Source organism: Desulfofundulus thermosubterraneus DSM 16057 (genome assembly GCF_900142025.1).
In the GTDB taxonomy this organism is placed as follows: domain Bacteria; phylum Bacillota; class Desulfotomaculia; order Desulfotomaculales; family Desulfovirgulaceae; genus Desulfofundulus; species Desulfofundulus thermosubterraneus.
Genome location: NZ_FQZM01000021.1, coordinates 1 through 55,533, shown reverse-complemented (window position 1 = coordinate 55,533; position 55,533 = coordinate 1). Strand labels below are relative to the sequence as shown.

The 55,533-nt window shown below is 56.6% G+C and carries 67 protein-coding genes, 1 pseudogene and 1 riboswitch (1 of these 69 only partly in view); of the genes and pseudogenes, 59 read left to right on the top strand and 9 right to left on the bottom strand.

What is annotated here, in order from left to right:
- The 32 genes from BUA65_RS09360 to BUA65_RS09205 form a co-directional block, all read left to right on the top strand.
- Positions 1-318 carry the 3' portion of an EAL domain-containing protein gene (locus BUA65_RS09360; RefSeq protein WP_072869168.1) on the top strand. 282 nt of this gene lie to the left of the window's left edge, so only the last 318 of its 600 coding nucleotides appear in the window; the start codon falls outside the window, past its left edge; its stop codon occupies positions 316-318.
- A gap of 3 nt (positions 319-321) precedes the next feature.
- Positions 322-1,506: a CpaE/TadZ family protein gene (locus tag BUA65_RS09355; RefSeq protein ID WP_072869166.1), complete on the top strand. Its 1,185-nt coding sequence runs from the start codon at positions 322-324 to the stop codon at positions 1,504-1,506.
- A gap of 5 nt (positions 1,507-1,511) precedes the next feature.
- A complete protein-coding gene (cpaB, locus tag BUA65_RS09350; RefSeq protein ID WP_072869164.1) occupies positions 1,512-2,324 on the top strand; it encodes a Flp pilus assembly protein CpaB in 813 nt (270 codons plus the stop codon).
- Between the two features lies 1 nt (position 2,325).
- A complete protein-coding gene (locus tag BUA65_RS09345; RefSeq protein ID WP_072869162.1) occupies positions 2,326-3,597 on the top strand; it encodes a CpaE/TadZ family protein in 1,272 nt (423 codons plus the stop codon).
- Between the two features lie 2 nt (positions 3,598-3,599).
- A complete protein-coding gene (locus BUA65_RS09340; protein WP_072869160.1) occupies positions 3,600-4,937 on the top strand; it encodes a TadA family conjugal transfer-associated ATPase in 1,338 nt (445 codons plus the stop codon).
- Positions 4,931-5,812, top strand: a complete 882-nt coding sequence (locus BUA65_RS09335; protein WP_072869159.1) for a type II secretion system F family protein — start codon at positions 4,931-4,933, stop codon at positions 5,810-5,812. The genes BUA65_RS09340 and BUA65_RS09335 overlap by 7 nt, the downstream gene beginning before the upstream one ends.
- Before the next feature lie 3 nt (positions 5,813-5,815).
- Entirely contained in the window at positions 5,816-6,703 is an 888-nt protein-coding gene (locus BUA65_RS09330; protein WP_084062226.1) for a type II secretion system F family protein, read from the top strand.
- A 12-nt stretch (positions 6,704-6,715) separates the two neighbouring features.
- Complete coding sequence (locus tag BUA65_RS09325) at positions 6,716-7,063, top strand: hypothetical protein (RefSeq protein WP_072869155.1); 348 nt, start codon at positions 6,716-6,718, stop codon at positions 7,061-7,063.
- Positions 7,064-7,130: 67 nt separating this feature from the next.
- Positions 7,131-7,322, top strand: a complete 192-nt coding sequence (locus tag BUA65_RS09320; RefSeq protein WP_242656289.1) for a pilus assembly protein TadG-related protein — start codon at positions 7,131-7,133, stop codon at positions 7,320-7,322.
- Positions 7,323-7,334: 12 nt separating this feature from the next.
- A complete protein-coding gene (locus tag BUA65_RS09315) occupies positions 7,335-7,751 on the top strand; it encodes a hypothetical protein (RefSeq protein ID WP_072869151.1) in 417 nt (138 codons plus the stop codon).
- A 15-nt stretch (positions 7,752-7,766) separates the two neighbouring features.
- Positions 7,767-8,159 carry a hypothetical protein gene (locus BUA65_RS09310; protein WP_072869149.1) on the top strand — a complete coding sequence of 131 codons (393 nt, stop codon included), beginning with the start codon at positions 7,767-7,769 and terminating at the stop codon, positions 8,157-8,159.
- 7 nt (positions 8,160-8,166) lie between these two features.
- The gene (locus BUA65_RS09305) at positions 8,167-8,364 is read left to right on the top strand and encodes a hypothetical protein (protein ID WP_072869148.1); all 198 of its coding nucleotides are present in this window, start codon (positions 8,167-8,169) and stop codon (positions 8,362-8,364) included.
- 40 nt (positions 8,365-8,404) lie between these two features.
- The gene (locus tag BUA65_RS09300) at positions 8,405-8,659 is read left to right on the top strand and encodes a hypothetical protein (RefSeq protein WP_131821486.1); all 255 of its coding nucleotides are present in this window, start codon (positions 8,405-8,407) and stop codon (positions 8,657-8,659) included.
- Positions 8,660-8,862: 203 nt separating this feature from the next.
- A complete protein-coding gene (locus BUA65_RS18255; RefSeq protein WP_165613229.1) occupies positions 8,863-9,015 on the top strand; it encodes a hypothetical protein in 153 nt (50 codons plus the stop codon).
- A gap of 13 nt (positions 9,016-9,028) precedes the next feature.
- Positions 9,029-9,586 carry a prepilin peptidase gene (locus tag BUA65_RS09295; RefSeq protein WP_165613228.1) on the top strand — a complete coding sequence of 186 codons (558 nt, stop codon included), beginning with the start codon at positions 9,029-9,031 and terminating at the stop codon, positions 9,584-9,586.
- 7 nt (positions 9,587-9,593) lie between these two features.
- Positions 9,594-13,109, top strand: coding sequence for a TadE/TadG family type IV pilus assembly protein (locus tag BUA65_RS09290; protein WP_072869143.1), 3,516 nt, complete (start codon positions 9,594-9,596; stop codon positions 13,107-13,109).
- Positions 13,109-13,642: a TadE/TadG family type IV pilus assembly protein gene (locus BUA65_RS09285; RefSeq protein ID WP_072869141.1), complete on the top strand. Its 534-nt coding sequence runs from the start codon at positions 13,109-13,111 to the stop codon at positions 13,640-13,642. Before BUA65_RS09290 ends, BUA65_RS09285 begins: the two co-directional genes overlap by 1 nt.
- Before the next feature lie 230 nt (positions 13,643-13,872).
- The gene (locus BUA65_RS09280) at positions 13,873-14,361 is read left to right on the top strand and encodes a hypothetical protein (protein ID WP_072869139.1); all 489 of its coding nucleotides are present in this window, start codon (positions 13,873-13,875) and stop codon (positions 14,359-14,361) included.
- Positions 14,354-14,905: a stage II sporulation protein M gene (locus BUA65_RS09275; RefSeq protein ID WP_072869137.1), complete on the top strand. Its 552-nt coding sequence runs from the start codon at positions 14,354-14,356 to the stop codon at positions 14,903-14,905. The genes BUA65_RS09280 and BUA65_RS09275 overlap by 8 nt, the downstream gene beginning before the upstream one ends.
- A gap of 25 nt (positions 14,906-14,930) precedes the next feature.
- Complete coding sequence (locus BUA65_RS18250) at positions 14,931-15,443, top strand: hypothetical protein (protein ID WP_072869135.1); 513 nt, start codon at positions 14,931-14,933, stop codon at positions 15,441-15,443.
- 416 nt (positions 15,444-15,859) lie between these two features.
- Positions 15,860-17,251: an ATP-binding protein gene (locus BUA65_RS09265; RefSeq protein ID WP_072869133.1), complete on the top strand. Its 1,392-nt coding sequence runs from the start codon at positions 15,860-15,862 to the stop codon at positions 17,249-17,251.
- Positions 17,252-17,498: 247 nt separating this feature from the next.
- The gene (locus BUA65_RS09255; RefSeq protein WP_072869130.1) at positions 17,499-18,230 is read left to right on the top strand and encodes a prepilin peptidase; all 732 of its coding nucleotides are present in this window, start codon (positions 17,499-17,501) and stop codon (positions 18,228-18,230) included.
- A 23-nt stretch (positions 18,231-18,253) separates the two neighbouring features.
- Complete coding sequence (locus tag BUA65_RS09250) at positions 18,254-18,502, top strand: hypothetical protein (protein ID WP_072869129.1); 249 nt, start codon at positions 18,254-18,256, stop codon at positions 18,500-18,502.
- Positions 18,503-18,644: 142 nt separating this feature from the next.
- Entirely contained in the window at positions 18,645-20,057 is a 1,413-nt protein-coding gene (locus tag BUA65_RS09245) for a phosphodiester glycosidase family protein (RefSeq protein WP_072869127.1), read from the top strand.
- A 236-nt stretch (positions 20,058-20,293) separates the two neighbouring features.
- Positions 20,294-20,578 carry a hypothetical protein gene (locus BUA65_RS09240; protein ID WP_072869125.1) on the top strand — a complete coding sequence of 95 codons (285 nt, stop codon included), beginning with the start codon at positions 20,294-20,296 and terminating at the stop codon, positions 20,576-20,578.
- A 26-nt stretch (positions 20,579-20,604) separates the two neighbouring features.
- Positions 20,605-21,288 carry a hypothetical protein gene (locus BUA65_RS09235; protein WP_072869123.1) on the top strand — a complete coding sequence of 228 codons (684 nt, stop codon included), beginning with the start codon at positions 20,605-20,607 and terminating at the stop codon, positions 21,286-21,288.
- Positions 21,289-21,349: 61 nt separating this feature from the next.
- Positions 21,350-21,748 (top strand): hypothetical protein, encoded by a 399-nt coding sequence (locus BUA65_RS09230; RefSeq protein WP_072869121.1) that lies wholly within the window; start codon positions 21,350-21,352, stop codon positions 21,746-21,748.
- Between the two features lie 49 nt (positions 21,749-21,797).
- Positions 21,798-23,084, top strand: a complete 1,287-nt coding sequence (locus tag BUA65_RS09225; protein WP_165613226.1) for a ParB/RepB/Spo0J family partition protein — start codon at positions 21,798-21,800, stop codon at positions 23,082-23,084.
- On the top strand, positions 23,084-23,683 hold the full coding sequence (locus tag BUA65_RS18835; protein WP_072869118.1) for a hypothetical protein: 600 nt from the start codon (positions 23,084-23,086) through the stop codon (positions 23,681-23,683). Before BUA65_RS09225 ends, BUA65_RS18835 begins: the two co-directional genes overlap by 1 nt.
- 156 nt (positions 23,684-23,839) lie before the next feature.
- Positions 23,840-24,148 (top strand): nucleotidyltransferase family protein, encoded by a 309-nt coding sequence (locus BUA65_RS09215; protein ID WP_242656286.1) that lies wholly within the window; start codon positions 23,840-23,842, stop codon positions 24,146-24,148.
- Positions 24,132-24,470, top strand: a complete 339-nt coding sequence (locus tag BUA65_RS09210; RefSeq protein ID WP_072869116.1) for a HepT-like ribonuclease domain-containing protein — start codon at positions 24,132-24,134, stop codon at positions 24,468-24,470. The genes BUA65_RS09215 and BUA65_RS09210 overlap by 17 nt, the downstream gene beginning before the upstream one ends.
- Before the next feature lie 209 nt (positions 24,471-24,679).
- On the top strand, positions 24,680-24,934 hold the full coding sequence (locus BUA65_RS09205; protein ID WP_131821485.1) for a hypothetical protein: 255 nt from the start codon (positions 24,680-24,682) through the stop codon (positions 24,932-24,934).
- Between the two features lie 263 nt (positions 24,935-25,197).
- On the opposite strand, the gene BUA65_RS09200 is transcribed toward BUA65_RS09205, so the two are convergent.
- Together BUA65_RS09200 and BUA65_RS09195 are read right to left on the bottom strand one after the other, a co-directional pair.
- Positions 25,198-25,488 carry an XRE family transcriptional regulator gene (locus BUA65_RS09200; protein WP_072869113.1) on the bottom strand — a complete coding sequence of 97 codons (291 nt, stop codon included), beginning with the start codon at positions 25,486-25,488 and terminating at the stop codon, positions 25,198-25,200.
- Positions 25,489-25,881 carry a type II toxin-antitoxin system RelE/ParE family toxin gene (locus tag BUA65_RS09195; protein ID WP_072869111.1) on the bottom strand — a complete coding sequence of 131 codons (393 nt, stop codon included), beginning with the start codon at positions 25,879-25,881 and terminating at the stop codon, positions 25,489-25,491.
- A 110-nt stretch (positions 25,882-25,991) separates the two neighbouring features.
- On the opposite strand from BUA65_RS09195, the gene BUA65_RS09190 reads away from it, so the two are divergent.
- From BUA65_RS09190 to BUA65_RS09145, 10 genes are all read left to right on the top strand, one after another.
- A complete protein-coding gene (locus BUA65_RS09190; protein ID WP_072869109.1) occupies positions 25,992-27,221 on the top strand; it encodes a copper amine oxidase N-terminal domain-containing protein in 1,230 nt (409 codons plus the stop codon).
- A gap of 64 nt (positions 27,222-27,285) precedes the next feature.
- On the top strand, positions 27,286-29,238 hold the full coding sequence (locus tag BUA65_RS09185; RefSeq protein WP_072869108.1) for a hypothetical protein: 1,953 nt from the start codon (positions 27,286-27,288) through the stop codon (positions 29,236-29,238).
- A 38-nt stretch (positions 29,239-29,276) separates the two neighbouring features.
- Positions 29,277-31,985, top strand: coding sequence for a hypothetical protein (locus tag BUA65_RS09180; RefSeq protein WP_072869106.1), 2,709 nt, complete (start codon positions 29,277-29,279; stop codon positions 31,983-31,985).
- 160 nt (positions 31,986-32,145) lie between these two features.
- Positions 32,146-33,714 carry a stalk domain-containing protein gene (locus tag BUA65_RS09175; protein WP_072869105.1) on the top strand — a complete coding sequence of 523 codons (1,569 nt, stop codon included), beginning with the start codon at positions 32,146-32,148 and terminating at the stop codon, positions 33,712-33,714.
- A 222-nt stretch (positions 33,715-33,936) separates the two neighbouring features.
- Positions 33,937-34,025, top strand: a riboswitch (cyclic di-GMP riboswitch).
- A gap of 125 nt (positions 34,026-34,150) precedes the next feature.
- A complete protein-coding gene (locus tag BUA65_RS09170; protein ID WP_072869103.1) occupies positions 34,151-35,227 on the top strand; it encodes a tetratricopeptide repeat protein in 1,077 nt (358 codons plus the stop codon).
- A gap of 518 nt (positions 35,228-35,745) precedes the next feature.
- A complete protein-coding gene (locus BUA65_RS09160; RefSeq protein ID WP_072869099.1) occupies positions 35,746-36,408 on the top strand; it encodes a glycosyltransferase family protein in 663 nt (220 codons plus the stop codon).
- A gap of 154 nt (positions 36,409-36,562) precedes the next feature.
- Positions 36,563-36,901 carry an HD-GYP domain-containing protein gene (locus BUA65_RS18830; RefSeq protein WP_242656285.1) on the top strand — a complete coding sequence of 113 codons (339 nt, stop codon included), beginning with the start codon at positions 36,563-36,565 and terminating at the stop codon, positions 36,899-36,901.
- A gap of 6 nt (positions 36,902-36,907) precedes the next feature.
- The gene (locus BUA65_RS18820) at positions 36,908-37,189 is read left to right on the top strand and encodes an HD-GYP domain-containing protein (RefSeq protein ID WP_341349616.1); all 282 of its coding nucleotides are present in this window, start codon (positions 36,908-36,910) and stop codon (positions 37,187-37,189) included.
- A 75-nt stretch (positions 37,190-37,264) separates the two neighbouring features.
- Positions 37,265-37,558 (top strand): hypothetical protein, encoded by a 294-nt coding sequence (locus tag BUA65_RS09150; RefSeq protein WP_072869098.1) that lies wholly within the window; start codon positions 37,265-37,267, stop codon positions 37,556-37,558.
- An 11-nt stretch (positions 37,559-37,569) separates the two neighbouring features.
- Positions 37,570-37,803: a hypothetical protein gene (locus BUA65_RS09145; RefSeq protein ID WP_072869096.1), complete on the top strand. Its 234-nt coding sequence runs from the start codon at positions 37,570-37,572 to the stop codon at positions 37,801-37,803.
- 390 nt (positions 37,804-38,193) lie between these two features.
- Here the strand turns inward: BUA65_RS09145 and BUA65_RS09140 are convergent, their stop codons facing one another.
- Both BUA65_RS09140 and BUA65_RS09135 read right to left on the bottom strand, forming a co-directional pair.
- A complete protein-coding gene (locus BUA65_RS09140) occupies positions 38,194-38,976 on the bottom strand; it encodes a polysaccharide deacetylase family protein (protein ID WP_165613225.1) in 783 nt (260 codons plus the stop codon).
- Positions 38,977-39,298: 322 nt separating this feature from the next.
- Positions 39,299-39,565, bottom strand: a complete 267-nt coding sequence (locus BUA65_RS09135) for a hypothetical protein (RefSeq protein WP_072869093.1) — start codon at positions 39,563-39,565, stop codon at positions 39,299-39,301.
- 781 nt (positions 39,566-40,346) lie between these two features.
- Between BUA65_RS09135 and BUA65_RS18055 the strand changes: the two genes are divergently transcribed.
- A complete protein-coding gene (locus BUA65_RS18055; protein WP_131821484.1) occupies positions 40,347-41,456 on the top strand; it encodes a hypothetical protein in 1,110 nt (369 codons plus the stop codon).
- Here the strand turns inward: BUA65_RS18055 and BUA65_RS09115 are convergent.
- A complete protein-coding gene (locus tag BUA65_RS09115; protein WP_072869086.1) occupies positions 41,364-42,218 on the bottom strand; it encodes a polysaccharide deacetylase family protein in 855 nt (284 codons plus the stop codon). The genes BUA65_RS18055 and BUA65_RS09115 overlap by 93 nt on opposite strands.
- Positions 42,219-42,297: 79 nt before the next feature.
- Between BUA65_RS09115 and BUA65_RS09110 the strand changes: the two genes are divergently transcribed.
- The 3 genes from BUA65_RS09110 to BUA65_RS09100 all read left to right on the top strand — a co-directional run bounded on the left by BUA65_RS09110 (position 42,298) and on the right by BUA65_RS09100 (position 43,387).
- A complete protein-coding gene (locus tag BUA65_RS09110) occupies positions 42,298-42,519 on the top strand; it encodes a hypothetical protein (protein ID WP_072869084.1) in 222 nt (73 codons plus the stop codon).
- Between the two features lie 293 nt (positions 42,520-42,812).
- The gene (locus BUA65_RS09105; protein ID WP_072869083.1) at positions 42,813-43,028 is read left to right on the top strand and encodes a hypothetical protein; all 216 of its coding nucleotides are present in this window, start codon (positions 42,813-42,815) and stop codon (positions 43,026-43,028) included.
- 65 nt (positions 43,029-43,093) lie between these two features.
- Complete coding sequence (locus tag BUA65_RS09100; RefSeq protein ID WP_072869081.1) at positions 43,094-43,387, top strand: hypothetical protein; 294 nt, start codon at positions 43,094-43,096, stop codon at positions 43,385-43,387.
- Positions 43,388-43,822: 435 nt separating this feature from the next.
- On the opposite strand, the gene BUA65_RS09090 is transcribed toward BUA65_RS09100, so the two are convergent.
- On the bottom strand, positions 43,823-44,089 hold the full coding sequence (locus BUA65_RS09090) for a hypothetical protein (RefSeq protein WP_072869077.1): 267 nt from the start codon (positions 44,087-44,089) through the stop codon (positions 43,823-43,825).
- 191 nt (positions 44,090-44,280) lie between these two features.
- Between BUA65_RS09090 and BUA65_RS09085 the strand changes: the two genes are divergently transcribed.
- On the top strand, positions 44,281-44,466 hold the full coding sequence (locus BUA65_RS09085; RefSeq protein WP_242656284.1) for an aspartyl-phosphate phosphatase Spo0E family protein: 186 nt from the start codon (positions 44,281-44,283) through the stop codon (positions 44,464-44,466).
- A gap of 78 nt (positions 44,467-44,544) precedes the next feature.
- Here the strand turns inward: BUA65_RS09085 and BUA65_RS09080 are convergent, their stop codons facing one another.
- Positions 44,545-45,171: a DUF1614 domain-containing protein gene (locus BUA65_RS09080; RefSeq protein ID WP_242656288.1), complete on the bottom strand. Its 627-nt coding sequence runs from the start codon at positions 45,169-45,171 to the stop codon at positions 44,545-44,547.
- A 35-nt stretch (positions 45,172-45,206) separates the two neighbouring features.
- Here BUA65_RS09080 and BUA65_RS18245 point away from each other — a divergent pair, with 35 nt between their 5' ends.
- The 7 genes from BUA65_RS18245 (at position 45,207) to BUA65_RS19205 (ending at position 51,356) form a co-directional block, all read left to right on the top strand.
- Positions 45,207-45,359 carry a hypothetical protein gene (locus BUA65_RS18245; RefSeq protein WP_165613224.1) on the top strand — a complete coding sequence of 51 codons (153 nt, stop codon included), beginning with the start codon at positions 45,207-45,209 and terminating at the stop codon, positions 45,357-45,359.
- A gap of 87 nt (positions 45,360-45,446) precedes the next feature.
- Complete coding sequence (locus BUA65_RS09075; RefSeq protein ID WP_072869072.1) at positions 45,447-46,565, top strand: stalk domain-containing protein; 1,119 nt, start codon at positions 45,447-45,449, stop codon at positions 46,563-46,565.
- Between the two features lie 325 nt (positions 46,566-46,890).
- Positions 46,891-48,354, top strand: coding sequence for a hypothetical protein (locus tag BUA65_RS09070; protein WP_072869070.1), 1,464 nt, complete (start codon positions 46,891-46,893; stop codon positions 48,352-48,354).
- Between the two features lie 175 nt (positions 48,355-48,529).
- Positions 48,530-49,360, top strand: coding sequence for an SPL family radical SAM protein (locus BUA65_RS09065; protein WP_072869069.1), 831 nt, complete (start codon positions 48,530-48,532; stop codon positions 49,358-49,360).
- Between the two features lie 54 nt (positions 49,361-49,414).
- A complete protein-coding gene (locus BUA65_RS09060; RefSeq protein ID WP_072869067.1) occupies positions 49,415-49,810 on the top strand; it encodes a DUF1284 domain-containing protein in 396 nt (131 codons plus the stop codon).
- Positions 49,811-49,891: 81 nt separating this feature from the next.
- The gene (locus BUA65_RS09055; protein WP_072869065.1) at positions 49,892-50,833 is read left to right on the top strand and encodes a hypothetical protein; all 942 of its coding nucleotides are present in this window, start codon (positions 49,892-49,894) and stop codon (positions 50,831-50,833) included.
- 382 nt (positions 50,834-51,215) lie between these two features.
- Entirely contained in the window at positions 51,216-51,356 is a 141-nt protein-coding gene (locus BUA65_RS19205; protein WP_084062218.1) for a nuclease-related domain-containing protein, read from the top strand.
- 352 nt (positions 51,357-51,708) lie between these two features.
- Here the strand turns inward: BUA65_RS19205 and BUA65_RS19200 are convergent, their stop codons facing one another.
- A complete protein-coding gene (locus tag BUA65_RS19200; protein ID WP_072869063.1) occupies positions 51,709-51,891 on the bottom strand; it encodes a DUF72 domain-containing protein in 183 nt (60 codons plus the stop codon).
- A 155-nt stretch (positions 51,892-52,046) separates the two neighbouring features.
- Between BUA65_RS19200 and BUA65_RS09040 the strand changes: the two genes are divergently transcribed.
- From BUA65_RS09040 to BUA65_RS09025, 5 genes and pseudogenes are all read left to right on the top strand, one after another.
- Positions 52,047-52,802 (top strand): nuclease-related domain-containing protein, encoded by a 756-nt coding sequence (locus tag BUA65_RS09040; protein ID WP_072869062.1) that lies wholly within the window; start codon positions 52,047-52,049, stop codon positions 52,800-52,802.
- Between the two features lie 93 nt (positions 52,803-52,895).
- Positions 52,896-53,096, top strand: a complete 201-nt coding sequence (locus tag BUA65_RS09035) for a DUF3006 domain-containing protein (protein WP_072869060.1) — start codon at positions 52,896-52,898, stop codon at positions 53,094-53,096.
- A 15-nt stretch (positions 53,097-53,111) separates the two neighbouring features.
- Positions 53,112-54,056 (top strand): annotated as a pseudogene (locus tag BUA65_RS09030) (ComEC/Rec2 family competence protein); the annotation flags it as partial.
- A complete protein-coding gene (locus BUA65_RS19335; protein WP_439328938.1) occupies positions 54,054-54,296 on the top strand; it encodes an Ada metal-binding domain-containing protein in 243 nt (80 codons plus the stop codon). The pseudogene BUA65_RS09030 and the gene BUA65_RS19335, both read left to right, overlap by 3 nt.
- A gap of 52 nt (positions 54,297-54,348) precedes the next feature.
- Positions 54,349-55,194, top strand: coding sequence for a restriction endonuclease (locus BUA65_RS09025; RefSeq protein WP_072869057.1), 846 nt, complete (start codon positions 54,349-54,351; stop codon positions 55,192-55,194).
- Between the two features lie 47 nt (positions 55,195-55,241).
- Here BUA65_RS09025 and BUA65_RS09020 read toward each other — a convergent pair.
- The coding region (locus BUA65_RS09020) for a transposase domain-containing protein (protein ID WP_131821483.1) at positions 55,242-55,533 on the bottom strand (292 nt) is incomplete at its 5' end.

Sequence of the window (55,533 nt, the reverse complement as noted above, 5' to 3'; positions counted from 1 at the left end):
AGTCTGGGTTTCTACGTGGCCCTGGACGATTTCGGTACGAAGGGGGCAAATCTGGACATCGTACTCTCCGTGAAGCTGGACTTCGTGAAGTTGGACAGGGTTCTGGTCGATGACGTCTCCCGCGACCGGTACAGGCAGAAACTCCTGACGGGTCTGGTGGAAGCGCTGGCGGAGAACGGTGTGTACCCCATACTGGAGGGGCTGGAGGAACAGGAAGATCTGGAGTGGGTGACCCGAAAAGGATGGGATGTCGGCGTCCAGGGTTTCGTCCTGGCGCGCCCCGGTGCGAGATTTTTTGTTTCTGAAAGGGGATGGTAGCTGGTGCTGCAGAGGCTTGTATTTGCCGCTCCCGAAGAGGCGTTCCGGCAGGTTGCCAGAACTGCCGGTGTGGAGTGTGTCTCCCTGAACGGGAGTGTTCCTCCGCCGGGCTCCGCAATTGTACTGCTCCGCCCGCGGGGCGACAGCCGCGTGGAGGAAACCCTCGGAGTATTGAGGGACGTTGCCGCTTTCGGGGTACCGGTGATCGTAATTGCAGGCAGCCGCGACTCAATAGGAGATGCGTTCCTGCGCGAGGCCGGGCTATGCGGCGTACCTGGAGAATGCGTGCTGTTCGTGGAGGGCGGGAAGGTTGTGGACGCCACCGGCGCGGTCGTGGCGGAAGCCCTGCGCGGGAGAGGTATCGGCGTGAACGCCGTGGTCCGGGCTGCCGAGAGGGCCGTCCGGGAGAACCTGGTGCCGGAGCCGGCCCTGTGGGAGAGCGATCTCCCGGTCGAGGAGGAAGCCCTGTGGGAAGCCGGGCGGGAAACGGAAAGCAGCTCCGAACCTCCCGTACAGCCCGAAATTCCGCGCGAGACCGGACAGGTGCGGCCCTCTCCGGTCGAGGAGTTTTTGAGTGTGTGCGGCGGGGTGGAAAGAGTGGTGGCGGTATTCGGTGTTAAAAATGGCGTCGGGGCCACCACTGTAGCGGCGTGCCTGGCCGGGGTGCTGGTCGACCACGGAGCTTTCCACCTGGAGGTATCGCCTTCGCCTACGGGCTACGTCTACTACGGACCGTCGCCGCTCCAGGCGGTATCGACCGGCACGTACGCTTATTTCGACGGGGCGAAACTCGCCGGGGAAATCCGGCGGGCGGGTATACTGGTGGCCGACGTGTCTCTGCCCGACCTGGTGGACGCCGCTTACGAGCGCGCGGCGTGCGTCGTAATCGTGACCGACGGTTCGCCGGTCAGCTTCAGGAAGGTACAGGGCCTGGTCCGGGGCGGCTGGAAGTGCGACGTGCTTGTTGTGAACCGGGTCGTGCCGGGGGCGGGTTATCCCCCGGAGGTGTACGCCGGGGAATTCGGCCTCGAGCACGTCGTCGGCGTGCCCGGCGGCCTCGACGAGGAAGCCGCCGTGAACCACGCCCAGCACGCCGGGACGCTCCCCCTGGGGAAGAGCGTGGAGCTGGACACGGCAGTGAACGAACTGGCGGCGGCGGTACTGCAAGTTCTTGAAAGGGGGCGTTAGTCTGAATGGACTTCGTTAAAAATTACCGGGCGTGGATAGTAATCTCGGTGGCCCTGGCTGTCCTGGCCGGTGTGCTGACCGTTTACACCGTCAGGTCTTACGTAGGCACGGTCAGGGTTATGGCAGTAGCCAGGGATATCGATGCCGGTCAGGTGGTGGAAGCCGGTTCCCTGGTGGCGGTCGACGTGCCGAAGGAAGTCCTGTACCCGGACGCCGTCAGGAGTGCGAGCGAGGTGGCGGGCATGGTGGCGAAGGGTTACGTCCCGGCGGGGACTATTTTGCGGAAATCCCTGTTCGTGCCGCCCCAGGCGGCGGGGGCCGCGGGCAGGCTCTCGACCCTGGGCGGGGACTTCCTGGCGGTAGCAGTACCGAACTCACTCTACACTACAGTCGCCGGGGTGCTCCAGCCGGGGGATAGGGTGGACATATACGCCCGTGCCAAGGATAATGTCCCTCCCGAGAAGCTGGCCCAGGACATCCAGGTACTGCAGGCGGGTACCGTGACTACCAGGGACGGGCAGCAGCAGACGCAGGGCGTGGTGATAGCCCTGAAGCAGGATGAGCTGTCGCGCATCCTGCCCTATTTGTTCGGCGACCAGGCGAAGCTGGTATTTGTCCTGAAGCCTGTTGGGACATCGAGTAAAGAAGGGGCTTCGACAGCAACAGGGACTGGTGCGGGTGGAACGACTTCTGGTACGGACGCGGCGGTAAAACCCGGAGTGGGCGGAAATAACGCCGCACCCAGTGCTGTACCCGAAAATCCGGCGGCAAGTAAGACTGGCGGAAATACTCCTGGATCATCGGAAGGGGGAAGGTAACGTGCCGGGACTGTTTATAGGCGGTCCTCCGGAATTCGTCCGCGAGTGCCGCGAGGAAGCGGAGAAGCAGGGAATCGAGGTCACCGGGGAAGCGGCTTCCCCGCAGGACCTCTACATACTGGTCGACAGGGTGCGCCCCGACGCCGTGCTGGTGCTCTCCTCTCCTGAGTGGTCCGCGGCGGTTGTAGACCTGGCGGGCCTCCGCCCGAACATGAAGGTGTTCAGTGCCGGGCCGGTCAGCGCGGAGACCTGGGCGGAATACGCGCGGGTGCACGTCCTGACCGTACCCGGCGAGCCGCGCAGGGCCGTGCGGGACGTCTCGTCTGCCCTGAAGCGGCTGACCCCCACGCGCTTCACGTTCGAGGAGCAGGACATCTCGCCCCCGGAATTTTCCGGGAACGGCCGGGTGCGGGTGGTGCCCTCGAAGGTGATCGCGGTATACAGCAGCAAGGGCGGCGTGGGCAAGACAACGGTCTCGTCAAACATTGCGGCCTACCTGGGTATGTGGGCGAGACAGCACGAGGAAAATGGTTCCCCGTGCCGGGTTGCGCTTTTAGACTTCAACAGCGACGGCTCCACGGGGGTCTACACCTGGTGCCCGGCGGGTAAACCGAAGACCGTGGCGCTCTGGAGCGATTTGGCAATACCGGCGGGCTGGCAGGACGTTGAGGCCTGCATGAATTACCACGGCGGGGGCAACGTCTGGTACCTGGCACCTCCCGCGACCCCCGCCGAGCGGGAAGGGTTTACAGCCGAACTGGCGGAGAAGATATTCTCCGTGGCAAAAAGGTTCTTCTACTTTGTCGTGGTGGACATGGGCGTTGCCCTGGACAGGAGGGACCCTGCGGTGGTCGCCCTGTCGTCGGCCAGCGACGTGCTCCTGGTGAGCGATTTCGACCCGGACACGGTGCGCCTCCTGGCGAACTCCTATAAGAGCGAAGTCAAGTATCTTGTGGGTGACCCGGCCAAGGTGTCGCTGGTGATCAACTGCGTGCACCGCACCTGGTACGGCGTGCGCGACCTGTTCAATTTATTCGGGCGCGACGCCGGCGGGATGCTCCCCCTCAAAGGTGAACTGCCCCTGGATCCGAAGGTGGAAAAGTACAAGTTCAGAGGCGCTCCTTTAGCGTGCTTTGAAGCCGGTACCCCTTTTATCAGAGGGATCGGGAATTTGTGCCGCAACATACTCGGAGCGGACATCGCCATTCACACGCAGGAGCGCCGGAATCTGCTGGCAAAGCTTAAAGCAAAACTTGGAAGGGACGGGAAATAGCAATGTCTCTTTACCTCGAAAAACTCAAAGGGGTTTCGGATGAGAAGAGGGCGCCCGGGGCCGAAAAAGAAGAGCTTCTCGACGCACTCCGTGAAGACTTCTTCCGGGAAGCCTGGAGGACGGACCCGGACGCCCTGCGGGATAAGGATAAAGCCCGGCGGCTCATACGTGGCATCGTGGCGGCGAAAAACCTGCCGCTCGTTATTGTAGACGAACTGTACAAAGACATCTACGGCTGGGGGCCGGTATCGGAGCTGATCGAAGACCCGGCGGTGACGGACATCTGGATCAACCGCTACGACCAGATCTTCTACGAAAAGAATGGGCGGATATATGACTGGCCCAAAACCTTCCTGTCCGAGGAGCACCTGCGGCGCTTCGCCGTCCGCATGGCGGCCTCCGTCGGGCGCAAGCTCGACGAGTCGCGGTGCATAGAGGACTTCCGTTTGCCGGACGGTTCTCGGGTGGTGGCCGTGCTTCCTCCCGTGGCCGTGCGCGGCACCACGGTGACCATCCGGAAGTTTTCGCGGCTCTTCACGCTGGAAGAGCTGGCGGAAAAGGAATCCTTCCCGTTCCATCTGGTCAGGATGTTTGAACTCATGGTCAAGGCCCGGCTGAACATATTCACCGCCGGGGGGATGGGATCCGGGAAGAACACCCTCCTCAACGCGCTGATGCTCTGCGTGGAGTCGGACGAGAACCTGATCTTCGTGGAGGACCCCGCCGAGTCGAAGGTGGGCCTCCCGGACCCCGAACGGCCCGACCTCCCGACGCCGCGGGTGCGGGTATTTGAGCCCCGCCGGGCCGGGGTGGAGGGGACGGGTGAGATCCCCCTCTCCCTGATCTTCGAAAAGTGCATGCGGATGAAGCCGACCAGGATACTCTGCTCGGAGTGCCGCTGCCCGATAACCACCTACTATACGCTGCAGGCCATGAACATCGGCCACCCGGGCTCCATGTCTTCGGTGCACGTGGAGGGCATAGAAGAGGTGCCCCTGCGGCTCTCGGACCTCCTGGCTTCTTTCCCCGGCGGCGCCTACGGGCAGCTCGCCGCACGCATCGGGAAGGTGGCCTCCGCTGAAGTGGTCATCTTCCTGGGGCAGATCAACGGCTACCGGCGGGTTCTGGACATCGGGGAGATCCGCCGCCGGGGGCACGACGAACTGCCCGAAGTGGTGCCCCTGTTCACGTTCCAGATCGAAGGTTTCGGGGACGACGGCAAACCCGTGGGTGAGCTCAGGCCCACCGGGGAGGTACCGGAATTTTTGAAGAAGCGCAAGCTCTCCCTGTTTTTGACCCCGGAGGAAATAAGCGAACTGAGGGGGTTTTTTGAATGCTGACGGTCGTCGGTATCGCCGTATTTATCTCCGTCCTGGCCGCCGCCTTTGCCCTGATGGGGTACCTCCAGAGGAACCCCATCCTGGAGCGCGTGGAACCGCCCGGGAAAGGTGGGCAGAAACTCGCCTCCGACCTGGCCGGCTTCTGGGGGCTGTCTGAACTGTGCCCGCTGACGTTCGAACAGGCACTGACGTTCGGGGTTTTGAGCGCGGCGGCGGCCTTCGGCCTGTCGGCGCTCCTGGTGGACGTTCTGGTTGCGGTCGCACTTGCGGCACTTTGTTTCCTCTTTGTCCCGAGACTTGCCGCGAAGCTGGCCGCGAACAAGAGGGTGAAGGATTTCAGGTCCGCCCTGGAGTTCGGCGTGGACGTACTGCTCGCGGGGCTTTCGGCCGGGATGACGCTGGAAGCGGCCCTGGCCGAAGCGGGCCGCACGTCGCCCGAGCCGGTGAAATCGGAGTTCATCCGGGTGGCGGAGGAAATAAAAAACGGGGAATTTCCGGTGAAGGCGTTCGAGGGTATGGCCCGGCGCATCCCCTGCCTTGAGTCGGAAGAACTCCGCGACGCTATAGAGCTGTACACCCGCGTGGGCGGCCCCGACGCGCTCGGGCTGCTCAAGTCCGTGGTGGCCAACCTCCGGGAGGGCATGAACGCCCGCTTCCAGGTGGACCAGTACGTGCGGGGTGCGAAGACCACGGCGGTCATGGTCGCGCTCGTTCCCGTCGCTTACGTCGCGATCATGGCCTTCATCGCCCCGGACCTTTTCGGCACTCTGGTCAGCACCAGCACGGGGAGGACGGTCATCTTCGGCTGCCTCCTGGTGTTCGGCTTCGGGGCGTGGATGCTCTGGAACATCCTGAGAGGCATCGAGGATTTTTAAATTATGGGGGTGTTGCCGGTGTACTTTCACTTTACCGTCCCGCTGTACGTTCCCCTGCTGGCCGCCGCGGCGGTCTTTGCTTTTATGGTGGGGCTCCGCCTCCGGGCCACGGCGACGGTCTTCGACCTGATGGGGCCGCGTCCCTCACTGCGTGAGCAGGTTTCCGTATTCGCCGATTCTCTGGTGAAGCGGTACCCGAAACTCGCGAAGCTTCTCGGCCCCGAGGACGTGGAGGAGAGGCTGGCGCTGGCGGGCAGCCCGCTGGGGCTCAAACCGGAGGAATTTTACGCCCTGCGCCTGAGCGCAGCGGGGGTCGCCGCGGTGGCCGTCGCGACGGGACTGCTGTCCGGCAGCATATTCGCGCTCCTCCCGGCACTGGTCTTTAAGGCGCCGGACTGGTGGCTGTCGTATTTGATCACGGAGCGGCGCAGGAAGATGAAGCGCGAGTTCATGCAGGTTGCCTCCCGGCTGGCGACGGCCCTTTCCGGCGGCCTCCCGGTGAACGACGCCTTGGAGTGGGCCGCCTCGGGGGCGCGCCACCACCGGGCGGCGCTCCGCGAGGAGCTGGCGAAGAGCATCGAGAAAGCCCGGACGGGCACGGCTTTCGAGAAGGTGCTGGACGAGTTTGCCACGCGCACCGGACTCCTGGACGCGCGGCGGCTCGCCACGACGGTGATCCAGGCGCAGAAGTTCGGCGGGAGCATAGCCGACAAGCTGGCTGAAGCCGTGCGGGACGCCAGGGAGAGGAGGAAGGCCGAGATCATCGGCCAGGCTCAGAGCGCCGAGCGGAAGCTCCAGGTGGCGGTGTTCGTCATGGCCCTCCCCACGGTGTTCCTGACCCTTGCCCCCATGGGGATCACCCTCATGCAGCAGGGCCTCTTTGGGCCGTAAGGGGGAATTTGGGTGGACGGATTTGACGCCTTTTCCGGTCTTTTGAGCGGCATCGACGGCGTGCTGTTTTTGTTTCAGTGCGCGGCCAGAAAGGCCGTCCTGTTCATGCAGGGCGGCCCCGTGCTTCTCGTAGTTATTTCGGTTTTCCACATGGTGCTCCGCGGTTTTCTCTCCCCGTTTATGGGGCGGGCCGGGGCGAGCCTGGCGGCCCTGGGAGCGGTGGCCCTGTGTATAGGGATCTTCGGCTTCAGGGCGGCGAACGACCCGGCACTTTTCTGGGCCGTGCTGGCCTGGGCAGCGAACGCGGGTGGGGCCGCGGCGGCCCAGATAGCGTATTCGCTGCGGAAAGGGGGGATCTGAGATCAGGAAAGTTTTCAGGCGTATCTTCCGGTTTTTTAAGGACGAGCGGGGCGACGCTGTGCTGGCTATGTACCTCATCATGATCTTCTGCGTTCTGGGCGTGCTGGCTTTCGACTATACCCGGGCGCACGCCGTGCGGGCCAGGCTGAGGACGGCTTCGGACGCGGCGGCCCTTGCGGCGTGCATGCAGGCCAGAGTCGTGCCGGAGTACGAGTACGTGATGTATGATGCAGCCGGCAATGTGACTACCGACCCCTAAAAGGCGGCGCGGGTGGAAGCGAAAATTGTCGGGTACCACCGCGACTTTCAGGGGGTGGAGGCCCGGGCGCTGGCCGCCGCGCGGGATGCGTTCCGGAAAAACCTTTACGGGGAGAAAATGCCCGTAAAGGATGCGGCTGTACCGGCAGGGTTTGCTCCACCGGGTTCGGGGAGCGTCTCCAGCACGGACTACACCGCTACCGGCAGTGTGAGATACGATAAGCCGAAGTATACCAGGGACGGGGAGGAGTATTACGACGAGTACAGGTTTGAAGGTTCGGCGGGGGTCAGGACGTTCCTCCTGGCAGGCCCCCTGGGGAAATGGTTTGCGGGGATGGTGCGGCAGGCTCCGCCCGGTACGAAGTGGCAGGGGTTGATACCTCTGAAAGCGGAGGGTACCGCGCAGGCCCTGGCGGAGAAAGACCAGTAGGGGGAGGGAACCGGTTTGTTCCGGAAGTTTTTCCTGTCGGATAAAGGGAGCATCGATGTTATTCTCATTGTTGCAGTTGGCGTGCTCTGTGCGGTCATTCTTACAATTAACGTCGTCCGCCCGCCCAGGACCGCTGAGGATTTGACGCTGCTCAACAGCAGCATACTGTCAGTACCCGCATCCCAGTGTGAGATCAGGGGGATTCTGCGGAAAAATTCCCCTGCAGCCCTTGTTGTGGTGGATAGAGAAGGGCGGGTAGTGGATACCGTTCCCGATGCCCGCGTATGGCTGGCGACGGATGACAGGCTCTTGATCCTAACGAAAAGGGAGGATTCCTCCAGAATACCACCCCTGTCCGTCAACCACCTGCGGTTGGTCCTGGAACCTCAAAACGGGGAAAGGAGGTGACCCCGGTATGCTTGAAGCGGTCAAGTCTTTCCTGCTGACCGAGGACGGCGGCGCAGTGGAGTGGATTCTTACCATCATCGCCGGTGCGCTGATAGCCGCGGTGGCCTACGGCAAGCTGAAGGGGACTCCGGGGAACCTGGGGCAGTCGATCACTAACGCAGGAACGAACGCTTCCAATGCGGTTACGAACTACATGAAAGAGTAAATGGGGCGGCTCCGTGCCGCCTTTTCTTTTTTTAAGGAGGGTGGTTTTAAATTTGTTTCACTTTCTTCTGAAGGGAGGTGAACCGGGCATGCTCAGCGCGGCGAAGAACTTCCTGGCGGCTGAGGACGGCGGTGCCGTGGAGTGGATCATCACCATCATTGCCGGCGCGATCATCGCTGCCGTGGCGTACATCAAGCTGAAGGGCGCTCCCGGGGACATCGGCCAGAGCGTCCAGGACGCCGGCACCGCGGCGAAAGGCGTGGTGGACCAGATCCGGCCGGCGGGCATTCAGTAAGGGCGCTGGAGGGCGGGGCGGTTGCTGTCCCGCCCTCCTTCTTTTTTTCAGGGGGTGGTGGGTCGTGCTTGCTTTCCTGCGCGACGAGTCCGGCAGTCACGTGGAGTGGCCTGTCTTCATAGTTCTCGGGGCGTGCCTGATCGCGGTCCTGTGGAGACTGGCGGGACCCGCTCTTGCCAAATTGGTGGGGAGGTGATCGGTTAATGCGTTTCCTGCGAGACGAGTCCGGGGGCACTGTCGAGTGGCTCCTCTGCATCATCGGCGGGGCGCTCCTGGCAGCCGTAATCATGAAATACCTGAAACCGGGCGTGCAGGGCGCGGCCCAGAATATGGGCAATGCGCTGCAAGGGAAGTAGTAAGGGGAAGTGGGTGTTCACATTGGAAATTGTTGAAAAAGTTCTGTGCGCGGCCTTCCTGGCCGCTGCTTCGTTATACGACGTGTATCATTTCGTGAAGGACAAAAAGGGCCGCATACCCAACTGGCTCAACCTTTCGGCTCTGCTCGCGGGATTGGCCCTGCACGCCGCTTCCGGGGACCTCCCCGGGTCGATCTCGGGTGCGGTGTGGGGCCTGTTCTTCGGGCTGGTCTTCTACATCCTGGGCCTGTTCGGCGCAGGGGACGCGAAGATGCTGGCCGGTATGGGTGCACTGGCCGGGCAGGAGGTGACTTTCCTGACCCTGCTCTGCGGGTTGGTTTGTCTCGTTTTGTGGTCTGCGCCGCTGAGGCTGCGCAGGGAGGGGGTCAGGAAGTTCTGGGAGCACGAGAAGCAGGGCCTCTTCTTCCTGGCCGCCCGGATTAGGCTGAAGCCCGTTCCTCCGGAAAAGTTCGACCCGTCCAGGCTCCCGCTGGCCCCCTTCGTCGTAGCCGGGTATTTGGCCGCACTTATCCTATACAAAACGGGGGTGGTGGTTTTGTTTCATCCGTAAGCTTTTCTTGCGGTTTTTAAAGTCCGACCGCGGCTCGGCGCCCGTCATCGGCTTCGTGATCCTGGTGCCTCTCCTGGCGGTGCTGATATACGGCATTGCGTGGCTCAGCCACCTGGGCGACGTGCAGAACGTGGTCGAAGAAGCCGCCCGGGCCGGGGCCAGGTGGCTGGCGTCAAACCCCGGCGACATCGAGGGCGCGAAGCAGAGGGCGGCGGAAGTGGTGTTGGGTTCGTTCACCGTTAAGAAGGACATCGACCTGGGTGACAGCCTGAAGAACAAGCTACTCGGCAGGCTGACTAAAGTTGGGAACAAGTACTACATCGGGAGCAACAGGGTGAAGCCCGCGACGGAAGCCGTGAGGCAGGACATGGAGCGGCTTCTGAACCGGGTGGTGCTGGCGGACGGCTCCTGGGTGGAGGCGGATGTGTTCGAGGCGAAGGTCGTTACGACCGACCCGCCGGAGACGCAGATGGTGCAGCAGCAGGGCGGGAGTTCCACCGGTCAGCCCGGCACGCAGGGAAGCCAGACGGTAAGCCAGGTCCGTCACCCCGGCCCGTTCCCGGCGGCCGTTTTGGCGCAGTACGGCCAGGGGACCTGGGGAACGGGGTGGACTTCATCCACACAAACCGTCTTCACAAACGGTGCTTTGCGGTTGCAGGTAAGTTCCCACTACGCCAACGCATGGAGCAACCCGTGGTCGCCGCCCGGGGGTGGCAAAATTAAGCGCATCCACATCAAGGGTAAGAGCGAGAGGAACTACGACTACGGCTACGTCTACGGCTGGAACGGATCGTCCTGGGTGGAGCTGGCGAAGCGGTGCAGTCCCGGCTACAACCAGGAGTACGACGAGTGGATAGACGTATCCGGCAAAAACATCACCCAAATAAGGACAAGGTTAACCACGGATTATAGCGTGCTCTACAGCCCGACCTACGTCGACGTGCCCGAGGTGGAGGTGGAAAGCGGGGCGAGCTGGCCCGACCCCGGCGCATGGTGGATCTGGGGCCAGCCCGGGGCCGGGGGGTGTGCCCCGAACGGCCAGGAAGTGACGTTGACATCGCCGGTCTGGTGGACTGCTGGTTACAGCAAATACAGGTTATACGCAACGGCGGACGACTGGTTTAACGTGCGCGTGGACGCGACCAATGTTCTCCAGGGTTCAGGCCAGGGGGTGAAGACCTGGGATTGGGAGCCGGGTCCCAGCCGTCCCGTCCAGTTCGCGGTGACCGCCCGGAACGACTACGGCCCGGCGGGGTTCCTTTGTTCGTTTAAACAGACGGGGTGGCACTGGCCCACTTCGTATACGCCCCAATCCATGTCGGGCGGGCTGGTTAAGTACCCCGAGTGGACGGTTCCCTACGCACAGTGGGTCACCATCACGGCAAAGGACCGGTACGGCCGGGCCGTACCCGTCTACGTGGGAACAGGTACTTCCGGGGGCAGCCAAATTGTTTCTACCGGTGGAGCTGTCCGGCTCCAGGTGAATTCCCACAATGTCAACGCATGGAGCAACCCCTGGTCTCCGCCCGGCGGCGGGAAGATAAAGAGGATCCACATCAGGGGCAAGAGCGAGAGGAACTACGACTACGGCTACGTCTACGGGTGGAACGGGTCGTCCTGGGTGGAGCTGGCGAAGCGGTGCAGCCCCGGCTACAACCAGGAGTACGACGAGTGGATAGACGTGTCCGGCAAGAACATCACCCAGATAAAGACCAGACTGACCACGGACGGAAGTGTGCTCTACAGCCCGACATACGTTGACGTGCCCGAGGTGGAAGTGGAAGCATCGGGGTGGGTAGCGAGCGGAAACGGTACGCTCTGTTTCTACGCCTACCCCAACACGAGGTACTCCGTGTACGTTGGGGCGTCGTCGTCGGGAGGCAGCAGCGTCCAGTCCACCAATGGTGTTCTCCGCCTGCAGGTGAGTTATCACAGAGCTGATGTATGGAGCGGTACATGGTCGTCATCCGGTCGGAAAATCAAGAGGATCCACCTGAAAGGCAACAGCGAAAGAGGTTGGGATTACGGCTACGTCTACGGTTACAGTAGCTCGTCCGGTTGGGTCTTACTTGCGAAGGAAAGCGGCACTTACGACAAGTGGGTGGATGTGTCCAGTCAAAACATTACGGATATACGAACCAGGTTGACCACGGATGGTTCGGTGCTCTGGAGTCCCACCTACGTTGACGTCCCCGAGGTGGAGGTGGAGGCCCAGTCAGTGCAGGGTTATGACGTCACCGTAGACCTCGACGGCGGGGTTGTGCTCCGCTCTGATTCCTCCTGGCGGTACACCCCCGTGGACGGGGTGCGCTACGGTACGGCGACCCTGCCGCAGAGGGTGGTTCCGGGGGCGGAATTCACCGTGAAGATCAGCGCCACCAACCTCGCCCGGAAAGAATGGTTCGCGTCCAGGCCCTCCTGGTGGCCGAACAACTGGAACAGTCCCGACTCCTGGCGGACGAACTTTTCGTACCACTGGTACAACGATAAGGGCAGCCTGGTCGTCCAGGACGGCTTGAGGACGGGTCTGCCTTACAACATCCCGTCCGGTGGGACGGCAAACCTCGACCTGAAAGTAAAGGCCCCGTCCCAGCCGGGCAGGTACAGGCTGGTCATAGACGGGGTGCAGGAGTACTGCGCCTGGTTCGGCCCGCTGCAGGGAGTCAACTGGCCGACGCTCGAAGCGTGGATCGACGTAGGGGGCATAGATTACAGCGTCTCCTACGACCCCGTCCAGGTGCCTGAGTACATGGTGGCCGGGGAAACCTACACCCTCCAGGTGAGGGCTGAAAACACCGGTTCCCTGACGTGGACGCCGGGAGGCAGGTTCGGTCTGGCCTACCACTGGTACGATAAGAACTCCGGCAGGGTCGTCGTCTGGGACGGCACGCGGGACTATGTGGATTACTCAGTGGCACCCGGGCAGACCTACACCTTCAGCCTGCCTGTGACCGCGCCGCCCAGACCCGGTACCTACATCCTGGAGATCGACATGGTGCGGGAGGGCGTGACCTGGTTCAAGGACAGAAACTGCCCGACCGTCAGGGCGGACGTGGAGGTGCCGCAGGGGGACGTACTGAAAGGGCTCCTCACCTACGACGGCGAGGACTACTGGGTGGGGAACACCATGGTGCGTTCCGCCGGGCCTGACCTTTCGAAATACGCCGGCAGGAAGGTCATCCTCTGGGGCAGGAACACGGGCCAGAAGGAGCGGTTCTTCCGGGTGACTTCAATACAGGAGTATTTCCCGGGCGATTGGACGGCGGTGACCACTTTCGACCCGGATAAAGACGTGCTGTGCAACGACCCCAGCAGGGGCGACCCTGACGCCCCAATGGGTGACCCCGTGGGGCAGAGACGGACGGACGGCTACGCTTACTGCCGGGTGACGTACCACTACCCCGTACCGCTCAGGAAATTCTGGGAGTGGGCTTCCGGCAAAGGTATGTGGAAAGGTTCGGAACCGCCGTCGAAGAGCGTCACCGGCGAAGCTTTCTTTGTGTCCGGGGAGGGCGGTGACTGATGCTGGCACGGTTTCTCCGTTCCGAGCGCGGTTCCTCCGTCATCGGGTGGGTTCTCGTCCTCCCGGTGCTATTCTTCTTCGCGGCGTTCGGTTTCGTGTACTTCTACACAAACCAAATTAGGGCGTGCGCGGCCATGGCCGCGAGGGAGGGCGCGCGGGAGTACGGGATCCAGCTCGGCCAGGTGGATCAGGCCGATGCGAAGTCCATGGCGGAGGGACGCGCCCTGGACGTGATGATACAGGAAAGGTTGCTCCCGCCGGATGCGGGGTTCTCGAACCAGATCCCTCCCCCGGGAAAGAGGGGAGCAGGCATATCCTTTTCCGACGACGGCACGTGGGCCAGGTGCACTATCACTTACTACCTGCCGAACCCGCTCCCGGCAGCACCCAGGTTGCTCAAGTTGTTTTGGAAAGACCAGACTTCCGACGAAGGGGAGACTTCCGATGAAGGGGGGTGGTGGCCGACGCACTTCAAAATCACGGTGACCGGCGCGGCGAAGCACGAATACAGGCTGGAGAATCTTAGCGGCTGAACGGGAGGGTTTGAAACGTGGATTCTCTCGAATTGTTGAGGCGGGACTGGGATTCCGAAGGGAAAGCTTTCCCGGACAAAAAACTGTGCCCGTTGAGACAGAGGTCAGTCAACGGCAGAAATTATTTCGGTCCCTGCTACGGAGAAAAATGTGCATGGTGGGAGTCTTCTAAAGGTAGGTGCGGAGTTTCTGTTGTTTCCGTTTTTGCGATGAAAGGATGGTGATCTGCTTTGCTGATCTCCGGGAAGGGCAAAGAACTGTACGATAAGGTGTCCAGGACGACGCTCGCCATGACCGCTGTACCTGCGGCGTCGGCCCTGCTGGCCGGGGGAGCGTGCTGGCTTTTCGGGGGGCGCGAACTGCTGTCGTTCGGCGGCGTGTCGGCGGCTGCCGCTCTGCTGGGTGCGGCGGTATCCCTGGGGCTGAGGCGCGGGCTGCTCGGGAACCTGGGCGGTGCGATCCTGGAACTTGCGGCTGAAGCCGGAAACGAACAAAACGACAAAAACACGGCTCCGGCTGGCGCGCGGTCGCTGGTGGCCGAACTGAGGGAACTGCTCCGGCAGGCCGGGGAAGAAGACCGGGCCGAACGGCGGGAGATGGAAGAGGCGTTAGCCCGGGCGGGCGAACGCGCCCGTGAGACCCTGGAGCTGCTCGACGCGGCCAGGGAGAAGCTGGCGCCGGTAGCGAGAACCGGCGGCGGAGATGGTGCCGTTGTTTAAGCACCGTCTGCCCGGTTATGTTGCTCTCTACAGTGCCGTTTTTGTTATCTTTCTCGCGGTGGGGTATATACTCCACCACCGGATATTAGCGGTACTGATGCCGTCGGTCAATGCTTCCGTCGCCGCTGTCGGTGCGGTTGAGAAAGCGGGCGGCAACCTGCCCGCAATCCTCGCGCTGGCGATATTCGTCAAGAACGCCCTGGTGGCGGTGCTGGTTCTCACCTTCGGAAAACGGCTTTTCGGGGCGTTCCCGGCTTTCGTATTGGCCGTCAATGCTCTGGTCCTTGGGGCGGTGTACGGCGATACGGTGTCTTCCGGTACGCCCTGGAGCGAAGCGGCACTTTATTTCGTGCCCCACGGGGTGATAGAGATTCCCGCGCTGGTGGCGGCGTGCGTGCTGGCCGTTCGCGGGACGCTGAAAGAGAGGCTGTTGAACGGAGCAAAATACCTTGCCGTTCCGCTGGCGCTGGCGGCCCTGGTGGAAGTGTACGTCACACCTGCACTGCTGGAAATAGTCTGGGCGGCAAAAAGGATTGCCGCCTGAAAAATTAAATGAGGGGGAATGCCGATTGCTGTACTTGCGCAGGAGCGTTTTAGCGGTCATCGTCATCGCGTCCCTGCTGGTGGGGTTCGCCGGAGGTTTCGGGGGCGGGTACTACAAATTCGTCTACGCCCCGAAGGTGAAGGCCCAGGAGATGGCGAAGAAGCAGGAGGAGGAACTGAACAAAATGGTTCGGCACGGGGAGGTTGTATCCGTTGAACCCGACAGGCTGACCCTGAAGGTCGATAAAGGCGGCGGCGACATCGGCAAGACCATCACGGCCAGGACCACCGAGTACACCTCGGTGCAGATCGGGATGGGTTTCGTGAACAAACCGGGTGAGAAACTCGACCTGACGAAGTGGTTCAAGCAGGGCGACTATGTGGACGTGCTCTACAAGGACGGCCAGGCGCTGGCACTGCACCGGGAACTGAGGCCGGGGGAGCAGGGGCCGCAGCCTCCGCAGGAGCCGCCGGTTCAGGGACAACAGCAAGGTCAACAACAGCAGGGACAGCCGCAGGGGCAACAACAGAAGCAGTAACGGAGGGCCGGGGATAACCCGGCCTTATTGCTTTCTAATTGACAGACGATACCAGGCATGAAAATGCAGCCTGTTCCTCCCCTTACCCAGAGCAAAGCGAGAGAATGAAGTAAGCCACTTTCACCCCGCCCCTTGAAGGGGGCGGGTCTTCCCGCGGCCATCTTATAATCGTATTCCCGCTGGGTATCCTGTTCATCGCGGTGTGTAGGGCAACTGTCATATCCCGGTAAAGTATCCGCAATGCTGTATGCGGTGAGTTTAGCGAAAGCAAAAAGCCTGTCTGAATGAATCTAATGAAAGGTTATGAAACAATTAGGAGGTACCTGTATCCGGTGCGCGCGAAACTAGAGCGGTAGTTGATTGGAGTGCCGGGAACCCCGGCCCTTTTTGTTTTTTCGGGAAGGAGATGGTTGTTTGTGCCTGCACTCGGCATAGTGCTTTCAGCCACCTATGATACTTTTAAGTTCCGGTCCGCGCTGAGGGTCCTTTCTGACAGCTTCGTGGTGACGCCTCTCAATGGAAATGCTTTCTTGTTCGGGCGGGTGACCGGGGCGAAAACCGAGTCTCCAAATAACATAATCTACGAGGTCAGCGTCCTCCGGCGCGGGGAAACAGGCGGCAGCGAAGTGACATTCTTCGCCCCCCGGGAGACGGCCGTACCGGGCGCGGAGGTGTACGAACCCTCTCCCGGAGTGGTCGCCCGTGCGCTGGGTTTCGATATGGACCCCGCGAAATCCCTGCACGTGGGCCGCGCCGGGGACGTGGACGTGTGCCTCCGGCCGGATGTACTACTCCGGCACATCTTCGTCGGGGGCACCACCGGTTCCGGGAAATCGTACTTCGCCAGCGTGCTGATGGAAGAACTGGCGGGACTGCAGGTGCCCGCCGTCGCGATGGACTCCCAGGCGGACTACCTGGAGCATGTTAAGGCCCTCGGCGGCGCGGTGGTACGCCCGGGTGTGGACTACACCGTGCCGCTGTCGTCGCTGACCACGGAGGAAGCCGTGCAGATGGTGGCCGCCCTGGAGGGGACGCCGGGCTATGACCTGTTCGCCTTTTCGTTTGCCGCGCTGCAGAAGGAGATAGATGCGGGCCGCAGGAAGACATTCACGCTGACCGACCTTTTAAAGCAGATGGAGCAGGACGGCATGCACGCTTTGAGGCTGACCGGGTACGAGTTCCGGGTGGCTATGTCCCGCGTGGAGGCGTCGATCAGGAGGCACCGTTTCCTGGGGACGATGGGGCGCAATTTGGACTGGGCAGCACTTCTCAAGACCGGGAAACCCGTGGCGGTGGACTGCTCTTCCCTGGACCTCCTCCAGCTCCAGCTTGTTGTGGGGGCCACCCTGCGGGAGCTCCAGAGGCTGCGTCTGGCGGGGAAAATACCGCAGTTTGTGATATTTCTGGACGAGGCGCACCTGCTGGTACCCTTCGACAGCGAGACCCCGTGCAAGCAGGTGATCAGGGAATGCGTGCGCATCGGGCGGCACTACGGGATATGCACGGTGCTGATCACCCAGAACCCCCTGGACATAGACCGGAAGATAATCAGCCAGTGCAACACGCGGGCGGTCTTCGCCATCGAGCCGGACCAGCTGGAAGCCCTGCACGGCATCAGGGCGGACGCCACCCCGGCCATGCTGCGGGGCATACCGAAATTCCCCCGCGGGACGTGCCTCCTGTCGGGGACGTACGAGACGGTCAGGCATGCAGTGGTGGTGAGGGTGAGGGAATTGAGGAATGTGCGAAACGGTCAGGCGCAGAAAGATAATTGTAATTGCGGCATCCTCCGAGAATTAACGTATTAAGGAGTAACAGTAAGATCATGTCAAGAAATAAAATTGGCAAGAGGATACTCGAATATTTTATGCCAACAACAAGGACGGAAATGTTGGACTATGTAGCCATTCTGGTTGAGTTGATTTTATGTTTTATATCAATGTACATCTATTGCGGAAATATCTCTCCAGTTTTGATACTGGCAGTATATCTCTTACTTAACACTATAGTACTTTTGGTATATTTTTGGTGCAAAGGAGGGAACGGAACATAAGTTTGACGGCGATTTTCTTTCTGTCCGGCCTGTTTGCCGGCAGTTTTCTGAACGTGGTCATCCACCGGGTGCCGCGGGGAGAGTCGGTCTTTTTCCCCGGTTCCCGCTGTCCGGCGTGCGGCCGCAGGTTGGCCCCGGTAGAACTTGTACCGGTGTTGAGCTATGTATGGCTGAAGGGCCGGTGCCGGCAATGCGGGGCGAAAATAAGTCTGCGGTACCCTCTGGTGGAGCTGCTTACCGGCCTGCTGTTCGCATCTTTGTTCCTGCGTTTCGGTATTAGTTCGGCCCTGCTGAAATATATGGTTCTGGCCTGCGTGCTGGTCGTGGTGACCTTCACCGACATAGAACACATGCTCATTCCAGATAAAGTAATAGTCTTTGCGGTCGTTTCCGGCGCTGTCCTGGACCTGGCATTGGGGGCCGACCCTGCGGCTGTCCTGCTGGGGGCATTAATCCCGGCGGCATTCCTGTACTTTCTGGCTGTAACCACGAAAGGCGGCGTGGGCGGTGGGGACATCAAGCTGGCGTTCGCCACCGGGTTATTTCTGGGGTGGAACAATGTCCTGGCCGTAATGGTCGCGTTTATCCTGGGCGGCCTGGTAGGGACAGCACTGCTTGCCAGCGGGAAAAAAGGCAGGAAAGACGCTATGGTGTTCGGGCCGTTCCTGGCGGCGGGTATGCTGGCATCGGCACTATGGGGCCAGGCAGCGGTCAACTGGTACTTAAACAGGTAGGTACAGAAAGGAGCAGAAATCCAGTGAGACTGATCGCAGCAAAAAGCATAAGAAAAAAGAGCGGGTCCCTTTTGAGTTTGATTACCGGAGACGGGGGAACATACACGGACCTGGCTCCTTTCACAATGATGCTTGCCTGTATTGCAATATGTACTTTAATAGAAGCGCATACAGAAAAACACTTAAGCTTCATTTGGCTGACAATATTCAGTGTATTTACAATAATTCCTGTTTTATTGTCCTTTTTCACAGATTTAGAGGAAAGGGAATGAAGGAATGTGTCTTGGAGTGGCATCTCGGAGGACAGGGTACCGGCGGTGCACTGGCAGACGGAATAGAACACCCCGGCAGGATTCCGGTTTCTGGGGAAGAAAATATACCCAGCCATGTATTGTTCAGGGGAGGGGAAAGGAAATGCGCAGATCGCCCGTAATGGCAGCTCTGTTTGTGGTACTGGTTGCCCTGTTGATCCTGCCCGGCCTCGCTGGGGCGGGCACGGCATACAGGGGGATTAAGGTACAGGACCGCGTCCTGGTGCCCCTCCGGGGTGTGCTGGAAGCCCTCGGTGCAGCGGTAGCGTGGGACGGTCCCGAACGATCCATCACGGTTCAAAAAGGGGACAGGGTTATTTCCCTGAAGGCAGGTTCGAGCCGTGCCAGGGTAGCGGGGAAAGAAACTTTCCTGGACGTGCCGCCCCGCGAGGTCGGCGGCATTACCTACGTGCCCCTGCGCTTCGTTTCCGAGGCTTTCGGGGCAAAAGTGAGCTGGGACGAAAAGACCGGCACTGCTGCCGTCAGCCTGGACGGTAAGGTTGTTCAGGTAAAGGTGTCCAGCGGCGGGAGTGCTGGTATCAAACAGTACTCCCGCCAGGTCGGGAATATCAGGGCGACGGTAGTGGAGATCCCGCCCGGTGCTCCCGTCAGGGCCGTGGTCGCACTTGCCCACGACAGGATAGGCGCGACGGAAGACCTGGCTTCGATGGCGAAGCGCTACGGTGCGGTGGCCGCCATCAACGGCACCTTTTTCGAAGCGTATGGCGGCATACCCGAACCGTGGGGCACCATCATCAGGGACGGGAAGGTCGTGCATGTGGGCAATGTCGGCTCCGTGGCGGGGATAACTTCCGATGGCCGGGTTAAGATGGATACGGTGCGCATAAAAGTTGAGGGCGGCACAGGTGGTTCTTATGAATGGCCTAACAACTGGTACGCCTACGGTTTCAACAGGACGCCGAGCCCGGGCGGCAGCGCGGCGTACATCTACACCCGCGAACGCGGCAGTTCCCTGGGATTCGCTTACGGCACCTCGGTGGTGGTTTCCGGCGGGAAAGTGGTCAGGGTGGTGGAAAACCAGGACGTGACGATCCCTGGCGACGGTTTCGTGGTCAACCTCACCGGTTCGGAACAGTACCTGCGGGACCGTTTCGAACCGGGGAAGAGCGTCAGCTACCGGGTAGTCTTTGAGGACAAGGACGGCAGCAGGCTGGACTGGTCGGACGTAGTTACTGCCGTGGGTGCCGGACCCAGGCTTCTGGCCGGGGGCCGTATCACCGTCGACCCGGCGGGCGAAGGATTCACCAGCGCCAAGATCTTAACGGGCGGGGGAGCGAGGAGCGCCATCGGCGTGAAACCCGACGGCAGCATTTTACTGGTGACGGTACCCGGCGCGACCATCAGGCAGCTTGCGTCGGTTATGAAAGAACTGGGCGCCGTGGACGCCATGAACCTCGACGGCGGGGCGTCGTCGGGGCTTTACTACAAAGGCCGCTACCTCACCACTCCGGGCCGCAGGATAAGCAACGCCCTGCTGTTCGTCCCTGCTTCGTAGGCAGGCAGCGGGTCTTGAAGGGCCGGGAGCAACCCGGCTCTTTTTTTCGGAGGTGGTTTTGGGTGAAATTAGTCCGGAACGAGATTGTTATTCTGTGCGATGCCGTTGTCACGGTATTTCTGGCCCTCGGTTTGTGCTCATACGTTGTTTCGGTAGCGGACGGGAACGGTTGAGCTGTCACCGGCGTTCGGATGCCGGGTTTTCTCTTTTCAGGAAGATACCTGGGGGGTGTTTCTATGTTCAGGGTCAGGCTGGCGTGGAGAGCGTTTTTGTGCGTCGTAAGCCACTCGGCGAGCGTCCTGTTGGTCGAGTTTTTCCTTTCGTGTGCCGCGGACCTGGTAATGGTGGGCGTTAGAGGTTCTGTCCCGCCGCCGGCTGTAATGCTGTTCCCCTTTGCTGTCATTCCCGCCACTCTGTTTGCGGTGTTTCTGGCGTGCTGTTTCTCTCCGAGAGTGGCCGTCAAATACAGGCTCGGCTATTTTGAGGCGAAGGAATCCGTCCTGGATTTCACGAAACCTTGAGAAAAGATCGAGCGGGGGGTCTCGGTATGGGCGGTGTAGTCGGCGGGACGTTTTTCTGGTTTGTGGTGGTGCCGGGAGTGCTGTACCTCCTTCTTACTGGAAGGACCCGGGAACTGGCTTCCCCCGGCGGCTGGCTCCTGGCCGCGGCAATAGGTGTCCTGATAATGTTTCCGGCGGGTCTGGTCTGGACCTTCGCTGAACCGCAAAAGTTCCTCAGCTTCCTGCAGGAAGGAAAGATTGACGCTGCCGACCTCGTGCGGATCGGTATCGGGATATATTTAACCTGGCTGTCCGGAACAGCTTTTCACTATCTAAAGCAAATCAACCAAAAAATTGGAAAGTTCTGGCTAAGTATGAACAAATCGTTTACCGAGGGGCAAAAATTGTCTGTAAAGTACGACCTGGTGAGAAAGCTGATGGAGACGTTCTACGCTGCTGATGTACTGCCTTACCTGAAGTTATGGTCCGGGGACAGAGTTATCAGCGGTTACTGTCTCAAATACGCGTGGAAAGAGCCATCCTATTTGCTCGTTGCCGAGGACAAAGAAAAAGGGCAGCAGGTTTTGAAGGTATTTGTCGGTACGGTAGACGCAGTGGAGGTTGTGAAGGAGCGCTGTATCTTCAAGAGACCCGGTGCCGTGGACGAGTTCTTCCGGCTCGTACACTCTGACCTGCCGGAACTGATGCGGGAACGGCAGGACGGTTGCTGAACCTCCACCAGCAGGCAGCTTTCGACAAAAAACAGCCGGTATTTTTTTGGGGGTGTAGAAAATGTCTGATCCCTGGCTCGAGAAACACGATAGGGTTTTCGGTGCGGCGGCGGTGGGTATGACTGCGTTCGGCGGCGGCCTGTGGCTGGTCCCGCTTTCCAGCTTCAGGGACCACTTCGCGGACGAGAGGCAGGCCGCGGCAGCTCTCCTGGCGCTGGCGGCCGCCCTCTTCCTGGCGGGGTTCCCTGCGGGCTGGCTCGGCGGCGGGTCTTTTTCGAAGTCCCCTCTCCCGGTCTGGCTGGGGATGACCGGGTCGTACCTGGTGCCCGCGGCGGCGTGGTTCGCGGGTTTGGAGCCGGGCTGGCCCGCGTGCCTGCCGTGGGCGTGGGGGTTCGCTTTCGCCGGGAGCTGGGCGGGGCTGGCTGCGGGGCTGATGCTGGCGCGCCGGAAAGCGAAATAAGCCTGTGCCGGGCATGTGCCCGGCTTTCCTTTTTTTGGAGGTGGTTTTCGTGAACCAGGTACCAGTTGATCTTCTCAAGCCCCATCCGAAGAACAAGGAGTATTTTCCGGAGGGTTTACCGGAACCGCTGTGGAGTGAGCTAGTGGAGGACATTAAGGAGAACGGGATAATCAACCCGCTGGTGGTGGCGCTGGACTATACGGTGTTAGCCGGTCATTTACGGCTGGAGGCGGCGAAACATGTGGGCCTGACCCACGTGCCGGTGGTCATCAGGGACGTGGACCCTGAAAGTGACGAAGCGGTAGCTTTGCTCATTAAGGACAACTTATTGAGGCGGCAGCTGAACGACATGCAGGTGGCGAGGCTGGTCAGGATGTTGAAGGAAAAGTACGGGTTAAAGCGAGGAAATAACCAATATTCAGGAAGTGGATGCGACAAATTGTCGCAAGCTGTTGGTTTGAACAAGCGGAAACTTGAGAGGCTTGATAAACTTAATGATCTTATCCCTGAACTTCAGACTTTGGTGGAATCCGGTAAGTTGAATGTAACGGCGGCTTACGAATTGGCTTTTCTTTCTTCAGAAACGCAGGAACAACTGCTCGTTGCTTTAGGGGAGAGCATTACCGAGCTCAAACAGTCCGAAGCGAAAGAGCTCCGCCGGAAGATCGAGGCGGAGGTCAGGGCGGAGGCCGAAAGGCGGGCCGCTGAACTGCAGCGGTCCCTGGAAGCCCTGAAGGCGGAAAAGCGGCAGGTTGAAGTCCTCTGGGAGAACAGGGAGCGGGAACTCACCAGGACCATAGCCGACCTCCAGAGCGCTCTGCGGGAAAGCGGGGACCGGTTGGAGACTGAGCGGCTCCGCCGTGAACTGGAAGAGACCCGGGAAAAGCTCCAGCACGAGCGGGCTGAGGCGAGGCGGCAAATAGACGCGCTCAAAAGACAGCTTGACGAAATGTCGTCAAAACAGTCGGAGGTAAAAGAAAAAGTGGTAGAGGTGGTCCCGCAGAAGGTCTTGAACGAGCTCCAGAAGCTCCGGAAAGAGCGGGACGCCTACAGGGAGAGGCTCCGGGAGCTGAACGAGCGGGAGGAGATCTTGAGAGAGACAGTTGAAGGCCAGGCAAAAAAGCTGGAAGAGGACGCGGCTTTCTTCGTGTCGCGGGTCAGGGCGTTCCTGAAAGAGACGTCCCTCCTGGCATACACGGCCAGGGAAATCTACCGGTGCCGGCCGGAGATACAGCGGGAGTACGATTCCGCCGTCAGGTCCGTCTTGAAGTGGGCGGAGGACACGCTGACCACCATGGGCGGTTCGGTAAAAGCGATAGACGTGGAGGTGGTGTAATGTTCTCGATTCAGGCCATGCAGGAGGAGATCCGCAGGGAAGAGCACCTGGAAGTGGCTGCCGCGTTGTCCCTGCTGTCGTTCAGGGACGGCAAGCTCTTCGACGGCATGAAGGTAAAGCCCCACATGCCGACCCTGAGCAGGGCGCTCAATGTCGTGTTGAGCCGGTTACCGGCCCCGGAGATGCGCCTGTGCGGCGAAGTGGCCGCTGAAGTCCTGAAGGCGGTTGCGGAATACCCGTCCTTCAGAACGATAATGGACACCGAGAAGGACAGGTTCAGACAGTGTTTGCAGATCTACGTCGCCCGGCAGGTCCTCCTGGCGAAGTGCCGGCAGGGTAGCGTCATTTCCCCGCTGGCGCGGCGCGCCGCGGTGGTCTTCCTGGAAATGCGCCTCCTGGAATCTTCCGTGGCCGCGGGCGTGAACCGGGCCGCCGACAAGTTCCTGGAGGGCGGGCTCGACCCGGACGGGCTGGTGGAAGTCCTTTCGGACGTGGTGAGGAAGGAATACGAAGAACTGGTGGCCAGGCTGGAAGCGGAGGCGCTGCCGGAAATGGAGAAGGGTGAGCTGGTGCAGTTGCTCGAAGTAGCGGCTGGTTGATCTGGTTTTGCCGGGTTTTTCGAAAATCCTGCCTGAGCCGATTTTTAAAATCGGACGCGGGCAGTAAGCAAGCTGACTGGAACAGGTGGATTTTTAAGCAGGTAGATGTTACAATATCTGAAGAACTCTCAAAAAACCGAGGCGAGTGGGTTGTTTATGGTTGCAAAACCGCTTTCGAAAGACATGGTTTTTGCGGAGATAGGGAAAATTGTGGATGCGGTAAAAAACTATGGGGTACGGCGAATAGGAGTATTTGGATCCGTGGTGCGTGATTGTGCCGGTGAAGAAAGCGATCTGGATCTTATTGTGGAATTTTCGGAGAAGACTTTCGACAATTATTTCGACCTCAAATTCTTTCTTGAGAATGTGTTTGGAAGGAAAGTGGACCTCGTAATCGCTGAAACTATCAAGCCGCACCTGAAGCCGCGTATTCTTGCGGAGGTGGAATATGTTCCGGGATTTTAGAGTGTATCTCGAGGATATTCTGGAAGCGGCTGAGAGGATACAGCGATACAGCGAGGGTCTTTCGTACAATACTTTCTCACAAGATACTATGGTACAGGATGCCATTATCAGGAATTTAAGCGTTATTGGCGAAGCGGTAAAAAAGGTTCCCGGGAAAGTCCGGGAAAAATATGCAGACGCAGACTGGCGGAAGATAGCGGGTATGCGGGATATTTTGATTCACGAGTATTTTGGAGTTGATTTGGAAATCGTATGGGATGTAGTGCAAAATAAGTTGCCGAAGCTCAAGCGAGTAGTTCAAGAAATGCTCCATGTTGAATGACATAAGATTTGCCTGGTTTTAGCCAGGCTTTTTCTTTTTCCGAAAAGCCTCGAAAATCAACGAAATCCCCGCACCCCGCTCCGAAAAACAAATATCTTCCAGTACAGAACACCCGTTTTAGTCAGGGAAGGTCAAATACCACTTTTGTCATTTCTACCAGTATGTGTTAAGATAAAGTCAATCAAAGTCAAAGTTAAGGCAGGTTGGGAGTGGTCAACGTGCCCGAGCTCCGGCTCCTCAAGATAGCGAAGATAGGCACGCCGCACTTCACGCTGCCGGCCTCGTTCCTGCGCTCCGTGGTGAAGAGGTACGGCTACCGGCACCTGGCGGTGTACCAGTACGGCAGGGCGCTGGTGGTCGTCCCGGTGAGCGTCGAGGTGGACGGGGAGGCTCTGGAGGGCGTGAGGGGGCTCCTGGAGGCCGGGAAGAGAGGTGATCCGTCCCGGAAGGCTGTGGTAGAATAAGATAAAATTAACTAAATAAAGAAAAGAGGCGGTATTCGTAAGAAACTGAATACCGGACCGCCCCGATGAATTCTTGACAACAATTATGTTTCGCTATTATAATTTAGCCACACGTAACCGCCGGAACACGGAATTCCGGCGGCGATACAGGCTGATTGCTGGCGCGCGGAACGTCAGCAAGATTTAGGATCGGGGTCGGTGGTTTTAACTAACCGGCCCCTTTAATTTCTTGGGGGTGTAGGATGGATACTCCGGAAAGGGAATCAATTTGCTTGTCGTTTTGGCTTAATCTCCAGTTTGAGATCTAAGGCATCGAGAGCTTTCGTAACAGTGGCAAAATTTCCAATGCGACCCCTTTCCAGCCGGGAGACCTGAGCCTGGGTTAGACGGGCTTTCCGGGCAAGAGTTCCCTGATTCCAGCCGCGCCGGGTTCGCTCGGCTATGATTGCCCTGGCGATCTGGTAGCGCAGTTCGTCTTCAAGCATTTCCTTTACGATTTGCGGCTTATCTTCAAGACGTTTAGCAATTTCGTCCATGGTCACAAATTCAGGCATTCATTTTCCCTCCCGTCGTGTTTGTAGAAATCTGCGGAGGATATTTTCAGCTTTGCGGATTTCCGACCGCGGCACCTTGTTCGATGTCTTACGGAAGCAATTTGTTAAGAGAAACTTATCGCCCAGGACTGAAAAGAACAGTGTCCTCTCATCGTACCGGGCAAATTTCGTCCGCAGTTCCCATAACTTTTCCGAGCTTTCCCAGATGCGGTGGATATACCTGTCTGGCAAACTAAGTCCGAATTCATTCAGCAGCATGATGTCGTGGAGCATTTTTGCCGATATCTTTGGTTGGGGGTGATTTAAGATGTAGTGCATGACTTCTTCTGTCATTATGATCCTGTCACATCGGGATAACCGCTCCAGCAGTTCTTTTTCGGTGGTTCGATTCATCGTTTCCACTCCAGGTTCTATTATATCAGAATTGATATAACAAGGTCAACAATCTCGGCCCGCCGGGGCCGTCAACCCGGCGAAAACTTAACGAAGGAGCGTGAACGCATGTGCGTAAACTGACCTTATTGCTCGGTTTTCTCCTGGCCCTGCTGGCCTTCGCCCTCCCGGCCCTGGCCGCGCCCGCGCACAAGGCCGTGTTCGTCATCGGGCAGAAGAGTTACACCGTGGACGGCCAGGCGAAGACCATGGACGCGGCGCCGTTCACCCGGAACGGGAGGAGCTACGTCCCGGTGCGCTATTTGGCTCTGGCGCTGGGAGTGGCCGAGAACGACATCATCTGGGTGGGCGACACCGGGGACGTCAGCCTGAAGCTGGGAGATAAGCTGGTGCAGATGAAGGTGGGGAGCAGGACCCTGTACGTCAACGGTCAGGCGAAGCAGATGGACGTGGCTCCCCTGGTGAGGAACGGGCGCACCTACCTCCCGGCAAGGTGGGTAGCTGAAGCATTCGGATATGCGGTAGGTTGGGACGAGAAGGCCCGGGCCGTGACCGTGTACCCGCCGGGCCAGGAGCCGCCGGAAGTGAAGCCGCCGGTACAGCCGCCCGTTGCCGGCAAGGTGAGCCTGAAGGACATGCCGGTATTGAGCGATGCCGACCTGGACGCGATGGGTATTAAGAAAATACCGCTGGTCAAGGAGTGGCTGCCCGACAAACCGGGGTGCGGGATTGTTTATCCGGTTCAAGTTGTTGGGTATCAAGTTGGATCCAGGAACGTAACAATGTGGAATTACCCTCCTCCGAGCGGGCGGCCGATTATCTATGACCCCAGTCAGTCTGATGGTATTATGCTGGGCGTTGAAGCTATAAAGTATCGCAAGAAGTGGACCACTACTCTGTCCGCTCCTTTGGCGGTAGGTCCGGGGAAAACCGACTATCCGTGGGATGATGAGTTCGCGGCGACCTCCGTGCTGGAAGCTTTCGGCATCCCGAAAGAGTGCTGGCACTGGGACGAAAAGAACCAGGTGCTGACCATGAGGGGGGCCGATACGACGAATGCTCCGGCATGGATATTCGGACGGGACAATCCTGCGAACCGTATACGGTACATTCAGATCCAGGCCGGGACGCCCTATATCAAATGGGTGAATGAAAACGGAAGAGTTGAGATAAGCGAAAAGCTTAGCGATGCTCCTTATGTAAAAGACGGTCGTTTGATCTGGGATGGTCAAACTTTAGCGAACTTTGTTTTACAACTCCACCATGACATTGCTGCTTATGGTAGCGGTGTCAAAGAACCGACACCTGAAACAGATAATCTCCCAGCACTACATCTGTAATTAAGAATAAATGCCGAGTAACTCGGCTTTTTTTCTTTTCAGCAAGTTTTAAGGAGGGGTTTTTATGAGGTTTAAGAATCGTCTGTTTGCAGTCTTTTTGATGGTGGTTTTTTTGCTATCTCAGTTACCTGTATACGCTTGGGCGGGTGATAATTGGGAAAACCCTCAAAAGCACGAGGCTCCGCAGGAATACAAGGATAAAGGCAAAAGCCTCTACACGCGGGAGCACTGGACTAAGTTCTACATCAACTACAACGGCTACGACCTGGGGGAGAGCGGCGCGAAATACGTCGGGGCGCTTTACGCTGAGGTGTTCGATACCCCGAACGACATTACCCAGGGGTTCACGGGAGTGCATCCAAACAGGAACTTATGGCAACCAGGGAACCAAAATGATGCCGACATTGAGAGTTTCCTTAAAGGTTTTCAAGTTCCTAGAGGCAGCACCGGCCACTGGCTGGTCAGCCCGTCGTACCTGAGTACCCAGAATGAAACTGTCCTGGTTACGTCCCCATCTGGAGAAAAATTTTTCGTTGAAACTTCTGCCCGCTACGTCCTGTCCAACCAGAGCGGGATGAAACGGGACGTGCCGGTTCAGAAGGTCAGCGGCTCCTGGAACGTGCCGCCAGGGACTACTGTCCGGGAGCCCGTGAAGGTGTCCAACAGCCCGGTGGACACCGCCGGGGGCAGACTGAACAACGGCTCCGGCCGGGCGGTGTACTGGCGGGCGTGGAACGGCTCCTACGGGGCCAGGGCGCTGACCCAGCACGCGGCGGCCGCACTGTACAACTATCCCAACACGTCCAGCGCTGTGGTGATAGCGTCCTTCCCGTACAACGTCTACGTCCCCTACGTGAAGAAGGTATACGACAACGGCAACACCGCCAGCTACGACTGGGCCGTGGTGAACCAGACTCCGCTGCACCTCTGGAACATCACGGTGCGGGTATACACGAAGGGTAAGAAGACAGGAAAGTGGAACCTGGTGCAGATTTACAACAACATCGACATCCCGCCGGCGAAGAGGGACGGCAGCGGGCTGACGCGGGAGCCGTCGAGTAAAGATATCATGGCACAGGCTGCAGGACGGTACTCCGTAGCCTATCCCCTGCGCTATACCGAGGTCCCCAAGCCCTCCGAGGATTACGACGTTATTGTAACGGCCAACGTGAACCTGAACATCCAGAGCGGCCAGGCGTCGTTCCCCTCGGCTTCCATCGACTCCGGGATGAGGGGTGCGTACGATGCGGGCGGCGTCAGCGGGGCGGCCCCGCCGGGACTGCCTCCCGCGGAGACTGTGGAGCAGTGGAACAAAGCCTCGTCCATTTTAGGCGTATCCCTGCCGCGGGGGTACAACGACAACGTGGCCTCGGCGTCGGACACAGGGGCGGCGCTTCCTCCCCCACCCGGGAGCGGAGACACCGCCGGGCCGAACGACCTTGCAGTGACCAGCATAGAAGTGCTGGACGCGGCCACGGGACAGCCGGTTTCCAGCCCGCAGGAGAACCAGAATCTAAAGGTGAAAGCTACCTTCAAGTCATCGTTTAACGTCGGTGGTTGGGCCAGGTTGAGGCTCTACAAGTACCAGGTGGAGTACAAACGGTTGGACCAGGTTGGCGATAGCGTGAACATGTACTTCGAACCCAATGCCACCAAAACTTACGAATGGAGCCCCGGCAACATCGGCACGGGCCAGTACAAGTTCATCGTCTCCATCGACTACTACAACAACGGCAACGACCCGTCCAGCGGCTGGCGAGCTGAAAAGTTCGACGGGAAGTACGACGAGAAGACTTATGACAACAACAAGATGGAGAAAGACCTGACGGGGACGGAAGCACCCCCGTGGGAACCGCATCCGGTCCAGTGGAGTCAACCTGTCTGGTACCCGCCGCTGGTGTGGAAAGAAGTGCCAGTATACGAAACAATTACAGAACCCATTTACGGGTGGAAGAAGGTAACGTTCCGGAAAGAAGAACCAACCGATGTGAAAAAGCGGGTGCGGCTTACCGAGTAGGCCGTACCCGTACTAATTCTGAACAGGGGGGATAAACTTTGCGCAGGCTAGGGATCTTGTTAATGTTCTTTTTGCTCGTTTTGTTTATTGTCATACCTGCTTCTGCCGGAATCCAGAAACAGTGGGCTGATTTGGCGACAAGTGTGGACGCAAATGGTAATATCATAACAACCAGGGTTTACGGATATTATGCCGACGTTGAAGGGTTCGGCCAGGTATTCGTCGTTTGTGATCCCGACACGGGACAGGAGACGGGTGATGCCTTTGTTCCCGGAGGGAAGATCGGAGAGAAACAGTCACAGAAAATCGTCCGGTACGACAGGAGACAGGATCTTGATTGGGACCACCCGAAGCAGATCAGCCCGGTCCGTTTGTCCTTGATCGCGCCGAATATTCCTACGGAAACCAGGTATGATTGGGATTACTACGATCAAACGGGACAGCTGGTGAAAAAGGCAGAAAACATGTTTGCCTGGCCGATGGACTGGTCCTTCGCCCGGATGATCCCGGGTTCTGACCCGAACTACTGGCTCATTGTCGGCGTTCTGGAAAACCCCAACCCTTACCCGGTGAAAGCGGAACTTGGGGTAAATATCTTCGGTTGGAATTCCGGATGGAGCTCTAAATGGATAGATAAAAAAGCACAAGAAGTTTTGCTTGGTCCCAACGAAACCAAGTACATGCTTTTAAATTACGGGCAGGAAGAAGACTACCTGGCAAAGGAATTATGGTGCAAGTGGCCGAGGCCGGGATGTTCCGTCGCTTACTATTACGTTAGAATCGACGGGGTTGGAGATCCGGAATACCCTGATGTTTTGAAGTCCGGGGGTGCGTACGGGTTTTTTGTTCCCTATGTCCGCTGGGACGGCACCAACCCGGTGGTGAAGCCCCTGATCCCCATGAGGCTGGCGTTCAGCTTTAATTGCTATTCGAACGACCCTTACAAACGTGATTATTATTACTACTATTATGGAGGGCGCGAGTGGCCGCCATGCTCCGGTCGCGCGGAATATGACCCCGTGAAAGGCGACTGGAACGTTTCAGTTTATTTTTGGGAGCTCGAGGAGAGAAATTGGGCAGGACAGTATGAAAATAAACCCAGCTACATGTCGGACGAGCAGTGGGAACAAATCATAAACCGGGCAAGGCAGAACGCGGTAACGACGCTCAAGAAGCTTTTTCTGACCTGGTACCCGAGGGTGCCGTTTTGGTGTTCGTGGTGGGATGACTATTCCATGTACGTCAACGGTGACACGGGGCAAGTTTATAATTCTGGTGGCGGGAGTCCTCCTGCTGATTTTTGGAGGAATATATGGTATCGCAATTTCATAGTATCGTTTGGGTATTTGGAGCCCGTGCCGCCGAACGATGCGCCGCCCGCTTACCCTCCAAGTTGGTGGTGGGCCAACATCCGCTGGGGCGGTTGGCTCTACACGACGTATGGACCTTATGCAAGCGGAGCCGAGTTACCCGCCCCGGTATTGTCCAGTTTTCCGAGAACGGGTACTGACGAGTTTAACTACGATGTTTACTACTGCAACTATAGAGACGGGGATCGCTATGAAATCGTGATACCCAAAGGGACCGGGATATATTACCGGTCAACAGATGTGCGCTACTACGACCCCAATGGTTGGATGAGGTACCTTCCCGTGACTGAAGCCATACCCATGTTCATAGAGCAGTACAGGTTTGTCTCGACGCAGGGGGACTTCGGCTACCTGATTAAGGAAACCGTGCCGGGTTACCTGCTCTGGGTTGATACGGAGAGGAGACCCGTGCTGAACACCGTTACTCAACCGGTCGAGGTCAACGTCACATGGCGGTGCTGGGGTAACCAAACCACCTCTAACTTCAGCAGATTGGTGGATGTTTACCGCTATTGGCGGTGGACGCCGCAATCGGGTTGGCAGTTCTTGGGACAATCGCCTAGCGATGGCACGGTAACGTTGCTCAATAGTTACTATACTTCGGTTTGGACGGTTAGTTTCAAGTACAACCATACCGTGAGCGGCAGCAACTCAAACGACTTTCAGGTATCCTGGACATATAGGTGGGGGAATGGAGCTCCCACCCTCTACTGGCCGGGAGCTGATATGCTCCGGGCAAAAATCGCGAGTATGGCTAATAGGGATTACGAGGGGAACCCTCTCGTCAACTATGTGAACATTGACCCAACGATTTCCCTGCCCATGGTACCTTCTCTCGAGGCGAATGAACAGAACAAGTGGATCGCTTTTTGTGAAAAGAGTAGTAGTGCGGAATTCGTGAGGGGACGTTCTGCGGGGGAATCTTGGGGATCCTTTGAAACCCGCACGCTGGCTGAAATTGTTAATAACATAGTCAGCCCGGTGCTCTCCTCTCAAGAGGAAGCGGTTTTCAACGGTGGTGGCCGATTCGTGATGACACCAACATTCGCAGCGGGAAAGGGAGGTATTATCGGGGGAGCGCAAAAGTATCTCATTCACTACCAGAAAGTATGGGATAGCAAATGGGAATGGTATGTCTGGGACGATCCCACATACGATGCTATAGGTTTCCCCGGCGCAGATATGACGCGTTGCTCGTACATTTCTACCTCTTCTCCGACGGGCGGCTTCGTAGTCAAAGCCGACGATGAGTATCTAGGCGAGATTTTACGAAGAAGGTATACAGAAATTCCGTTTGGTGATTATGTTCCCCTTACGCAAAGGTTGTGGCGGTTTTATAGTGGAACAATTTACCCCCCGCCTTACCCGGAGGGCTAAGTCAGGAGTTAACAGTAGCTAGCTGATTTATTAAATTGGTGTGCCGGGTGCCCCTTCTATGGGGTGCCCGGCCTCTTTTTTGGCTCGCGGCAGGGAAATCTGGTCTTTCGTCGAATATTTCCCTCAATTAGCAAAAACTAAAAACAGAGGAGGGATTTCCTTGTTTCTGCGGAGAGTGATGGCTCTGACCGTTGCACTGTTGCTTTCCCTGACGGTAGGGCTCGCTGCTGCTTCTGCCGAGGAAAGCGCGGCTTTTCAGGAGGTGCTGAAAGAACGGGTTGCCAAGTTCTGGGTGTCGCCTAATTTCGCTCGAGACGGCACGGTTTTCGCCATCACCGAGTCATGGCCGGAAGTGGGGAGCGCCCCTGAGGGCTTTTCTCTACACCGCAGCACGGACGGCGGCAAAACCTGGACCGAGGTGAGGTGGCTCATCGATAATACCTACCGGCAGCCGGAAGAAATAGCTTCCGTCCACGACCTGGTGTTCCTCCCTGACGGTGCGCTAATGCTGTCCGGCACTTTCAGTTCCGGCGAGGAGTTCCTCTGCCGCAGCGTGGACAGCGGCCGGCGGTGGGAGAAGATCGAAACTAATTCCGGCGCCTTGCTTAATTTGGAAGCCGCCGGTAGTAATTTGCTTGGCGTCTTCAGGATACCGCGGCAGGATCTGACCGTACTCAGGGTTTCCTTTGACGGCGGCAGAACCTGGAGCGATGTGCGCACGGACGTGATCGGTTACGACGGGGGTCTGGCAGCTCTTGACTCGAATACATGGGTTGCCGTCTTGGACGGCGGTAAGGTAGCCGTTACGCTTGATGGAGGCAGGACATGGCACGAAGCTGGCATTAGGCTCGCGGGAATCTCTGCAGGACTCCGTGAGCCCGGTCGGCCTGTTCAGATGATCTGGGGTCGTGTTGCAGGCTGCGTCGAGCCCGACGGCACTAAGACAGCGGTTGCGTGTGGCCCGGGGGCATCGGCACAGGTCTTCATCTCGCGGGATTTGTTGCGTTGGGAGCCCATCGACCAAGCCCAGTTCGAGTTGCGTCCGAAGTACTCGGCCAGCAGGGTAATCAGCGTAGCAGCGGCCCCCGGCGGGTTGATCTTCGCGGGTACACCGGACGACTGTGTACTGGTTTCGGAGGACTACGGGGCTACATGGAAACCTGTAACTGAAGGTGTTTCAGATGAAATACTCGACATCAAGAGTGCCCCTGCTGGGGATTCCGTGGTAGTGCTCGCGGCAACCCAGGACGGGCTGCTCCGCATGGAGTACCGGAAACAGCAGGAAGCCAAAATCCCGGAACAGCAGCCGGGAGAAAAAAAGCAGGGGGAGGGAGAGCGGCAGCCCGATGAGATGGTAGCCCCGCCTGTTAAGTTTGTGGTCGGTCAGAAGACCTATCGTGTTGGCGACCGGGTGTTCAATATGGACGCTGAGACGTTCACCGAAGACGGCCGGACTTATGTACCAGTCCGTTATTTGGGAGACGCCCTGGGCACGGAAATCAAATGGGACGGGGCGACCCAAACGGTGACGCTGATCAAAAACAACGTAACCGTAAAGCTCGTGGTGGGGAACAAGGTTATCAATGTCAACGGTCAGTCCAAGCAGATGGACGTGGCCCCGCTGGTCCGCGGAGGTCGTACCTACCTCCCCGCGCGCTACGTAGCCGAAGCGTTCGGGTACAGGATGGGCTGGGATCCGGCAGCACAGACCGTGAGCGTAACAAAATAGCCAGTAATAAATATGACGGGCAAGGTAAGTTTTTTCGAAGACCGGGTGCTCCTTTTTTCGGGGTGCCCGGCTTTTGTTTTTTTGGAGACTTTTTTTCCTGTGCCCAATCCCTCCGGGGAGGGAAAAGCAAACGATTAAGCGGAGAAAATCCCGGTTTAACCGGACCTTTCAGAAGCCCCCTCAAAAAAGGAAGACATGCCGTACTATGAACTTAGAAGGAATCCCCACCAAAGGCAAACCCGGCGAAAGCCGGGGGCGCAAAGCCAAGGGGCCTAAAGCGGTTGATCCGCTACGGCAGCCCGGTTGCTGGGGAAAGAGATCGGAGTTTCCCCGGTGGCCGGCTGATCTTAAAGGAGGAGGTGAGGTCCGGCAAACCGGGGACGTTTTTTGAGTTAGCTTCTGGCGAAAAACACTTTGTAAAAAGGAGGAGGCAGGAATGAAGAGAAAAACCAGGCTGTTTCTCAGCGCGTTAACTCTGGTCATTTTCCTTTTCGGTACGATCGGGACGGCGTTCGGCATGGGTAAGAAGGATCACGGCAGAATGGATAACACCGGCGTAGGAAAAGAGCTCCAGGAGAGTTCTACCGCGGAAGACGTATACCAGCATAGAGAGAATCGCGACTTTGAGGTTAAGACCCGCACGAACAACGATGGCGACGAGTTTCAAGTGAAGGTGGAGGAAAGGCTTGGGCGGGAAATCACCGAAGGTATCGAGGACGAGGAACTGACCAAGCCGGGAGCGAAGGGCCTCGAAGGGCGCATCGCCGAACTGGAAAGGAAACTGGCAGAAAACCCCGGCGACCAGAAGCTCCTCTGGAAGCTGGCGGTTGCCTACCGCAATACCGGGGAATACGACAAGGCCATTGAGACATTAAAAGAGCTGGAAGGACAACTGCCGCACCCGACAGCTAAAGTCGCGGTGCTGCTGGCCCAGTGCCTGAAGGCCAAGGGCGACAAGGAAGCGGCGCTGGCTGAACTGGAAAAGCTGCTTGAGTCGCCCGCCGCGACCGTGCCGGGTGCCGTGTACGCCTACGAAGGCATTCTAAAGGAAGAACTTGGCAAGGTGAAGGAAGCGGTAGGGGACGTGGAGAAGGCCATCGCCGCCGAACCGAAAGATAAGGACCTGTACAGGAAGGCAGGCGAACTCTACAGCAAGGCGGGCGAGAAGGGTATCAAGGTGTTTGTGAAGGGCAGAAAACTCGCGTTTGACACCGAGCCCTTCGTCGCAAACGGCCGCACCATGGTGCCGGTCCGGGCGATTGCGGAAGCTCTGGGTCTGGACGTGAACTACGAAGACGGCGCGGTTGTCATCACGAACCCGGCCAGCGGGAAAACGGTGACCCTGTACCTGGGCCGCTCCGAGGCGGAAGCCGGCGGGCGGAAAGTGACCCTCGACGTACCCGCGCAGGTGGTCCCGCCAGGCCGGACGGTAATCCCGCTCCGCTTCGTAAGTGAGAACCTTGGCGCGGACGTCAACTGGGTTGAGGATGGCCAGGTGGTGGCGGTCAACTAACGGCGAAAGCAGAAATAAAGCCGGACATCCCTTTCCGGGGGTGCCCGGCCTTTTTGATTTTTTGGAGGATTTTTCGGTTTCCAGTATATTTTACGGGTAGTCATTTATTAGTGGGGGTTTAAGGCAAGAATGAAAAAAGCGAGTAACGCCGTAAAACAGCAAGGTGCGATATCTGAAAAGTTTGGTACGATAAGCGTCGTATGTGTCCATATTTCCTCTTTTTCTTGTCTGCGTTGGACTTTTCCTGTTTACTCTCACATTGGAAGGTATTGTATGGAGATAGTCACATGGTGCGATGTTGGTACCGGATGTTTCGGAGAAGGGGCGTCCGACCTTTTTGCTGTTCCTGGCCTGCGGCGCCGGGATGTACGGGGGTGCCTTTGAGCGGAAGGCTGTGATGTTCCGGCGGGCGGTGGTTCCCTTGCTTGCGATAGCGACAGTGATAGAAATATGGGTCACGCCGGAAATCACTCGCATCGGTTTCAGTCGCAAGGATGGTAGGCGCGGTCAGCGTGTGCATGCTCGATTGGTTCGGCAACTATGAAAAGCGGTTCAGGGAAATGCCCGACCTGATCATGGCACCCCACCCGCGGGTGGTGGAAGAAATGCGGGAGGCAGGGTTCGACGCTTCCGGGGTGGTGGTGCTGGGCAACCCGCATTTCGACCGTCTAAAGCAATTCCGATACGTACCATCCAACGGACCGAAGAAGAAAGTGGTATTCTACTCCCAGCCCCTGGAAATGCACGGACAGAAGCCCACAGAAAAGCAGGCTCTGCTTGCCCTGGTATCGGTGCTGGAGCGGCTGCGGGAGGAAGGTTGGGACTTCGAGCTTGTCCTGCGCCCGCACCCGAGGGAAAATAAGACTTGGCTGAAGGAATGGCTGAAAGTCTTTCCATGCACTTCGTGGAACGAGGGAGGGGAGTCTCTATTGCCGGCGATGAATGCGAGCCTGGTGGTGGGCGTGAACTCCACGCCGCTTTATGAGGCATTATGGTTGGGCGTGCCCACGGTATTCTACCAGGGAGATGTGCTTTTGCTGGAAAAAGAAGTACGGGAGATTTTGACCGGGAGGAAGAAATTCGCTCCCGATCCGGCGGTGGCGGGGTTCAACGCTACGGAAAAATGCTTTTGTTTTCTGGTCGGGCTGGCGGCAGGCATTGCCAGGAAGAAAGCCGCCTGATTGGAGGCATTTGGATGAATTTGTTTAAGCAGAGATTACCTTGCCGACCGCAGCAGGTAACTCTTTCCGAAAGCCGGGCAATCCCTTCTTTTCTGGGGTGCGCCCGGCTTTTGCTTTTTGCGACAAGTGCTGTTCAAGAAAGGTGGTTTTGCAAGTGCGCGCACTCATTCTTCACCGCCCGGGCCTGCCCGGGTGGCTGTCCGAGATGTTGAAGTACCAGGGTCCGAACCGCCTGGCCGTGCAGATGCTTGCCTGGCACGAGACGCTGTATTATCACGCCATCGCCACGGCGGTATACGCCGAGGTGGTGGGCCGGGCGGTGGGTTTACAAGAGAAAGAACTGGAATGGCTCACCCAGGGAGCGTTCTTCCACGACTGCGGGAAAATAAGTTGGCCGTCCTGCTTGACAGACAAGAAAGGATTGGACGGTGAAGACCGCAAACTTGTCAACGCCCACCCCATAGCATGGGAGTATTACCTTCGGGAATACTAGCCTGACGTGCCGGATCCGGTGTGTCGTGTGGTCAGGGAACACCACGAGAGGTCGGACGGTTCGGGCTATCCGAATGGCCTGGGAAACGGAGAGATACATCCCTTGTCTGTGATAGTCGCGGTGGTGGAAGTCTATACGGCGCTCTTGGAGCACCGGCCCTACCTGGACAGGAGCTTCACGAAAGTCGAAGCTCTGGCGGAGCTGGAGCGGCAGAGATTCCCAGGGAAGCTTATCCAGGTGCTGGCGGGGGTTGGGGAAGTGGCGGTGGGGAAGGTAGTGGGAAAATAGATAACACTAGTGTTTTATACTAGTGTTATCGGTGTGGTAAAATACTAGCATAAAACACTAGTGTAAGGTGATCACATGCGCGACAAGAAAGTAATGTTGTACCTGGAAGAGACGGAGTACCGGCGGCTGAAAGAGCTTGCCGCGCGGGAAAACAAAAGAATTAGCGCTTTCGTAGTCGATCTGATCCGGAATTTTGACGTTCCTGCCAGGAAAGCAATGGAGTGTATGGAGTACAAGTGCAACCACTGTGCCAAAACGGTCTGGACGGATGCCTGGTCAGCCGTGCTGCCGGAGAAGTGCCCGTACTGCAACGGTCGCCTGGTTTCCAACGGGCGCTTGGGCACGGTGGTGCTGGGGCCGGTGCGGTAGGCGGTACAATAATGGGGGTGGTTGCCGTAAAACGTCACGACAGGGCTCACATTGTTTTTCACCGCCGCAGGTACCTAGCGCGGCGGCTGAAGCTGGCGCGTCAAATTTTCGGGATGTCCCTGCACGACTTCGCGGAGTGGGCCGAAAAGTACGCCGGGCGACTTAACAAGTGGAAGCTGGTGTGCTCGTGCCCGTTATGTCGGGATCCGAAGTACCGGGAGGGCCGTGTTAAAGAAAAGAAATAGTGGCAGAAGGAAGCTGGGGTGGACGTGCTTTGATTCTGTTCAAACCTGAACACGTAGAACCCATCCTTCCAAGCCACAAGACCCAAACCCGGCGGTTGGGTAAGAAACGGTGGAAAGCCGGCTCTGTCCACCAGTGCAGGTTAAATTACCGGGCGGAGCCGTTCGCTTACGTGAAGGTAACCGCTGTCCGGCGGGAGAGGCTGGGCGACATTACGGAGGAGGACGCACGGAAGGAGGGCTATCCCTTCGGTGGATGCGTACCGGGAAGCGTTCAAGGGGACATACGGCTCCTGGGAGCCGGATGCCAGGGTATGGGTGGTGGAATTCGAGCTGGCCGGGCAATTTCGACCATTTTGGAATTTTGTCAGGGCTACTTTACATTTTTTTCATTTACCATGCCGCCGGAATATTTTTTTCATCGACAATGGCAAAGGCATAGCCTCTGGATTTCAACAGTTCAATGGTCTTCGGTAAAGCTTTGATTACGGCCTCCCGGCTTTCGATGTAGTGCCCCAGAGGTGTATTGGGTGACGCCTTTAAGGTATTCAGTTGCGTTCCATCGTGAAGCAGAATAATGGGCGTTATTTGCAGTTTCTCCACCTTATTCAACCCGTTGAGTACATTGTTGTACACTTGATCGGGTGTTACGCCTCGGGGATTGTCGTCTCCACCCACTACATTCCAACCAATTGAATAATAACCGTTGGCTTTTATTGCCTTCCAGAATTGCGGTTTCAGGTTTTTCGGTCCGGCTGGAGCGCGGAAGACCTTCACCGGTTGTCCGGTTATGGCCTGCACGGCGTCACTGCAACGGTTCAAATCGGCGATAAAAGCTTCCGGAGAGCGGTATATTTTTTTGTAATCATGGCTGAAGGTATGGTTGGCCAGACCGTTGCCTTCGTTCACAATACGGCGCACTACGTCGGGGTTCTTCACTACGTTGGTGCCCACCACCATAAACGTGGCCCGGGCACCTTCCTGTTTAAGGATATCCAGGATACGCGGGGTGAATATGTTATTGGGACCGTCGTCAAAGGTCAGATAAACCCTTTTGTTGGATACGGCTTCGGCCCTGGGAATGGAAGACGGTGCAATTGGTGGGGTGTTTGATTTGTTTGTGCCGTTCGGAGCCGGGCCGCAACCAGCGAGGACGGCCAGCAGTAACAACAACATAACCGCCAGCGCACTAAATGGAATCAGGTTACGTCTCGTCATAAATTCTGGTCGTTTCTTCCTGCAGGAGAAATAACGACCGTCCTCCTTTTATTGGCGGCAATAACGGCCGTCACTACAATTCCAGTTATACTATACATTTTGTCGATTACAGGTGCAAATGACTTTTTATGCTACTTTAGCTGAGCTTTTCCAAGCAAGGGCTACTGCGCCGGGAAGGAGTATGTGATTCTGCCCGTTTTTGCAATTTTGTCAGGCTACTTTACATTTTTACCCTTAATTATTTTGTAAAGTACAGTTGGCATTTTGCTATGCAGGCAGGTTATGTTGCCAATCCCCGCCATCGCAGTACCGCCCTGATGGAACGCAGTGAGAAGACGGCTTCTGGTTTTATGGCATCGCTTCCGTGCCAGAGATTGCAGTTGTGCCGGTTGTCCTCCATAGAGTAGGTAAGCAACTCCCAGAAGCCCTGATGATATTCCTGCCACGTCTGATGACCACCGGGGGGTCTCTCGTAGACCTTTTCCCACCCGTTCTCCGTGAGAAATTTTTCTACTCGCTCAGACACAAAAGGCAGTTGTTTTTGCATGGCAATTCCCCGCTTTTTCTTTTTCTATAATAAGACATGCGAACCGGTCCCGGACTTGGAAGGAACGACAGTATGCATCAGATTGGTAGAAGATGAGGGCGGGGACTGCTACGACATCCACGGGCGCGTTTCTGAGAGCACCCGGATCGTTGCGTCCTGCTTTCGGAGGTGGAAAACAGCTTCTTTTCTTCTGATAATTACCTAAAATAGGTATTACCAACCAATATTGCATGATATAAACTAATATCAGGTGATGTTCACCTTTCATTCTCCCGGGATGTTCCCGGGAAAGGGCAGGGGCTGGCCCGGTGGGAGAAAGACCGTTGGAACGTGCGGTCGGCTGGCTTTTGGCTGCACGCGAGGACGGCTTTGACGATGACGCTTTCCACGGAAAGCGGAGCACTGCCGGGTAGCCTGCACTGGAATATGCGGGTAACGGTATTCCGGTCGGCCAAACCGTCCCTGTCCTTCAGGTGGGAGCCTTTGGGCGATAAGACCACCCCGCCGTTTGGAAGCCGTCAGGCTGGATAAAGACGGTGGGCCTTTCGGGTCTGCTGGATGACGTACCGGTTTGGCGGTGACTGCTTCGGGCGGGACTCCAGAAGCCCGCGGTCCGCCTGCCCCGTCAGCCGGGCAGGTGGGGGTACCCGGCCTCTCGGAGAGCGTAAACTGCTTTTGCTGTCACTTTTATCGCTACTTGATAGAAGTTGATAGCAAAAATGAAACAGTGATAGGGCTTCCATGGATAACGAATACTTTCGGAATATCAGGAGGAGTTCCGTTGCAAAAGCGGGATTATTCGCTTGACCTGTTGAAGACACTGGGCTGTGTCCTCATGCTTTTCGCCCATTCTCACGTTGCCACGGACGGCTGGATCACGCACCAGCTCGTTTTTCTGGGGACGTTTGCACCCGTTATTTTTTTTAGTGTCAGCGGGGTGACCACGGTGCTTCAGCTCCGTGCACGGTCCGCTGGCAGCCTGTTCCTCTTCTACGCCCTGTTCTTCTTCCTCGGGCTGAGTTTTGTGGGCGCCAAAGGGGTTAACTTCTGGCACGAACCGCAATGCGAGGTGCCCCAGGGCATCGCCCTGGGGGTCATCGCAACCACCTTTCTCGTGCGGTGGCTCGGTCCGGAGATGAGCGGATTTTTGTTTCCGCTACCGTTCCTGCTACACCTGATGGCCAAAAAGATGGCCATCCCAGCCTCTATAGCAACCGGCTTCCTTGTTCCACCGGGGCTCTTCCCTCTTTTTCCCTGGCTCGCTTTTTTCCTCTGGGGGATTTTCTGTTACTCTCACCAGCGGACTGCCGTTCTGGTTACTCTTGGTGCGGGAGCTGCTTACGCCGTCCTCTCCCTGCAAGGCCTGGGGCATTGCGAAAAGTGGGATATGAACACTCAGTATTTCCTGGTCGGCCTTGTGTTGTACGGGTTTCTGGCCGTCGTGCGACCGTTCATTCAGGCAGTTCCGGGGTGGCTGGTTTACCTGGGCCGGCGTTCACTCTTTTTCTTCTACGCCCATTACCTGTTGCTCTATCTTTGGCACAGGTCCACCCTGCCTGCGGTGCCGGCCCTGGTTTGGCCGCTCGTCCTCGCCGGGGTGGTTGCCTTATCCCTGGCGTTCGAAAGGATCAACCGGCTGGTTGAACCGGCTTGCTTTCTTACCCCCTCCCGGGCAGCCACATTCTGGGTGCTGATGTTGGGTACCGTCCTTCTATCCCCGACGCTGGTGCCCGCTCCCTGGTTGCCACCGCTTTCCTACGTGTGCGGCTTCCTGTTCGCGCTGAACTACCGGCAGCTCTCAACGCTGGTGCTGGAGGTGGTCGGTGGTATGCGGGGATTGTTCCGGCACCGCGCCGGCGTAGGACGCCGGGTCTCTGGCCCAGCGCGGTAGCCACGTCGAAGGCGGCGGTTTGAAACGCACGCCACGGGCCACGCCGCGAATGGTGGCCACCATCTTTTCGGGTGACATCTCCGGGACACCTGCGTTCACCCGATAGATGCGGTGTGGGTTCTGCCCGCGCTTGTTCGCGCCGGTAAGGACGGTGAAGAAATAGCGGTACCCCGCGTCAAGAAGGACACGGTCGAGTTTCGGCGTGTAGGCGCCATAGGGGTAGGCGAAGTACGGCGTGGTGCTCCCCAACTCGCAGTGAAACACCTCCTGGGCGCGCAGGCTGTCGGCCAGCATTCGGGTGCGGTACTCTTCCGGCGTTTCTTTGCGGCCGGTCCCGGGGTCATAGATGTGAGCAACGGTGGCCGGCGCGGTACACTCCGGGCCGGTCGGGGCGGGGTAATGGGCATCGAAGGTATGCCCGCCAAAGGTAACCAGGCCCGAGGCCGCCATCTCGCGCGCCTGCGGCCATGTGAGAAATCCCGGTTTTTTGCCTATGTACCCGGCAATCAGGAAGACCGTGGCGGGTACGTGGTACCGTTTCAAGACGGGGTACATATATGAGTAGACGCCGGCGTAACCGTCGTCGAAAGTTATGAGCACCGCGTTGGCGGGTACGTCGTGCCTGCCTTCCAGGAAGGCCGCCAACTGGCCGGCGGAAACGGGCCGGAAGCCTGCGGCGAGCAGCTGGTGAACATCGGTAGCGAACGCTTCCGGCGTGATGGTTCCCCTTCCGCGGTAGGAGGCGCTAATGTTGTGGAACATAAGTACCACCACGCGGTCTCGATAATAGACCGGCGCCTGCGCTGTGCGCCGTTTTGCTGCAGAGAGGGTAAGTCCGGGGATGTCGCGCCTGGAGGCGGGCTTAAGCGTCAACGGAAATAGGCAACCAGAGGCTAGCGATACCAGGGCTGCCGCAATGAGGACCGCCGCGACAGCCAGAAACGCTACCCAGGCCAACCGCCATGGGCAAAAGGTGCGCTCGGGTGTTGAGCTGCGGGAACTGGTAACCGGGATGGTGCTCACCTCCTCAGAGTCGCTTTTTAAAAAAATTCGTCATTCTTAGCGATCCTCCTGCCGGTTGCTGGTTTGCCGGAATCAGGTGCGGAGGACCAGCGGGTCTCTCGGGTAGCCGAAGACGGTGTACCCCTTTTCGTTTAGGTGTTTGAAAAGCAGCGGGATGGTAAAAATCCTGTTTCTCCGGAAGCGGGACAATAGGAAAGAACAGGCGACCGACAGGAATCCCAAATACCTGGTTATCGTTCAGAAAGGCAGGTTCAGGGTGTGGAAACCGGAAAAAGCAGTGCTCCCCTTCTGTCTGTTTCGGGAGCTATGATAATCCAAAAATAGTGGATAAAGATGTTCTTAGAAATGCGGCAGTTGCATTCAGGCAGGCGGGCGGTGGAAGTCTATACGGCGCTTTTGGAACACCGGCCTTACCGGGACAGGAGCTTTACGAAGGCTGAGGTTCTGGCGGAGCTGGAGAGGCAGGGGTTTCCGGGAGAGGTGGTCCATGTGCTGGCGGGGGTTGGGGAAGTGGTGGCAGGGAAGATAGCGAGAAGTAGGAAACACTAGTGTTATGTACTAGTATCATTGACGTGATAATATACTAGTATAAAACACTAGTGTAGGGTGATTGCATGCGGAATAAGAAAGTGATGCTTTACCTGGAGGAATCCGAATACCGGCGGTTGAAGGAATTGGCCGCCCGGGAGGATAAAAGCATGAGTTCCTTCGTGGCCAGTTTAATTTGGAATTATGATGCACCGGCCAGGAAGGTTGCAGAGTGCATGGAGTACAGGTGTGACCGTTGTGCCAAAACGGTCTGGGCGGACGCCTGGGAAGCTATGCCCCCTGAGAGGTGCCCGTACTGCAGTGGCCGTCTGGTTTCCTGCGGACGGTGGGGTACGGTGGTCCTGGGGCCGGTACGGTAGGCGGTACAATAATGGGGGTGGTTGCCGTAAAACGTCACGACAGGGCTCACATTGTTTTTCACCGCCGCAGGTACCTAGCGCGGCGACTGAAGTTGGCGCGTCAAATCTTCGGGATGTCCCTGCATGACTTCGCGGAATGGACCGAAAAGTACACCGGGCAACTGAGCAAATGGAACCTGGTGATTGCCGTTCGGCGGGAGCGGCTGGGCAACATCCAGGAGAGGGGACATCCGGAACCAAGGCTATTCCTCGGTAAAGGCGTACCGGGAGGCGTTCGAGCGGAATATACGGCTTTTGGGACCCGGGCGCCGAGTGTGGGTGGTGGAGTTCGAGCTGGCGAGGCAATTTTGACCATTTTGCAATTTCGTCAAGGTTACTTTAGATTTTGACCACCATTTTTGTAAAGTACAGTTAGCATTTTGCTTTAAAGGCAGGTTATATCGCCAGTCCCCGCCGCCGCAGTACCGCCTTGATGGAACGCAGTGAGAAGACGGCTTCTGGCTTTATGGCATCGCTTCCGTGCCAGAGATTGCAGTGGTGCCGGCCGTCCTCCATAGAGTAGATAACCAACTCCCAGAAGCCCTGACAATATTTCTGCCACGTCTGATGGCCATCGGGGGGTCTGTCGTAGACTTTCTCCCACCCGTTTTCCGTGAGAAATTTTTCTACTTTTTCAGGTACAAAGGACTGTTGTTTTTGCATGATGATCCCTCGCTTCTTTCTTCTACCATAATTAATTGGTCGTGAAGCTGGAAAATTTCATGCCTTCTGTAGTTTTTAATAAGAAAAACCCTGTCGATCCGACACCGTTCGACAGGGTTTTTCTTGACGCGTTTTCCTGAAAGTGGTTCAATTGGATCTGGTGCCAAAATGGTGAAAGGGAGAGATTTTTGTTGGAACTCGGAAGGGTAATTCTGCAATTGGAGAAGGCAAGGAGAAAAATGCTGGCCACAAATCCCGGCGACAGGGAGAAACTCCTGGCGGCGAGCCGGAAGGTGGATGAGCTGGTGCTGGAATATTATCGGACAAAGCTGTCCGGAAATAGGGGAGTAAAATACCATACCAGTCCAAATTCGTGAAACCGGAGCGCACGGGCCAAAAGTGGCCGAAAAGAGCGCTCCTTATTTGCGTTTAAAACAAAGAAAGAACTTAAATTGCTAAGCCAGCAAGGCAGCCACTACTCCTACCAGGAAGATGCCGTCAAACACCCCTGCTCCTCCTATGCTCAGGACATGTGCACCCAGTTCCCTGAACTTGTGCAGGTTCAACAGGTCGGCTCCGATGAGAGTACCCCAAACGCCGGCAATGTAAGCTACCGGAGCGGCATCCTTGCCGGCTAAAAGAATGGCTGCTGCCGCGGCCACCAGCGGAGGGATAAAGGCGGGCAGGGAAATGCCCACCCCCGGTACAGGGCGGGCCAAAGCCCTGGCTACTATCGTCACGATGATCGCAGCCGTCAATGCAGGCCAGAGGGGCGTGCGTTCCAGGAGGTACAGGCTGAAGAGAACAGGAATCACAGCACCCCCTACGTTGACGGCGATTATCTGCTCACGTACTCTTGGCGGGTAGTAAAAGAGAAAAGGGAAGAATAACCGTTCTTCCTCAACCACAAATCTCCGGCGGGATACAGGAATGTTAATAATCCCGCCTATGATAGACAAGCTGAAGAGCAGAACGGCTCCAGTTGGGGACAGGCCCAGCTTGGCAAAAGAAAAGGTTGCCACCTGGAAAAAAAGAACAAAAATCAAAAAAGGAAACAACAGAATAAGGAATACAAGCCACATTAACGGCACCGTAAACACCTGCTTTCTTTGAAGTTATGCAATTAGTTTTTGCCGTTGAGATGCCCAAATCCTTCCCCAACGATAGAAATAAGCTACTGGCGGCCAGCCGGAAGGTGGATGAGCTGATTGTGGATTATTACCGGGCGAAGCTCGGTCCCAAAACGGCGGGGACGGCATCAGGAAGATAACTTTTTCCATTTCAGGGCAGGAACCCGCGCCGGAAAGTAGAAAAGAATCAGGAAAAATACCTGTGGTGCGGGGGTGTTTGTTATAAGATGCGCAAAACAGCCGCTTTGTTGACCTTCCTGCTGGTAATCCTGGCTTTCGCTTTCCCCGTTCTGGCCGCACCGGATCATAAAGCCGTTTTCGTTGTCGGCCAGAAGGGGTACACTGCGGACGGCCAGGCGAAGCAGATGGACGCCGCCGCATTCGCCGAACAGGGCAGGACCTACGTCCCAGTGCGCTACCTTGCCCTGGCCCTGGGGGTACCGGAAGATAAAATCACCTGGAGTCCTTCCGCAGGCACGGTCACCCTGATCAGGGATAAGGTTACCGTGGTCCTGGCCGTGGGCGGCAAGGTGATGTACGTCAACGATGAACCCAAACAGATGGACGTTGCCCCGGTAGTACGCAACGGGCGCACTTACCTGCCCGCCAGATTTGTGGCTGAAGCGTTCGGCTACGAGGTGGGCTGGAATCCCGGGAGCCAGGCTGTTTTAGTAGGACCGAAGGGAAACCTGCCGGAACCACCCCGGGCGCAAAATAGTGTCCGCGTGGTCCCGGCTGTCGTGACGTCCGTTTCCGACGGCGACACCGTGCATGTGCAGCTTGCCGGGAAAGACGAAAAGGTGCGGTTCACCGGCGTCAACTGCCCGGAGATAGCTCATCCGGAGTTGAGGATAGAGGAACAGCCTTTCGGAAAAGAAGCGGCGGCTTACACCCGGGAGAGGCTTTCCGGGAAAACTGTTTACCTGGAGTTTGACGTCCAGGAGCGGGATAAGTACGGCCGCCTTTTGGCCTACGTCTGGCTGGAGCGGCCTTCTTCTGGTTCCGAAGAGGAAGTGCGGGCCAAGATGTTCAACGCCCGGCTCCTGTTGGACGGATACGCCCAGGTGATGACGGTCCCGCCCAATGTCAAGTACGCGGATATGTTCGTCAAATTTCAGCGGGAGGCGCGGGAAAAGGGCAAGGGGTTATGGGGTGCAGCTCCCGTGGCTCCGACCGGTAAGGCTGGTAGCGGGACGAGATACATAGGTAACTCGAACTCCAAGAAGTTCCACCGCCCGGACTGTCAATGGGCGCAGAAGATAGCTCCACAGAACCGGGTGGAGTTCCGGAGCAGGGAAGAGGCGGTTAAGGCAGGGTACGTGCCGTGTAAAGTTTGCAGGCCGTAATTAAAGTGGTGGAAGCCTTGAAGAGTTTTCAAAATGGCTGGTATTGCTGGCCGTGGCAGTTTTACTTGTCGTAACAAACCCTGCTGAATCCGAATATAGATTGGCTCTCCGCTTGAAATCTTCAAAGAAGTGGCTTTAGTCAGTGTTGTTGGTATTCTTCTATATATTGATAAAATAAATTACGAGCATGCCGTAACCAGAAATTTTCTTCTTTTTTCTGTGTATTTTAAGCTAGATGTTTGAAAGAGCAGCGATTGAACGGCGGAGAGTTCGTGACTGAAGAACATTGTAATGGTATGATGCAAATTAGGGAAAGAGGGAAAGAATGGTGGTTGGTATAATTCTCGCCGTCCCTGCTGCAGTGGTGGGATTTGCCTTATTGCGACGCTACCGATGGGAGAAGCTCCATGAAGAACTCAACCAGAAGGTTATTACAGAGGACAAGCTCGGCGAGTTGACTGGAAGTCCGTGGTACCGGATAATAGAGCCAGCCGCAGTGGCTGGTGCCACGGCCTATGATGTCGTCCACGCCCTGGCCATGATGGATGACCGTGTACTGGAGGCTATGGATTTCTCCAGCAAGCTGGATCTGAGTACGTTTAACCGGCTCAGCGCGTACGTCCATGACCAGTTCTACACCGGCGGCGAGGCCTCCATCACTGGGGCTGTGGAGAGACTTCAGGGGTACGCGGCCGAGCAGATAGTGGCGGCGCACCTTGCTGCCCAGGGGCATGTGGTGGAGTTTCCCGACACACCCAACCAGGAAGGCTGGGACCTGCTGGTGGACGGCCACCCCCTGCAGGTTAAATGCGTCATGGACCCAGCCATTATCAAAGAGCACCTTGAGAGGTACCCGGATATTCCGGTCATCGTCAATGCTGAAATGGGACAGCACTTTGCCGACAACAGCCACGTAATAGTGGATAAAGACCTTATTCACTCCCAGGTCGCGGAGCATGTACATAATACAATCCATGGTGTTCACGCAATTGACTCGATACCTTTCCACGTGCCGGTCATCACTCTGGCCCTGGCAGCGGTGAGAGAAGGTGTCTTGCTGGCAGACGGCCGCGTTAATCTGTCTGAGGCCGCAAGGAATGTCGGAAGGGACGTAGCAATGGTAGGCGGCGGTGGTTTTATCGGCAGCAAAGTGGGTTTGGCCGTTGGCGGTATGGTGCTGGGGCCGGTCGGAGCGGCTATTGGGAGTATTCTCGGGGCAGTAGCCGGCGCTGTGGCCGGCAGGAAACTGGCCAACAGTGCTCGGCTGCAGCCCCTGGAGGAGGCCAAGGATAAGCTGAACAGGGCGTTATATGAAGTGGTGCGGTTGGTGCCGGAGGCCATAGAGCACAAGGTCGCGGCACTGGAGGGCAAGATCGGGTCAGTCAAACGCCGCTTGAAGATCAACTTCCTGAGCTGGCTCTGGCCGTCACGCCGGTGTCTTCTGTTCCGGGAGATAAAGGGCAGGATAGAGAATAGGATAGAAGGGCTGCGCGAGAAGGCTGCCTGGGCAGCCGTCGTCGATAAGGCATACTATGACCGCTCGCAGTGGGAACACGGTCTGTATAAGCCGGGCCTGGAGGTCTGCCGGTGGGTAATGGAAGAAGAGAGGTTTAATCACCCGGGACTTATATCGGCCCTGCAGAAAGTGGATACCTGTGCGAAGCGTTTGAAGGAGGAGGCCAACAGGCTTGGCCTGGATGGACCTCCACTGGGGGAACGCATCAAGAGAGGGGCCATCAGGCTGTTGGGCAATGTGATTGGCTGGTTTGATAGATTAAAGAGGGGATAGGCCAGTCATCCATGAATAGTGCCACCGTAGAGAACAAGTCTTGCCCGTCCGCTTGTAAGGACAAACAATCGCTAAATTTTGGGTCACGATTATTGGGAATGCGGCCTGGAAGAAGAGAAAAGGGAGGAATACTGCCCACACTTTCGGAGACTAAAAGGAACGGAGCCACGTCGAAATGTCCAAAGCGGCGATAAACCCAACCTACTGCAAAACGGCCCTCAGCAGGACCGGCATTCCGGGCTACCGTTACTGCCTGAACCCTTATGTCGGCTGCTCCCACGGGTGCCGTTACTGCTATGCGGACACGGTGCTTCGTTTTTCCGGCCATTCCGGGAAATGGGGCGAATTCGTGGCCGCCAAAGTCAACTTCCCGGAGGTTTTGAGGCGAGAATTAAATCGGAAAAGAAGCCTTACGGGCAGGATTATCTTTGGAACCGTTACAGACGCCTACCAGCCCGCGGAGGCCGAATTCGGCCTTACCAGGAGTTCCCTGGAGGTCTTTGCAGAGGAGTGGCCAAACGCGGAGATTGACCTGCTCACGAAATCCGACCTTGTGGTGCGGGACGTGGATATACTCAAGAAGTTGAAGGATTGTTCCATCGGTTTTACGGTGACCACCTCTGATGACAAAATAGCCTCCGTGTTAGAACCCGGGGCCGCCCCGCCGTCGGCACGCCTTCGGGCCGCGAAAAGGCTTGCTGGCGAAGGTTTACACGTATGGGCCTTTATTGCGCCTGTTCTTCCGGGAGTGAGCGACGCTCCCGGGGTGCTGGAGGAGCTTATATCTGGCTTGAAAGGAGCCGGGGTTAAGGAAGTCTACCTCGATTCGTTGAACCCTTACCCCGCTTCCGTATATCGTCTAAAGGTCACCTGCCGGGACAGGCTTCCCTGGGCGCTGAAGCACCTGGAACAGTACCTTTGTGATCCCCGCGGGTACTTAAAAACACTATCGGAAGAATTGGCTGCTCTTTCGCAGAAATACGGCTACGACTTAAGGGTTGATTAAAACCGTAGGTGTGTAGCCCAAAAAATTATAGGCCAAGAAGGTGGGGCGGTTTGTATGATCAGGTTGAGGGGTCACCACTTGATTTGCCTGCACTTCTACCGGGGTGAGGGATACAGCCGGGAATTTGTCGAAAACCTGGAAGACGTAGTGCGCAGGGCTACGCAGGGCGAAGAAATAGTGGTAGTTGAAGGCGCGGACGACATCTGCCGGGCATGTCCGACGCTCCAGGGAGAAAAGTGCGTCGCCAAGCCCGGGGTGGACGCAGAAATCAGAGAAATGGATGCGGAAGCGGCCGCGTACCTCGGTGTCGAAGTTGGGTCAAAGGTGCTTTGGCATGAAATCAAGGCCAAAGTGATGGCGATGTCCAAAGAGTGGTTGGTGGCTTTTTGCGAGGGGTGCGACTGGGGAGAAGTCTGCGCCGAGAAAAAGAAAGCGCTCGGGCTGAGTTGAAACGTTTTTCTTTCATTTGCTGTAAACAGGGGGTGATACTATAGCAGTATTTAACAATATTTCATAGAGGAGGGATAAATAATGAATACTGATGATGATAGACAAATATTAGAAAGTAATTCGCACGAAGAATCAAAAACTATAGATGAGCTCACAAAAGAAGAGAGTTTCAGATATAATGGTAAAGGACAAAATAGAAAAGCTGTTCTGATTATTTTCAGCTTATTAATTTGCACTTTAGTTGCCTGGCAAGGAATAAGTAGTGTAATGTTCACTCAGAAAGTTAAAGTGCTTTGGTCCGAATCCAACAAAATACAGGATAAACTTGATAAATTGAATAATATTCACAATATTACTTTAGTGCAGGCAGTTAAACAAATAAAAGACATTAAGAAAGAGAATGAAGAATTAATTGATAATTACCAGGTTCTGAGTTATCGATACAGATTCACTCTTTCCTTATTAAAAAATAATTCTCTCTTAGACAAATTAGAAACAAGAAATAAAGAGTTAGATGCTTTATTACGTGATTGTGAACGATTAATGTCATTAGTTCAAAGAAGCGAACAAATAGACAAGGATATGGCTGCATTTTCAGGTTCAATGATTTGGAGATCGGTTTTTAATAAAATGGATACAATTCTTGCAGAGAACACAAAAATAAAATCTGAATTAGTGGAGTTAGTAGTTCCTGAACAATTAGAATTCTACCATAAAACCTTCATTGAAGCCTTAAATGAGAAGGAATTATATTTGATTGCTCTTAATGATTTTTTGTATTCTGCTTTTAATGCCAATATAAAAGCAGAAATGGCCATTTCTACCTATGAGAATGCATATTTTTATTGGGAAATTGATCAAGCAGTATCATACGCCAACGAGGCTGAAGAATTTCGTAATCAAGCCGATCATCAATTAGCTGAGGCCGTAGTTCATTGGAAACGTTACATGGAACTAAAAGAAAAAATTAAGGAAACAGAGACTAATGTTGAGGAAGTAAATGCAGGCGCTGACGTTATATAAAAAATACTCGGGGAATGTTGGTCGAGGTCAAGATGAAGACGGTTGTCCACCGGGCTGATCCTCTAAATCTGGACAATTAGTCTACAATTAGTCGTATCTGCTGTCAGTTTCATAGAAAATATTGATTATGTGGTGGCCTTGACGGTTACCCCGCGTGTGGTTGATTAAAACCACCGGCGGGGCGGCTCCGGGGAACGTGTATGTAGGTGCGCATGCCTCGTCGGGTCATTCATTTTAACACATGCGGGGTCCCCGGCCTTCAAGGCTTTCCTGCGGCTCCTTTCCGTCAGGTTTTCCCGCCTAGATTAAACCACCGTCAGGAAAAAGCGTCAAGAAAAATCTTGTCGAACGGCATCGACAAGACCAAACTTTCCCCTGCCTCATGGGTAACATAGACCACATCATGGTAGGCCCAACGGGAGTTTTCGTCATCGAGACCAAGAGCCACTTCGGCGAGATAACCTTCTCCCCAGACGGAAACCTGCTGCTGGACGGAAAGCCCCTGGAAAAGGATTTTCCTTAGTGTAAAGTTACTGTAGGAAATTGAAGAAGGGAAAAGACGGTAGGAAATAGAAAGGAGAGTGCACCGCCTGGCAAGGGCGAGTAACCGAAGGATCGGAAACTCAGAGGTGCACCTCTCATGAAGATAATTCAGCACGTATATAACAGTTTCCTGCAGGTAGCCACTTTAATTTTTGAGAAACTTGAGAAGGGGATTGATTATCCAAGGTTTCAGCTTGAGCTGCGAGACGTGCTCAATGAATTGTGCCGTAATATACGCAAGTCGGTTTGATCAGGCCATTCAGGTTGGGTTCGTCCACACATGTGTACCCTAGTCCTAAAGAACGCATGAAATCCCAGGTGGGCTTACCCGTTCAGGTATAATATCTTAGTTCCACTGCGACCGGAACGATGAACTTGAGCGTGTTCAGCCTCGCCAGGTAGCACCTGTTCTCCTGCGTATTATGTAAAGAGTAAGGGAATTGGAGCAGGACTGCTCCCAGTTTACCTGCACTGAGTAGGGGCTCCAGGGCATACACGAAACGCCGCGTATTCATCCACGCCTTCATTGAGCAAGGGAAAATGATTTTTTTGACGCATCCAGAGAAAAACCCTGGCCCTGTCGACATTGTTCGACAGGGTTTTCTTGACGCTCTTTCCTGACAGTGGTTTAATTTGAGCGGGAAAACCTGACGGAAAGGAGCAGATTGCGGTGCCCGTCCAGTTCGGCAAGGCCGGAGCAGGGGCCAGAGAGATGGCGAGAAAGAGGACAATACGCATCTACGGGGTCCTCTTTGTTTTTCTGGCAGTAAGCGGTATTTTCAATTTGCTTGCTAACAGACTATTGCATATGAATTCTTACTTGTTAAATTTAATTGGCTGGCTTGCCCTCGGAGGCAGCTTAGGATTACTTATAGTGGTCTGCAGAGCTCTACTCGATCCCAAGAAAGAAATCGACAAAACCATCGACCAAGCCATCATGGGGGCCAGAGCCGAGGAGAAAGTTTCGGAAATTCTCGGGGGGTTACCGAAGGGGTACGCCGTCTTCAACGATTTCCCCTGCCCCATGGGCAACATAGACCATATCGTGGTAGGCCCAAAGGGGGTTTTCGTCATCGAGACCAAGGGCCATTCCGGCGAGATAACCCTTTCCCCAGACGGAAACCTGCTGCGGGACGGAAAGCCCCTGGAAAAGGATTTCCTGAAGCAGGTACTGGGGCAGAGTTTCTGGCTCAAGGAGAAGCTGGCAGGCCCGGATGGGAGGGCGCCGTTTGTCAACCCGGTCGTGGTATTTACCCGCGCTTTTGTAAAGGTCTACCAACCGGTTAAGAGTGTCCGGATTGTAAACAAGAAATGGCTCATCAACTGCATTACGGAGAATAAAGGCAGGCTTGAAAAGGAGGAACTGGACAGGATTTTCTACCGCTTGCTCAGTATGAAGTCTGAGATGGCCGCGGCGGAGAAATAACCGTACCCGCATCTTTCCTGTTAGAGGCAGGATTTTGGTCCTCCGGAAAAGAAAAAGTATCCAGGAAAAGAACACTCAAAGGAGACAGGGAGAATGCTGATCATTGACCGGTTTGAAGAAGATTGGGCCGTTATCGAATTCGGCCAGAAGACCTTCAATATTCCTAAAGCCCTGATCCCACCCGGAGCCCGGGAAGGGGACGTTATCAATATACATATAACCCTGGACAGAGAAGCCACTGATACCAGGGCTGGAGCCATCAAGCGGTTGGCGGACGAACTTTTTGAGGATTAGGTGGTGTCCGGGATGATGAAGCGAAGTGCTATTGTCGCTTTGATTCTGGCGTTTCTCCTGGCCGTCCTCGCAGGCTGCGGCAGTTCCGGTACAAATACATCAGATCAACCTGCTGCAAACGCAGGAACGGTAGCCTCAACTGCCCCGTCGGTACCTCCAACTGACAACCGGGAAAGCAGGCCGCCGGCTGCCAGTCCTCAATCTTCCGGGGACGGGTTGCTGAAAGTTCACTTCCTTGACGTAGGCCAGGCCGATTCAATCCTGGTCCAGTTCCCAAATGGACAGAACATGCTGGTGGACGCCGGGAACAACGACGACGGCCCGGCTGTGGTCAGCTATCTGAAAAGCAAAGGTGTTTCCCGGATCGATTACCTGGTGGCAACCCACCCCCACGAAGACCACATCGGCGGCATGGACAACGTAATCCGGGCATTTAACATCGGCCGGGTATACATGCCCCGGGTGACCACCACCACGAAGACCTTCGAGGACGTCCTGCTGGCGGTAAAAGAGAAAGGCTTGAAAATCTCCACTGCCAGGGCTGGCGTCACGGTGCTCGACCAGGGCAGCCTGAAAGTTAACTTTGTCGCCCCGTGCGGCTCTAATTACGAGGACCTGAACAACTGGTCCGCCGTGACAAGGATACAGTACGGCAGCACGTCGTTCCTTCTGGCCGGGGACGCCGAAGCCCAGTCGGAAGAAGAAATGCTGGCCTCCGGGGCGAACCTGAAGGCAGATGTGCTCAAGGTGGGGCACCACGGCAGCAGTAGTTCCACAAGTCCTGCTTTCCTGAAAGCGGTGGCCCCGAAATATGCGATTATTTCTGTTGGTGCGGGGAATGACTACGGCCACCCGCATAAGGAAACGCTCGCTAAACTGGCGAATGCCGGGATTCGGGTTTACCGGACCGATCGGGACGGTACCGTGGTTTTTACGTCCGACGGGAAGAACATCTCCGTGGAGAAGCTGGGCAGTACCATCAGACCAAGGGCACCTGACGCCGGCGGTGTGGCACCGGCGGCAACGGTAACGCCAACAGGGAGCAAAAGTGGGTACATAGGCAACAAGAACAGCAAGAAGTTTCACCGCCCGGACTGCCGGTGGGCGGCTGAAATAGCCCCACATAACAGGGTGGAGTTCGGGACGCGTGAAGAAGCAATAGCGGCAGGGTATGTGCCGTGTAAGGTATGCAGGCCGTGAGGGAGGAAAAAGACTTGAGCGTAAAACTTTGAGCGGAGAGGAGAAGACCAAGATGGCAATTCCTGATTTTCAATCCCTCATGTTGCCGCTTCTTAAAATTGCCAGTGATGGACAAGAGCATGGTATTAGTGAGTGCCATGATGCTTTGATCGAGCAGTTCGGGTTAAGTGAAGAAGAGGTGAGAGAACTGCTCCCGAGCGGGAGGCAGACCCGGTTTCGCAACAGAATTGGTTGGGCATTAACGCATCTGAAAAAAGCAGGGCTTTTGGAAGGCATTGGCCGAGGCAAATTTCGCATTACCCAGCGGGGCCTTGAGACTCTGAAAGAAAATCCTTCACACGTGGATGTAAAGTATCTAGAAAGATTTCCTGAGTTTCGTGAGTTCCGTGGTTCAGAGGAAAACAATGGAAGTGGAAAAGAGCCGCCAATTGAGGAACCCTTGCCACCAGAGGAGCGGCTTGAGCTGGTATATAGGGAATTGACTCGCGAATTGGCCCAAGAGCTCCTTGAGCGCGTAAAGGGTTGCTCTCCGGAGTTCTTTGAAAGGTTGGTTTTGGAACTGCTGGTCAGGATGGGGTATGGTGGCTCTGTGCGAGACGCGGCACAAAGAATTGGCAGAACGGGTGACGGAGGTATAGACGGAGTAATCAAGGAAGATATATTGGGTTTAGATGTCCTTTGTATACAGGCAAAGAGATGGCAGGGTTCCGTTGGAGTAAGTGTTGTTCGTGAATTTGCAGGTAGTTTGCTTGAGCGAAAAGCAAGAAAAGGTGTTTTGATTACGACTTCTTCTTTTACGGTTGACGCAAGAGAGTACGCGAAGGGGATTGGGAACATTGTGCTGATCGATGGGGAAAAACTTGCGGAGTTAATGATCGAATACGGCGTGGGAGTGTAAGCGTAAAATAAACCCCACCTTGCAATCAGGTGGGGACAAAATCCAGCTTATTTACTGGCCCTGCAGGCAGGGGGTAACGAATCGGACCAGGGGAGTAACTGATCCAGGGCGTTACCGTCTGTGGGGTCCAGATTGGGAAGTCTTTCAAAAAGATAGCTGAGGTATTGGAAAGGATTCAACCCATTCTCCTTTGCCGTTTCTATGATGCTGTAAGTAATAGCGCTGGCCCGTGCACCCCGCGGAGTATTGGCAAACAACCAGTTCTTGCGGCCAATGACAAAGGGTTTGATCGACCGCTCACTCCGGTTGTTATCCAGTTCCAGGCGCCCATCCTGCAAA

Bases quoted from the DNA above. Each gene is read 5' to 3' on its own strand.
- BUA65_RS09070 (WP_072869070.1), top strand. From the start codon at position 46,891: ATGGTGGTTGGTATAATTCTCGCCGTCCCTGCTGCAGTGGTGGGATTT.
- BUA65_RS18255 (WP_165613229.1), top strand. From the start codon at position 8,863: ATGCGTTTCCTGCGAGACGAGTCCGGGGGCACTGTCGAGTGGCTCCTC.
- BUA65_RS09305 (WP_072869148.1), top strand. From the start codon at position 8,167: ATGCTTGAAGCGGTCAAGTCTTTCCTGCTGACCGAGGACGGCGGCGCA.
- BUA65_RS09335 (WP_072869159.1), top strand. From the start codon at position 4,931: ATGCTGACGGTCGTCGGTATCGCCGTATTTATCTCCGTCCTGGCCGCC.
- BUA65_RS09170 (WP_072869103.1), top strand. From the start codon at position 34,151: ATGAAGAGAAAAACCAGGCTGTTTCTCAGCGCGTTAACTCTGGTCATT.
- BUA65_RS18835 (WP_072869118.1), top strand. From the start codon at position 23,084: ATGTTCTCGATTCAGGCCATGCAGGAGGAGATCCGCAGGGAAGAGCAC.
- BUA65_RS09035 (WP_072869060.1), top strand. From the start codon at position 52,896: ATGCTGATCATTGACCGGTTTGAAGAAGATTGGGCCGTTATCGAATTC.
- cpaB (WP_072869164.1), top strand. From the start codon at position 1,512: ATGGACTTCGTTAAAAATTACCGGGCGTGGATAGTAATCTCGGTGGCC.
- BUA65_RS18245 (WP_165613224.1), top strand. From the start codon at position 45,207: ATGCAATTAGTTTTTGCCGTTGAGATGCCCAAATCCTTCCCCAACGAT.
- BUA65_RS09060 (WP_072869067.1), top strand. From the start codon at position 49,415: ATGATCAGGTTGAGGGGTCACCACTTGATTTGCCTGCACTTCTACCGG.
- BUA65_RS09110 (WP_072869084.1), top strand. From the start codon at position 42,298: ATGTCGCGCCTGGAGGCGGGCTTAAGCGTCAACGGAAATAGGCAACCA.
- BUA65_RS09340 (WP_072869160.1), top strand. From the start codon at position 3,600: ATGTCTCTTTACCTCGAAAAACTCAAAGGGGTTTCGGATGAGAAGAGG.
- BUA65_RS09210 (WP_072869116.1), top strand. From the start codon at position 24,132: ATGTTCCGGGATTTTAGAGTGTATCTCGAGGATATTCTGGAAGCGGCT.
- BUA65_RS09055 (WP_072869065.1), top strand. From the start codon at position 49,892: ATGAATACTGATGATGATAGACAAATATTAGAAAGTAATTCGCACGAA.
- BUA65_RS09195 (WP_072869111.1), bottom strand. From the start codon at position 25,881: ATGAATCGAACCACCGAAAAAGAACTGCTGGAGCGGTTATCCCGATGT.
- BUA65_RS09090 (WP_072869077.1), bottom strand. From the start codon at position 44,089: ATGCAAAAACAACAGTCCTTTGTACCTGAAAAAGTAGAAAAATTTCTC.
- BUA65_RS09160 (WP_072869099.1), top strand. From the start codon at position 35,746: ATGCTCGATTGGTTCGGCAACTATGAAAAGCGGTTCAGGGAAATGCCC.
- BUA65_RS09100 (WP_072869081.1), top strand. From the start codon at position 43,094: ATGCGGAATAAGAAAGTGATGCTTTACCTGGAGGAATCCGAATACCGG.
- BUA65_RS09185 (WP_072869108.1), top strand. From the start codon at position 27,286: ATGAGGTTTAAGAATCGTCTGTTTGCAGTCTTTTTGATGGTGGTTTTT.
- BUA65_RS19205 (WP_084062218.1), top strand. From the start codon at position 51,216: ATGGGTAACATAGACCACATCATGGTAGGCCCAACGGGAGTTTTCGTC.
- BUA65_RS09135 (WP_072869093.1), bottom strand. From the start codon at position 39,565: ATGCAAAAACAACTGCCTTTTGTGTCTGAGCGAGTAGAAAAATTTCTC.
- BUA65_RS09065 (WP_072869069.1), top strand. From the start codon at position 48,530: ATGTCCAAAGCGGCGATAAACCCAACCTACTGCAAAACGGCCCTCAGC.
- BUA65_RS09075 (WP_072869072.1), top strand. From the start codon at position 45,447: ATGCGCAAAACAGCCGCTTTGTTGACCTTCCTGCTGGTAATCCTGGCT.
- BUA65_RS09240 (WP_072869125.1), top strand. From the start codon at position 20,294: ATGTTCAGGGTCAGGCTGGCGTGGAGAGCGTTTTTGTGCGTCGTAAGC.
- BUA65_RS09330 (WP_084062226.1), top strand. From the start codon at position 5,816: ATGGGGGTGTTGCCGGTGTACTTTCACTTTACCGTCCCGCTGTACGTT.
- BUA65_RS09215 (WP_242656286.1), top strand. From the start codon at position 23,840: ATGGTTGCAAAACCGCTTTCGAAAGACATGGTTTTTGCGGAGATAGGG.
- BUA65_RS09145 (WP_072869096.1), top strand. From the start codon at position 37,570: ATGGGGGTGGTTGCCGTAAAACGTCACGACAGGGCTCACATTGTTTTT.
- BUA65_RS09080 (WP_242656288.1), bottom strand. From the start codon at position 45,171: ATGTGGCTTGTATTCCTTATTCTGTTGTTTCCTTTTTTGATTTTTGTT.
- BUA65_RS19200 (WP_072869063.1), bottom strand. From the start codon at position 51,891: ATGAATACGCGGCGTTTCGTGTATGCCCTGGAGCCCCTACTCAGTGCA.
- BUA65_RS09285 (WP_072869141.1), top strand. From the start codon at position 13,109: ATGCTGGCACGGTTTCTCCGTTCCGAGCGCGGTTCCTCCGTCATCGGG.
- BUA65_RS09140 (WP_165613225.1), bottom strand. From the start codon at position 38,976: ATGTTGTTGTTACTGCTGGCCGTCCTCGCTGGTTGCGGCCCGGCTCCG.
- BUA65_RS09115 (WP_072869086.1), bottom strand. From the start codon at position 42,218: ATGTTCCACAACATTAGCGCCTCCTACCGCGGAAGGGGAACCATCACG.
- BUA65_RS09025 (WP_072869057.1), top strand. From the start codon at position 54,349: ATGGCAATTCCTGATTTTCAATCCCTCATGTTGCCGCTTCTTAAAATT.
- BUA65_RS09235 (WP_072869123.1), top strand. From the start codon at position 20,605: ATGGGCGGTGTAGTCGGCGGGACGTTTTTCTGGTTTGTGGTGGTGCCG.
- BUA65_RS09230 (WP_072869121.1), top strand. From the start codon at position 21,350: ATGTCTGATCCCTGGCTCGAGAAACACGATAGGGTTTTCGGTGCGGCG.
- BUA65_RS09105 (WP_072869083.1), top strand. From the start codon at position 42,813: ATGTTCTTAGAAATGCGGCAGTTGCATTCAGGCAGGCGGGCGGTGGAA.
- BUA65_RS09320 (WP_242656289.1), top strand. From the start codon at position 7,131: ATGTACCTCATCATGATCTTCTGCGTTCTGGGCGTGCTGGCTTTCGAC.
- BUA65_RS09200 (WP_072869113.1), bottom strand. From the start codon at position 25,488: ATGCCTGAATTTGTGACCATGGACGAAATTGCTAAACGTCTTGAAGAT.
- BUA65_RS09245 (WP_072869127.1), top strand. From the start codon at position 18,645: ATGCGCAGATCGCCCGTAATGGCAGCTCTGTTTGTGGTACTGGTTGCC.
- BUA65_RS09150 (WP_072869098.1), top strand. From the start codon at position 37,265: ATGCGCGACAAGAAAGTAATGTTGTACCTGGAAGAGACGGAGTACCGG.